The sequence below is a fragment of the Pseudomonas sp. efr-133-TYG-103a genome, from assembly GCF_030209235.1.
In the GTDB taxonomy this organism is placed as follows: domain Bacteria; phylum Pseudomonadota; class Gammaproteobacteria; order Pseudomonadales; family Pseudomonadaceae; genus Aquipseudomonas.
Map to the genome: position 1 here is coordinate 57672 of NZ_JARVSK010000035.1, position 57671 is coordinate 115342.

Consider the following 57671-nt stretch of genomic DNA (forward strand, 5'->3'; position numbering starts at 1 on the left):
GATGAGCGATGCACTGAAAATGCTGCCGCATCCTGTGGAAAAGCGCGTGAGTCTGGCACTCGGCGCGCTGAAAAAGATTTATCCGAAAGTGGATATTGCCGCGCGGATCATCGGAGATCCGATCACGGTGTCGTGGGAAGCAGACCCGCACTTCCTCGGCGCTTTCAAAGGTGCCCTGCCGGGCCACTATCGCTACAACCAGCGGATGTACGCGCACTTCATGCAAAAGGACATGCCTGACGAACATCGCGGCATTTTCATCGCCGGTGACGACGTTTCCTGGACACCGGCCTGGGTCGAGGGCGCGGTGCAGACCTCGCTCAACGCTGTCTGGGGCATCATGACCCACTTCGGCGGCAAGACCCACGCCGAAAACCCGGGTCCTGGCGATGTGTTCCACGAAATCGGCCCGATCGCGTTGCCGGAATAAGGAGTTGCCCATGCGCGTTGCCCTCTATCAATGCCCACCGCTGCCACTGGACATCGACGCCAACCTTCGGCGCCTTGAGGTTCAGGCCCTCGAGGCCGCGAGCAAAGGGGCAGCGTTGCTGGTCTGTCCGGAAATGTTTCTGAGCGGCTACAACATCGGTGCTCAGGCGGCGCGCAATCTTGCCCAGCCGAGCGACGGGCCGGCGGCACGGCTCATCGGCGAGATCGCGCGCAAGACCGGTGTGGCCATTCTCTACGGCTATCCAGAAATGAGCGCCGACGATCAGGTCTACAACGCAGTGCAGTTGATCGACGCCCAAGGCGTGCGCGTCTGCAATTACCGTAAGACGCATCTGTATGGCGACCTGGACAAGTCGATGTTCAGTGCAGGCGATGAGCATTTTCCGGTCGTCGAATTCAACGGCTGGAAGCTCGGATTCCTGATCTGCTACGACGTGGAGTTTCCCGAAAACACGCGCCGCCTCGCACTGGCGGGTGCCGATCTGATCCTTGTGCCGACCGCCAACATGGCGCCCTACGATTTCGTTGCGGAAGTCACCGTTCGGGCGCGGGCTTTCGAAAACCAGTGTTATCTGGTCTACGCCAATTACTGCGGCAGCGAGGGCGACATTCATTACTGCGGGCTGAGCAGCATCTGCGCGCCGGACGGCAAGCAGATCGGCCTGGCCGCTCAAGACGAAGCCCTGGTGATCGCCGATCTGGACCGCAGCCTGATGAGCGAATCCCAGGCCATCAATACCTATTTCAAGGACCGCCGACCCGGCTTCTATGCGGGACTCGTCAAGCGCTGAAGGCAATGTTGATCATCCACAGTCTGCGTCCTTGTAGTACCCGGACTGTGCTGAAAACGCCTGCGTCTCACACTCTTTGTGTCGTTATCCGCTAGCATGAGCGGTCATTTCCAGAGCTGCTGCGGAATACGTCATGCCTGCGCCCGAATCATCCAACCATCGCTCCCTGACCTTGCCCAACGGTCTGCGCGTGGTGCTGTGCTCGGCGCCGCGTCTAAAGCGTTGCGCGGCGGCCTTGCGAGTGGCGGCCGGCAGTCACGATGTTCCGTCACAATGGCCGGGCCTTGCGCACTTTCTCGAGCACCTGTTCTTCCTCGGCACCGAACGATTTCCGTCCGGCGACAACCTCATGGCGTTCGTGCAACGCCACGGCGGACAGGTCAATGCGAGCACGCGGGAGCGCACCACGGATTTCTTTTTCGAGCTGCCACCCGCCGTTTTTGCCGATGCTCTGGATCGATTGTGCGAGATGCTGACCCACCCGCGCATGACCATGGCCGATCAGTTGCGTGAGCGAGAGGTGTTGCATGCCGAGTTCATTGCCTGGTCCCGGGACGAAGCGTCGCGCGATCAGATACAGCGGCTGCAGGCTTTATCGGCCCTGCATCCGTTACGCGGGTTCCACGCCGGCAATCGTTTCAGCCTTCCCGTTCCGCGCAGGACATTTCAACAAGCATTGCAGGACTTCTACCGGACGTTCTACCAAGCGGCGCAGATGACCCTGAGCCTCGCAGGGCCCCAAACGCTGGATGAGTTGCAGGCGTTGGCGACTCGCTATGGCGGATATTTCGCCCAGGGCCGTCGGATCGCTCAATCAAGAGCCCCGGCGCTCGTGGAGTCAAGAACTCCGCACCCCGTTTTCGCCTCGCGCGACGCGCACCTGATGTTTGCGTGTGAGGGCTTGCCGCGAGGGCATGAGCAGGCCGCTGCGTTTCTCTGCAGCTGGATGAACAACGCGCAGCCGGGTGGTCTGGTGGCCAGCCTGCGAGATCAAGGTTTGATCGAGTCACTCACTGCACAGGTTGTGTACGCATTCGACGGGCAGCTTTTGCTCGACATTGACATTGCCCTCGCCGAGGTCGCGGCGCACCAAGCGCCTTCAAGCGAAACGGCTTACGTGATTTCGAGAAGGCTCTTCGATTGGCTGGCCTTTTTCAAATCGCGCTTTGCTGAGCTCATCGACGAATACGCCCTGCTCGCCCAACGTCGCCTCGCGGTGAGCAACGCATTGTCTCTGGCCCGGCATTTCTGCGCAGAGCCAGACGAACCAGGCCTGTCGAACCAAGCCGTCACCGCCCTTAATGCCCTGATCGCCCAACTCACGCCGGAAACCCAGTTACCGCCACAGCCGAAACCGCTGAAAAACGACACCTTCAACGTTGATTGGCGCCTGCCCGAGCCCAACCCGTTCTTGCGTCCGATTGCCAAGGTCGCCACGCTGGCCGGCCCACTTCCCGCGTTCACATTCAGCGACAATTTGCCCGGACACCGTCCAGGCGAGGGCGAAGCGGCGGTGTATCTGCGCTGGACGCTGAACGCTCCTCAGCCGCAGCTCGCGCGGATGCTGAACGATAGCCTGAAGCGTCTGATCGCCGACGCACAGGAAGCCGGCATCACTCTGGCGTTCACGTCCTACGGTAACTTCTGGCAATTGAAACTGACCGGAATGGCCGAGCCCATTCCGGCCGTCCTCGAACAGGCATTGCGCGCGTTAGCTCAGCCCACTGAGGAAACCCTGGCGCGTTATGGCCAGCCGAATGAGGAACCTGCGCCGATGCTGATTCGGCAGTTGCTGAGAACACTGCCTGATCATTATTTGAACAGCGGCGTAATGTCCCAGACGCAGGATTTACAGCGTGTCTGGGCGGATGCTCGCTGGGCAGGCTTGGCCGTCGGGCTTGATCCCGTCGCGCAGGACGCGCTCAAGCACGCTGCACAGATCACGCCCGGCAAGCCCGACGCCTCGGCACCCGAAATAACGGGGAGGCACGCAGGCCAGCGCTGGGAAACCGAGCCGTCGGACTCTTCTGAAAACGCTGTGCTTTTGTTCTATCCAACGCCTTCTTCGTCTGTGCGTGACGAAGCGATCTGGCGACTGCTTGCACAACTGATACAGGCGCCGTTTTATCAGCGCCTGCGGGTCGAGTTGCAATTGGGCTACGCCGTTTTCAGCGGTTTCCGACAAATCGCCGGAAACGGTGGCCTGTTGTTCGGGGTCCAGTCACCTTCCGCCAGTGCCGGTGAGCTGGTCGATCAGATTGAATCCTTCCTCCGCACACTGCCGACACCGGTGGAGAACACTGATCTGACCGCTCAGATCAAAGCCCTGCGCGGTCAACTCGAACCCGCGACCATGGACAGTCAGCAGGCCTGCGAACTGATCTGGCAGGCACATATGGCAGGCCACCGGGACGACTACCTCGTACACCTGCAACATTCGCTTGCACATCTTCAGTCCATAGAACTGCTGGACGCCGCTCGTCGCCTGAGCGCGGGGTCGGCCAATCGCCTTTGCCTGTCGAACCGCTCAAGCCCCAGCGAGTGAGCCGTTTGGCAGGTCAATCATTGCCAGGATTGCAAAAATCTTTATCGGATATTTCATCATTGAAGTCCCGAGATTTTTAGTAACATAGCTCCCTAAGCATTTGAACGTCTCCTCTCGCAGGTGTACTAAAGATGTACTCACCCACCGTTGCATTAACCCAGAAGGAGTCTTTTATGTGGACTAAACCTGCTTACACTGATCTGCGTATCGGCTTTGAAGTCACCATGTACTTCGCAAGCCGTTGATTTTTGCGCGGTGAGAAGCCTCGGTTCGCCGGGGCTTTTTTGTTACAGCGTTCAGGATTTTCAGGCCTCGTGAGGCCATCGGTACGGAGCACACATGCACATCCAGATTCTCGGTTCGGCGGCGGGCGGCGGTTTCCCACAATGGAACTGCAACTGCGTTAACTGCGCAGGTTTTCGCGACGGCAGCCTGCGGGCTCACGCGCGCACCCAGTCGTCCATTGCCTTGTCCGACGACGGCGTGAACTGGGTCTTGTGCAACGCTTCACCCGATATCCGCGCTCAACTGCAGAGCTTCGCGCCCATGCAGCCTAACCGCGGCCTGCGGGATACGGGGATCAGCGCAATCATCCTGATGGACAGCCAGATCGACCACACGACCGGACTGCTCAGCCTGCGTGAAGGTTGCCCGCATCAGGTCTGGTGCACGGACATGGTCCACGAAGACCTGACGACCGGCTTCCCGCTGTTCAACATGCTCAAGCACTGGAACGGCGGGCTGGTGTGGAATCGCATCGAGCTTGAGGGCAGCTTCGTGATTCCGGCCTGTCCGAATCTTCGCTTTACGCCATTTCCACTGCGTAGCGCGGCACCGCCCTACTCGCCGCACCGCTTCGACCCACACCCGGGCGATAACATTGGCTTGATGGTGGAAGACCTCAGGACCGGTGGAAAGCTGTTCTACGCGCCAGGCCTCGGCAAAGTCGATGATGCCCTCATGGAAAAAATGAGCGGCGCCGACTGCCTGCTGGTGGACGGCACGATGTGGGACGACGATGAGATGAAGCGTCGCGGCGTCGGCACACGAACAGGCACCGAGATGGGCCACCTGGCGCAGAATGGCCCCGGCGGCATGCTCGAAGTACTGGAAAAACTGCCTGAACAACGCAAGGTGCTCATTCACATCAACAACACGAACCCGATTCTCGACGAGGATTCGCCCGAGCGCGCAGAACTCGCACGCCGTCATGTTGAAGTGGCATTCGATGGCATGAGCATCGAGCTGTAACAGGCGCCATGAACGTTGTGACAGCGGGACCGAGCTTGCTCAGGAAGCCGACGCATTCAGTGAAAATCGAGTTGCCCGGCAGTCAGCATGCGCGAGCAAGCTCCCGCAGGGTTAGCGCGAATGCGTTCGCGACCACCGCTTCAAGCCACAGAATCCGAGACAAATGGGTAAGGAACATGCCGACATGAGTGAGCCAACGCCACTGTCCCCCGCTGAATTCGAACAGGCTCTGCGTGCCAAGGGTGCGTATTACCACATCTACCATCCGTTTCACGTGGCGATGTATGAAGGCCGCGCGACACGCGAGCAGATTCAGGGCTGGGTCGCCAACCGGTTTTATTACCAAGTGAACATCCCGCTCAAGGATGCTGCGATTCTGGCCAACTGTCCGGACCGCGAGATCCGTCGCGAGTGGATTCAGCGCCTGCTCGACCACGACGGCGCACCGGGCGAAGACGGCGGCATTGAAGCCTGGTTGCGACTGGGCCAGGCGGTAGGGCTGGATCCGGATCAACTTCGCTCGCAGGAACTTGTCCTGCCCGGCGTACGATTTGCCGTCGATGCGTATGTGAACTTCGCCCGTCGAGCCAACTGGCAGGAAGCCGCCAGCAGTTCTCTGACTGAGCTGTTCGCTCCGCAGATCCACCAGTCGCGGCTGGACAGCTGGCCGCAGCATTACCCATGGATCGACCCGGCCGGTTACGAATACTTCCGCACGCGCCTGGGTCAGGCGCGGCGGGATGTCGAACACGGGCTCGCGATCACCTTGCAGCATTACACGACGTGGGAAGGCCAGCAGCGCATGCTGGAAATTCTGCAGTTCAAACTCGACATTTTGTGGAGCATGCTGGACGCCATGAGCATGGCTTATGAGCTGAACCGCCCGCCCTATCACAGCGTGACCGACCAACGCGTCTGGCACAAAGGAATCGCCCTATGAGCTTCAACCGCGAACAAGTGCCGAGCTGGCGCCGTGGCTATCGCTTTCAGTTTGAACCGGCGCAGAACGGCCACGTATTGCTTTACCCCGAAGGCATGATCAAGCTCAACGAGAGCGCCAGCGCCATTGGCGGCCTGATCGATGGTCAGCGCAGCGTGGGTGCGATCATCGCCGTGCTCGATGAGCAATTCCCCGGCGTTCCCGAGCTCGGCACCGACGTCGAGCAATTCATGGAGGTCGCTCGTGCTGAACACTGGATCGAACTTGCCTGAAGCGCCGGTGACCGAGTCCAAGGTGCACATACCACCGACACCTCCTGTCGGACTGCCGCTGTGGCTGCTCGCCGAGCTGACCTACCGCTGTCCTCTGCAGTGTCCGTATTGTTCCAACCCGCTGGACTTCGCACGCCAGGGTCAGGAGCTGACCACCGAACAGTGGTTCAAAGTGATGGCCGAAGCCAGGCAGATGGGCGCCGCGCAAATCGGGTTTTCCGGCGGTGAGCCCCTGGTGCGGCAGGACCTCGCCCAGCTGATCGCAGAGGCCCGGCGCCTGGGCTTCTACACCAACCTGATCACGTCCGGCATCGGCCTGACCGAACAGAAGATCGTCGACTTCAAGGAAGCCGGTCTGGACCACATTCAGATCAGTTTTCAGGCCAGCGACGAGCAAGTGAACAACATGCTCGCAGGCTCGAAAAAGGCATTTGCCCAGAAGCTGGAAATGGCCCGCGCGGTGAAGAAGCACGGCTATCCGATGGTGCTCAACTTCGTCACCCACCGGCACAATATCGACAAGATCGACAAGATCATCGAGCTCTGCGTGGCGCTGGAGGCGGACTTCGTAGAATTGGCCACCTGCCAGTTCTACGGTTGGGCGCACTTGAACCGAGTGGGCTTGCTGCCGACCAAGGAACAGCTGGTCCGCGCCGAACGCATCACCAATGAATACCGCGAGAAGCTCGCGGCGGAGAATCATCCGGTCAAGCTGATTTTCGTCACACCCGACTACTACGAGGAGCGCCCCAAAGCCTGCATGAACGGCTGGGGTAATCTGTTTCTGACCGTGACGCCGGATGGCACCGCCCTGCCCTGCCACGGCGCGCGACAGATGCCGATCCAGTTCCCCAATGTGCGCGATCACAGCATGCAACACATCTGGTACGAGTCGTTTGGCTTCAACCGCTTCCGTGGTTATGAGTGGATGCCCGAGCCGTGCCGCTCTTGCGACGAGAAAGAAAAGGATTTCGGCGGCTGTCGCTGTCAGGCGTTCATGTTGACCGGCGATGCAAGCAACGCCGACCCGGTGTGCAGCAAGTCGCCACAGCATCACCTGATCACCCAGGCCCGCGACGAAGCCGAGTATGCTAGCCAGACCATCGAGCAACTGGCCTTTCGCAATGAACGAAACTCACGCCTCATCGCAAAATCCTGATTTGTTCTCTGCCGCCCAGGCTGTGGCGGCAGGCGTCGATTTCGCCGAACTGTGCGTCGGTCCCGCGGGCCTCTTCTGGAACGAATTCCGCCCGCAGGACGCCGCTTCGCGCATCTGGCGCTGGAGCGACGGCGTCACCACGTGCCTGACGCCGGATGGCTTCAGCGCGCGCAGCAGGGTTTATGAATATGGCGGAGGCTCGTTCTGCCTGAGCGACGAAGCCGTGGTGTTCGTGAACGAAGCCGATCAACAGATTTATCTCCAGCCCTTCGACACCAACGTCCCTCTCGCACTGACCCACGGCGACAAGCGCTACGGCGATGTCCGGTTCGGGCGCGGGCAGATTCTCGCCGTCGAGGAAGACAACGACGTTCACCGCCTGGTGGCGTTCGACCTTATCGACGGCAGACGCCACGTTCTGGCTGAAGGGGCGGACTTCTACGCCGCGCCGACATTGAGCCCCGAGGGTGATCGTCTGGTGTGGATAGAGTGGTGGCGCCCGCACCAACCGTGGACGTCGACGCGTCTGCTCAGCACGAAGCGTCAGGCGGACGGGTCATGGGGTCTGCCGCACTGCCTGGCAGGCGAACTCGGGCTGGAAGCGCTGCAACAACCGCGCTTTGATGCTCAGGGCCGCCTGTATTGCCTGACTGATCGCGGCGGTTTCTGGCAACCGTGGGTCGAGACGCTGGAAGGCCTCGAAGCGCTGCCCGCAGCCGCCGCCGACCATGCATCTGCGCCATGGCAACTGGGCAGTTCGAGCTGGTTGCCGCTCACCGATGGGGCCTATCTGGCCAGTTGGTTCCAGGACGGCTCTGGTCGTCTGGGCCTGTGTTCGGCTGATGGATCGGTACAGGATTTCAGCGGCGAATACAGCCGGTTCCGCAACCTGGCGATGGACAATCAACACTTTTATTGCATCGCGGCGTCAGCGACCCGCCCTTCGGCTGTCGTGGCGATCAGTCGCTCCGACCAACGCGTACAGGTGCTGGCCGGGGGTATTGCTCCGCTGCCCGCCGAGCACATCAGTCGTCCGCAAACGCTGCGCTATCCGAGCGGTGACAGCGAGGCGCATGGCTATTTCTACCCCGCGATGAATGGCGCAGAAAAGCCGCCGCTGGTGGTGTTCATCCATGGCGGACCCACGTCGGCATGCTATCCGGTGCTTGATCCGCGCATTCAGTACTGGACGCAAAGGGGCTTCGCCGTCGCGGACCTGAATTATCGAGGCAGCACGGGCTATGGCCGCGCCTATCGTCAGGCGCTGTTTCTCGAATGGGGCGTCGTCGACGTGGAGGACGCCTGCGCCGTGGTCGAGTACTTGGGCAATCAAGGGCTCATCGATCCGGCCAACGCGTTCATTCGAGGCGGCAGTGCCGGCGGATATACGACGCTGTGCGCGCTGGCGTTCAAGGATGTTTTCCGCGCTGGCGCGAGCCTGTATGGCGTCAGCGACCCTCTCGCACTGGCCGAGGCAACGCACAAGTTCGAGGCGGATTATCTCGACTGGCTGATCGGCGACCCGGACATCGACATGGCGCGCTACCGCGAGCGCACCCCGCTGTTGCATGCCGACCGGATCAAAGTGCCGGTGATTTTCTTCCAGGGCGAACTCGATGCCGTCGTCGTTCCCGCTCAGACCCGCGATATGCTCAATGCCTTGATCGATAAAGGCATCCCGGCCGAAGGCCATTTCTATCCCGAGGAACGCCATGGCTTCCGCAAAGCCAGCAATCTGGCTCACGCACTGGAGACCGAATGGGCGTTCTATCGAAAGGTAATGGACAGCTGAGGGCGTGACTGCGGTCTCTGTGGGCGACATCAGCCGGTTCAGCCAGCTGGCGCCCACAGGGATTCAGAGCGAAGTGCGCTGACCGGGCGCGATCACTTGCGGCTGGCGATGATGTATACCGCGTGGATGATGCCTGGGAAGTAGCCGAGCAGGGTCAGCAGGATGTTGAGCCAGAAAGCGCCGGCGAATCCGACTTGCAGGAACACGCCCAGGGGTGGCAGCAGGATGGCGATGATGATGCGAATGATGTCCATGGGTGAAGCTCCTGAATGATAAATGGCCCATTGCGGCCACACAGCTAATCGACCCTGAGCGCATGCAGGGGTTCAACCGTGAATATCATTGCGCCACCCATTGCCCTACAAAAAAACGCCCCGCACCAAGACTCCCGGCGCGGGGCGAAGCGTACAAAACGCAAGACGGTTCGAGAAACAGTGGGTTACTACGCCATGAGCCCGCTTGGCATTGCCTGACGCTGCACGCGGATGCTCGCGGCCGGGCGCATCTGGCGTGTCGAGGCGAATTCGGGCACAGAGCCCGGCAGGTCGTCGATCCGGGCAGTGCACGCCTGTCCACGAGCAAGCAACGCCGAGCTTCGGGGACTGCGGTTGGAGTAATCGCCGAGCACGACGATATCGGCGCTGACGGCGTAGGTGTCTTCCGAAAGCAACCCACCGTTCTGCCCGACGCTACCTCGCGCCTCGTTGAGAATGAGCAGGATATTCAGCGCCCTGCACAATGTGGCAACACCTTGCACGTAAGCCGTCGTGGCTGGCGTGATGACCGTCTCGCCCTGAATGGGCTCAAGCACGATGGCAACGGTTCGTGAATCCACGGCGGCCTCGATCGCTGCCAGATCGTTGAATGGCACATGGCAGAAATCGTCGGTCATTGCTTCGATCAGCGCGTCGAAACGACCGCCACTGGCAACCACGACCCCGCATTCCCCGCGCCGATGCTGCTCGCCCCATTTGCGCGCCAGCGTCATCGCCCCTGCGTACGCTGCCTGCTCGTCGATGAAGAAACCGGCTTGATCGCTGCCTGTGCGCTGACGCAGACGTTGCAACGGCGAGAGCAATGCAGGTTGCTCGACGGACTGGCTGTCTTCAGCGACAGCGTTGCGCAGCAGTTTGAAGAGGTTCATGCGCGCAATCCTTCCAGTGGCAGCCCCAGCAACCGGTCGCTCCAGTCTTCGACGCGGCCGGTGCGCAGACGCTTGAGGGCGATGTCGCGCCACCGGGACGACAGCGCCGGGCAATCGGCGAGCTTTCTAAGCCCGCCATGCTCAAGCGGCTCGAGGTAGAACGTGCGCAAGGCCCAAGCGATCGTCAGGCCCGGATAGCTGCGCTGAACCAGCTCGAATGCGTCGTCGGGACTGACGAAACCCGGTTTGAGCACGCGATAGAACCAGCCACAGCGCCCGTTATCCTGCGCACGCTGAGGCAGCTCTTCGATGCCCCAAGTGTGGCTGAGCCGGTAGCAAGGCGAACGTGGCTGGCTGACCTGCAGCAGCGCGCCGCCCCAGCGAAACATGTCGCCCAGGCAGACATCTTCTTCGGTGAGGCCGCGGGATGAAAGATTTTCGCCGAAAGAAGGCGCGCACCAGTCGATGTGCGGATAGACCTTGCGCCAGTAATCGTAATGCTCGGCGGGATAGTGATGCAGGGCGCGCTCCGGGCCGGTATGAAAGCGCGGATCGCCGTGTTCGTCGCTGCCCAGCCCTTGCGGCCAGAGCCAAAGGCGTCGGTCCAGCCTGTGCTTATCGATATCGCTGATCAATCCATGACCGAGATTTTTCGCTTTACCTATAAAAACACCATCGACCTGGACACTGTTCATTGCGCTTTATAGCCCTGTAACCCCTGTGAGTTGGGCGTAGACTATGCCCCGGCAAGACAAACGACCATTTCGATTTTCCAGCTATTTCGATAAGAATTGCTTATGGATTTCCGCCAACTGCGTTATTTCGTCGCGGTGTATGAAGAAGGCCACGTCGGACGCGCCGCCGAGCGACTTTCTTTGTCGCAGCCAGCGCTCTCACAGCAGATTCGTCTGCTGGAGCACAGCCTCGATGTCAGCCTGTTCGAGCGCAGCAGCAAGCGCCTGTTGCCGACGCTCGCCGCGCACACCTTGTACAACCATGCGGTGCCGTTGCTCGAAGGCATGCAACGGGCGCGCGAGGCATTGCGCAACTTCAAGGGACAATCCCAGCGTACCCTCGCTATCGGCGTCTTACAGACCGTGCATTCGAGCCTGGTGCCGCAGATGCTCGAGCGCGTGCGCAAGGCGCAGCCACATCTGGTCGTGCAGATTTACGAGTTGAGCGGGATGGAGATCGAGCGTCGCTTGCTCAATGGATCGCTGGACATCGGCATCAGCTACCTGCCGCCGCGCCAGCCTGGCCTGCACGGCCTGTTGCTGTATGAAGACGAGCTCAAGCTGGTGGTACCGGCCAATCACCCGTTGCGGGAATTCAAAAAAGTCTCGATGAGCCAGGCCGCTGAACTGCCGATGCTACTGCTGGGTGAGGAGTTTCAGGTGCGGCAGATCTGGCAGGCGCAGTTGAGCAATCTCGGCCGACGGCCTCACGTACAAGCTGAACTGAATAACATGGCGGGGATCCTCGACAGCCTTGCACACACTCGACTTGCGACTGTGCTACCGGGGCGCGCGCAGGATATTCAGGACAACGATGACTTGCTGTGGAAACCCATCAGCGAACCCAGGGTGCCGTTGCAGGTGGGGCTTGTTTATCGGGATGCACAGCGTCAGCAGGCGACGCTGGAACTGTTGCGGTCGGTGCTCGACGGGGTGGTGAATTCCGGCCCGGGCGAAGTCGAGCGGGGGTAGACCGCGTGGCGGAAAACTTTCTGGAGTGCAGATAAAAGAAAACCCCGCCTAAGCGAGGTTTTCCAGACTGTTTCCCTTTGACTTCCCTTTCTTCCCACCGTCCTGGCAGGCAATCCCTACGTGTCCCTGTTATCTGTTTGCGCATCCTGCGCTACGTCCATGTGAAGTAGATTAACTTTGGATCCATAAGCCGTATAGAGGCGAAATGTCGGCACGTCATGTAAGCAAAAGCTTACATGACGTCTACAGGAGTCAGAACTGCGAAGCGTCCAGCAGGTACAGCGATTCGCTGCCCGCGCGCACCGACGCGGCCAGCGACTGGATCCTTGGCAGCAGACGCGCGAAATAGAACCGCGCCGTGCCAAGTTTGCTGACGTAGAAGTCTTCCTGCGCCTCTTTACCCAGCGCGGCTTTGGCCGACATCGCCCACATGTAGGCATAAGCCGTGTATCCAAATACATGCAGATACTCGACAGACGCCGCGCCGATTTCATTCGGATTGCTGCGCGCGCGATCCAGCACCCAGTCGGTCAATTCATCCAACGTCGTCAGCGCAGTACTCAGCGGCTTGGTGAATTCAGCAAGCGAGCTGTCGGAAGCAGCGATGAACTGGCGTACTTCTTCGGAAAACAGCTTGTAGTACGCGCCACCGCTGGCGACGACCTTGCGGCCCAGCAGGTCCAGCGCCTGAATGCCGTTGGTGCCTTCGTAAATCTGGGTGATGCGCACGTCGCGAACCAGTTGCTCCTGGCCCCACTCGCGGATGTAGCCATGACCACCGAACACCTGCTGGCCGTGCACCGTGATGTCCAGCCCCATGTCAGTGAGGAATGCCTTGGCTACCGGCGTCAACAGCGCCACCAGCGCATCGGCACGCTGGCGGACCTCGGCGTCTTCGCTGTACTTGGCGGTGTCCAGTTGCAGCGCCACGTAGGTCGAAAAAGCACGACCGCCTTCGTTCAGCGCCTTCATCGTCAACAGCATGCGACGCACGTCGGGGTGCACGATGATCGGGTCGGCGATGGTGTCTTTCGATTGCGCTCCGGTCGGTGCCCGGCTCTGCAGACGATCACGCGCGTACTCGATGGCATTCTGGTAAGAGCGCTCGCCTGATGCCAAGCCTTGAATGCCCACGCCCAGACGCTCGTAGTTCATCATCGTGAACATCGCGGCAAGCCCTTTGTTCGGCTCGCCAATCAGATAGCCTTCAGCCTGGTCGAAGTTAATCACACAGGTCGCCGACGCCTGGATGCCCATCTTGTGCTCGATGGAGCCGCAGGAAACGGTGTTGCGCTCGCCCAGGCTGCCATCGTCGTTGACCAGGAACTTGGGGACGAGAAACAGCGAGATTCCCTTAGGCCCCGCCGGAGCATCAGGAAGTTTGGCCAGCACCAGGTGAATGATGTTTTCGGTGAGGTCGTGTTCGCCGCCGGTGATGAATATCTTCGTGCCACTGATCTTATAGCCACCATCGGCCTGAGGTTCGGCCTTAGTGCGGATGATGCCCAGATCGGTACCGGCATGAGCTTCGGTCAGACACATGGAGCCGGCCCAGATTCCGGCGTACATGTTCGGCAGGAACTTGTTCTTCAGCGCTTCGCTGGCGTGGGTGTTGATCGACACGCACGCGCCGGAGGTGAGCATCGGATAGAGACCGAAGGCAAGGCTTGCGGAGTTGACCATCTCCTCGACCTGCGCCGAGACCGCCTTGGGCATGCCCATGCCGCCAAATTCCGGGTTGCCGCCCACGCCGACCCAGCCACCTTCGGCATACGTGCCGTACGCCTGAACGAAGCCTGCAGGCGTCGTCACAACCGTGTCGTTCCAGTGACAGCCTTCTTCATCGGCTGCGCGGCTCAACGGCGCGATGGATTTGCCAGTGACCTTGCCGGCCTCTTCGAGGATGGCTTCAACGGTTTGTGCATCTACCGCTTCGGACAACTCGGGCAGTTGCGCCCAGAGTCTGGAGACTTCGAACACTTCATTCAGAACGAAGCGCATATCGCGCAAGGGCGCTTTGTAGTCAGCCATGGCAAACCTCGTTAACGGCAGCGGAACCCGGGGAAAAAGCAACGCCGAAGGCTTCTTGCGGCGTCCATGTGTCAGTGAATCCAGTGTACAGGAACACCATTTGAGACACATAGGGTCAGGTAGTGACTGTTAACGAATATTTGGTCACTCAATTCTTGCAGACAAAAAGAAGGCCTTCACCCCTCGGTGAAAGCCTTTGATTGCTAACAGAATTGGAGCGGAAATCAGCTCGCTGCTGCCATCCGGACTGCGCCACGCTTGTTCGTCTGACCGTGCGCAACGACGCAATTTCGACCCGCTCCCTTGGCGGCATAAAGCGCCTGGTCGGCCGCCTTGAGCACTTCTTCCGGATTGCGATGCTCCGGCAGGCGCTCAGCAACGCCCATGCTCACCGTGACCGAGACAGTCGACGCCTGGGAACCGGCCCGACGCTGACGCCCCTGCTGATCGTCATTGGGTCGGTTTTCCTGGTTGCGCAGATGAATCTGGTAGCCGGCAATGGTTTCGCGGATGACCTCGAGGTGCGGCATGCACTCCTCCAAGGTCTTGCCGGCGAACACGATGGCAAACTCTTCACCTCCGTAACGGTAGGCTCGCCCGCCGCCGTTGGTGATTCTCGACAGCTTGCTGGCGACCAGCCGCAACACCTGGTCGCCGACGTCATGGCCGTGGGTGTCGTTGAATTTCTTGAAGTGATCGACGTCGCTCATCGCCAGCACATAGTTGCGTCCCAGCCGCTGCATGCGCTCGTTGAGCGCGCGTCGTCCCGGCAATCCGGTCAGTTCATCGCGAAACGCCATTTGGTAAGCCTCGTGCGCGACCGCCGAGGCGATCATCAGCATCACCTGGCTGCACATGATGTTCAGCGTGAACGGCAGAATGAACGTCTTCGGCAATGCCCAGAACAGTCCCAGCAAGCCAACCAGTTGAGCGGCGTGCAGCGGGCGGGGCTTGCGCAGGTACTGGGTGATCAGCACGGCAAAGGCGATGAGGAACGTCGCATACGACAGCTGGATCAGGCTCATCCATTCGCCATGCAACGCAGGCCAGCGGATGTCCGCCAGCCAGGCCAGGAGGCTCTCCGGAAAGCTTTGCTCAAGCCCCAGCGCCACGCTGCCGACCGCCACCAGGACAGCCAATCGGGCGACCAGATCCTGAAACAGGTGCGTGCGTTCTTCCCAGGCGGCGAACAGCCCGAACATCACAGGCAACAGCAGGCAGCAAAGATGAAACACCACCGCGGCGTCCTCGCGGACTTTGCCGTTGTCGCGGTAGTAATCCGTCTGGGTATCGAGCAGGAAATAGGCGATGTACACCGTGATCATCAGAAACAGCTCACGCTGGCGCTTGTACACGCCGCAGTAAGCGCCGCCGAGCAAGAGCACCAGAGTGGGAAGTACGTTGAAAAGAGACGTGAAGAACACATTGAGGTCCTTCACGTACGCAGCCGCGAGTCCGGCGAACAGCAGGGCCAGAGACGGTAAAAAGTGGCTGAGACGAGCGGCGGAAGGGCGCAGCAAGAGGACTATCTCCTACCCGTATGAAGCGAGTGCAAATCAAATGGCATTGTGCCTGTATCGGCCATGTTACCTATTTGATGAGGAGAAAATGAGAAATTGATCACTTTTCTGACGCCTGTAAACCGGCGCAAGTCCATGCGGTTGCCCACGCGGTTTCGCGCTTGGCGAAGAAGTCGTCCTCGACAACACTGACGCAATCCAACCGGCGGACCTCAATCTACGGCTGCATCGCAGCCGATCTCAGGCGAAGCCACGGGCCTGCGGAGTCGAGGGTGAGGCGCTAGACGCAAAAAAGCCGCTTGCTCCGAAGAACAAGCGGCTTTGAGGGAAAACCAGCCGGTGAATCAGTAAGCCAGGCCGAAGTGCTCTTCGTTCATGTCCATCAGGTTGTTGGCACCCGACAGCATGGCCGCCACGTGAGTGCGAGTACGCGGCAGGATGCGCTGGAAGTAGAAGCGCGCAGTCTGCAGCTTGGCGGTGTAGAACGCTTCTTCGGTGGTGCCGGCAGCCAGTTTCTCGGCAGCGACGCGCGCCATGTCTGCCCAGAAATAGGCCAGGCACACATAACCGGAGAACATCAGGTAATCCACCGAGGCGGCGCCGACTTCTTCACGGTCTTTCATGGCCGCCATGCCGACCTTCATGGTCAGTTCGCCCCACTCTTTGTTCAGCGCAGCCAGCGGCGTGACGAATTCGTTTACCGCTTCGTTGCCTTCCTGCGACTGGCAGAACTTGTGCACGATCTTGGTGAAGCCCTTCAGCGCTTCGCCCTGGGTCATCAGCACTTTACGACCCAGCAGGTCCAGTGCCTGAACACCGGTGGTGCCTTCGTACAGCATCGAAATACGGCTGTCGCGAACGTTCTGCTCCATGCCCCATTCGGCGATGAAACCGTGGCCACCATAAATCTGCACGCCATGGTTGGCGGATTCGAAACCGACTTCGGTCATGAAGGCCTTGGCAATCGGCGTCATGAAAGCCAGCAAGCCATCGGCGTGCTTCTTGGCGTCGGCGTCTTCGCTGTATTTGACGATGTCGACCTGCTTGGCAGTGAAGTAAACCATCGCGCGAGTGCCCTCGGCGAATGCCTTCATGGTCAGCAGCATACGACGCACATCAGGGTGAACGATGATCGGGTCAGCGGCTTTGTCCGGAGCTTTCGGGCCGGTCAGGGAACGCATCTGCAGGCGTTCACGCGCGTATTTCAGGCCGCCCTGAAAGCCGATCTCGGCGTGGGCCAGACCCTGCAAAGCGGTGCCCAGACGTGCAGTGTTCATGAACGTGAACATGCAGTTCAGACCTTTGTTCGGCGGGCCGATCAAGAAGCCGGTCGCGCCGTCGAAGTTCATCACGCAGGTGGCGTTGCCGTGAATGCCCATCTTGTGTTCCAGCGAGCCGCAGGCAACAGCGTTGCGCTCGCCGACACTGCCATCGGCAGCCGGCAGGAATTTGGGAACGATGAACAGCGAGATGCCTTTGGTGCCGGCAGGCGCGTCGGGCAGGCGGGCCAGCACGATGTGGACGATGTTATCGGCCATGTCGTGTTCACCGGCGGAGATGAAAATCTTGGTGCCAGACACTTTGTAAGAACCATCAGCCTGTGGCTCGGCTTTGGTGCGCAGCATGCCAAGGTCAGTGCCGCAGTGAGGTTCGGTCAGGCACATGGTGCCGGTCCACTCGCCCGACACCAGTTTGGTCAGGTAAGCCTCTTGCTGCTCAGGGGTGCCGTGTTCGGAAATGGTGTTCATCGCGCCATGGGACAGGCCTGGGTACATGCCCCACGACCAGTTGGCTTCACCGACCATTTCGCTGACCGCAAGGCCCAGCGACTCAGGCAGACCCTGACCACCATGGGCAACGTCGTGCGCCAGACTCGGCCAGCCGCCTTCGACGAACTGCTTGTACGCTTCTTTGAAACCGGTCGGCGTCTTCACGCCGGACTCGCTCCAGGTGCATCCTTCGGTGTCGCCGACACGGTTCAGCGGGGCCAATACCTGCTCACAAAACTTGGCGCCTTCCTCGAGAATGGCGTCAACCATGTCAGGCGTGGCGTCCTGGCATGCTGGCAGACTCTGATAGTGCGCTTCGTAGCCGAGCAGCTCGTCACGAACGAAGCGAATATCACGCAAGGGGGCCTTGTAGTCAGGCATAGCGATAAACCTCTGCTGATGAATTCTGGATTTATATGACCGTTCGGTCACTGCGGGGCATGGCCCCTGCCACCGGAATTCTTGTTTGTCCGGCGGTCAAACAGGTGTTTGAAACATACGTTTACGCCTAAACCTTGTCAAGGGTGCGTCACGAACCTTTCATCGTCGGCGCGCACAGAGGCGCCTGCGCCACCATGTAGCGCTGAAAGGATGTGCATTGAGTCTAGTTGAGCAGGCGTTGAAGACGGCCGTCAGACGACCGCGATTCGGACGGCTGATAGGGCGTTATTCAGAAGGGAGGCGCAACGCAAACGTGCGCCGAAGCGCACGTCAGGAATCAGAGGGTGAACAAGTCAGGCGTAGGTATCGATCAGCGTGCCGAGCATTTCATCGCTGGCTTTTTCGACTTTGACGCCCGCCTGAACCTGAATCCGGCCTTGGGTCAGTTCGACGATATTGGTGGCCATGTCCGAAGCGGGCGGACGATCGACGGCGCGCAGGCGTTCGAGCTGGAAGTCCGAGGACTGGGTGCGGCCAGACACTTCCGTGCCAGGGTTTGCCAGTTGGGTAGCAGCCTGATCGACACGGTCCTGACCGACCTGAATTGCGCTCAGGCCTGGGTACAGGGTGTTGTTCAGTGAGATTTGCATGACCACGATCCTCTGTTCATAAAGCGAACAGTCAGCATTGAACCAGACGAACCCGCAAAACGCCCGTCAAAAACCATAATGGCAACGGGCCTTCTAATAGAGCGTCGTTGCCATTTCCAAGACGTTACCGCGTAGCGACCGGTGACAGGTTGTGCCTGAAGATGGTGCATCGCGACACATCTGGCGATACAACCATAACCGCTTCATGCCCCGCCTGCCTTCGCCATCCGTGTGAACTGTGCTGTGGCGCACATCCTGCATCTTTTGCCGAACCGATCCCCATGGAACAGCTGTCGATCGCCCATGCGCCCAAAGGAACTGAAACACTGGACCAACGCAATCGCCCACCTCCTCGACCTTCCGGCCGGCGGTGCGCGACTGGCCGGGTTGAGCCAGTGGTTGAGGCAGATTGCGCCTGTCGACCATTTCGTTCTGTTCGTCTACGAGGGCAACCATCGCCCGCTTGCCCTGTTTGATACCTTTGCGCCGGACAAGCGCAGGGTTTACGTCGACGACTATCAGGTCGGACCCTATCTGCTCGACCCGTTTTACCTCGCCTGCACGCGCAAGCAGCCGCCCGGTCTATGGCGCCTGCGGCAGTTTGCGCCCGATCACTTTTACCTCAGCGAGTATTACCTGGCGTACTACCAGCAGACCGGCCTTGCGGAAGAGGTCGCGTTTTTCGTCGACCTGGGTGGCGACGCCATGGCCGTGCTGTCGCTGATGCGCGCGACCGCCAGTTCGGCGTTCAGCCGCGATGAGTTGCAGCTGATGGAATGCGCGCAGGCAATCGTCGAACACGTCATCATCGACACCTGGCGGCTGCACCGCGCCGAGCAGCCTCGCTCACCGCAAGATCTGGACTACAAGGTGCACGCAGCTTTCGATCATTTCGGTGATCACATTCTCACTGGCCGCGAGCAGGAAATCGTCCGCCTGTTGCTGCGCGGCCACTCCAGTGCGTCGGTAGCAGAACAACTGGTCATCAGCCCGGGCACCGTCAAAATCCATCGCAAAAACATCTACGCCAAACTGGGCATCGGCAGTCAGGCCGAACTGCTGGGGCTGTTCATTCGCGAGCTGACAGGCCCGGACATTGCTGTCTCAGCCTGACCCGGCACCCTGACCTGACACCCGCACCGGATACGACCTCTATCCCCGAAGGGATATATACAGCGCAAAACAGCGATTGCTAGTTTGGCTTCCATTGCAGCGACCCATGCACTGGAATGCGAGAGCCAACAATGAGTGACAATCGCCACGAAAACGATATCGAGTTCTGCAACGTAGAGAAGCACTACGGGAACCTGAAAGCCGTCAACAACCTGAGTTTCCAGGTTCGGCGCGGCACCTTCCATTCCTTCCTCGGCGGCTCGGGCTGCGGCAAGACCACCACCCTGCGCATGATTGCAGGCTTCGATCAGCCCACCCTTGGCGAAGTGCGTCTGGCAGGCAAGAACGTCGCGGGCGTGCCGGCCTATCAACGCCCGGTCAACATGGTGTTTCAGCATTACGCGCTGTTCCCGCACATGACTGTGTCGCAGAACATCGCCTACGGTTTGCGCTACCTCACACCTCGCCCGGACAAGAAAGAACAGCAGCGACGCGCCGATGAAGCGCTGGAAATGGTGCGGCTTTCAGGGCTCGGGCATCGCAAGCCCAGTGAGCTGTCCGGCGGCCAGCAACAGCGCGTGGCCCTCGCACGCGCGCTGGTCAATAAACCGACCGTGCTGCTGTTGGACGAACCGCTCGCGGCGCTGGATCGCAAGCTGCGCAAGGAGATGCAATCCGAACTGCTGCGCCTGCAACGTGAAGTGGGCATCACGTTCGTGCTGGTCACCCACGATCAGGAAGAGGCGCTGTCCATGAGCGACAGCATCAGCGTCATGCACAGCGGCTCGATCATCCAGACCGCGTCCCCCGAACAACTCTACGAGGCCCCGGCCACGCGTTACGTGGCTGACTTCATCGGCGAATCCAACCTGTTCAGCGGCACCGTGCGCCACGTGCAGGGCAACTCGGCGCTGTTGCTCACCGCTCAGGGCATTGAACTGAGCAGCCCGCTGACACCCAACGGCTTGCCATTGAGCGCCTATAGCGAAGGCTGCATCGCGGTGCGTCCGGAGCTGATCGACATCGCCGCCAAAGGCAACTTGCAAGGTCGGGACGTGACGCTCGACGGCTGCGTCGAAGACCGCATCTATCTGGGCAACATCACCGAATACCGCGTGCGCACACAGCCCTTCGGCATCGTCTGCGTGCGGGTGCCACGTCAGCAAGGCGCGAGTGGTCAGGGCAGTTTCGATCACGCCGGGTTTGAACACGGCGCAGCCGTGCAGGTGGGCTGGAACAACGCCAGCGGCCTGGCCATGGCGCTGTAGCGACTTGAGCAACGAGCAAAGCCACTCTAACGATTGAATCATTTATCAGACGGGGAGAATGCCATGGACCAGAAGACCTTTATCAAGACGATGCGCAGCTGGCAGAACGGCTCGATCACGCGCCGCGACTTCCTGGGACGCACCGGTCTTGGCATTGCCGCCGCGGTGGTGGCCACCAACATGCCCGGCCTGCTGGCCGGCAGTCCGGGCGCCAGCGCACTGGGTGCCGACAAGAACATCGGCGACCGCCTTGGCCTGGCGACCTGGCCGAATTATCACAGCCAGGAAAACCTCGATAACTTCGCCAAGACCACCGGCGCGCGCGTGGCGATGAGCGTGTTCGGCTCCAACGAAGAGATGCTCGCCAAACTGCAGGCAGGTGGCAGCGGCTGGGACGTGCTGGTGCCGACCAACTACACCATCAGCACGTACGTGAAGCTGGGCCTGATCGAGCCGTTGGACCTGGCACGCATTCCCAACTTCGACGCCTCGGCTTTCCAAGAGAAGTTCATGGCCCAGGGCACAGTCGATGGCAAGGTATACGCGGTGCCGAAAAACTGGGGCACCACCGGCATGGCTTACGACAGCGCCAAGCTCAAGGCCAAACCGACGTCGTGGAAAGAGTTCTGGGCGATCGCCAAGGATCAGGCCGACGGCCGCACGATGGTTCACGATTACCAGCTGACCGCGATCGGCAACGCCCTCAAATCCTTTGGCTACAGCTTCAACTCCCTCGACCCGAAAGAGCTGGCCGACGCGGAAAAACTGCTGATCGAGGTCAAGCCTCACCTGTTCGCGATCAACTCCGACATTCAGCCGTCCATGCGCAGCGGCGACGCCATTCTGGCGATGTCCTGGACCGGCGATGCCTCGCAACTGCATCGGGACATTCCGTCGATGGTTTATGCCCTGGGCAAGGAAGGCGGCGAGCTGTGGAGCGACTTCTTCGCGATCCCCAAAAGCGCCGAACACAAGGATGCCGCCTACGCGTTCATCAATTACCTGCTCGACCCGCAGCACAACAAGCTGGAAGTGCTGAGCCACGGCTACCCGAGCGGTGACAAGCGCGTCGATGCCCTGCTGCCCAAAGACATGCTCAATGACCCGATCATGTACCCGGCCGCCGAGCACTTGAGCCCGCTGGAGTTCGGTGCCGCCGCGACCCTGACAAGTCCGTTGCGCGCCGAGTTGATGGCTCGCTTCAAGTCCGCCTGATCGATCGCCCGAGCAACCGTCTTGAGCCATAAGGAACCGTCCATGGATGCCGTCATCAATTCGGCCCGGCACGCCGAGAGCAGCGCCGCAGACGCTGAAAGCCAACTCGCGCAGAACAAGCGGCGCAGTCTCGCGCGACGCATCACGTTGCTGATGTTGCTGCCATCGACCTTGTGGTTCCTGCTGCTTCTGGTGATGCCGCTGGTGATCATCCTGGTTTTCAGCTTTGGCGAGCGCAGCGCCGTCGGCGGCTATGCCGGCGGCCTGACGCTGGCCAACTACTTCAATCTGGGCTCACGCGCGGCAGCGTTCAGCAATACGCTGGTGCTGGCGCCGCTGGGTACGCTGATGTGCCTGCTGGCAGCATATCCGCTGGCCTATTTTCTCGCGGTCAAGGCAGGGAAGAACCGGTCGTTACTGCTGACGCTGGTGATCGTGCCGTTCTGGACCAGTTTCCTGATTCGCACCTACGCGTGGATTTTCATCCTCAGCGGCAAGGGCATTCCTGCCTTGCTGGCGAGCGTCGGTCTGGATGACGTTCGCCTGATCAACACGCCGTACGCGGTGCTGATCGGGATCGTTTACGGCTATCTGCCGCTGATGGTGTTCCCAATTTACGTGAGCCTGGAAAAACTCGACAAGCGCCTGCTTGAAGCTTCGGCGGATCTGGGCGCCAGCGCCTTCGAGAGCTTCCGGCGCATCACACTGCCGCTGTCAGCGCCGGGGATCATCACTGGAGTCATGCTGGTGTTCATCCTGCTGATGGGGGAGTTTCTGATCCCGGCCGTGCTCGGTGGCGGCAAGGTGTTCTTCGTCGGCAACGCACTGGTGGACCTGTTCCTGCAATCGCGCAACTGGCCGTTCGGCAGCGCACTGGCGATGACGCTGGTGGCAATCATGCTGGTGATCATCGGCGTCTATCTCAAACTGGTCGCCCGCTTCGGCGGCAAAACTGGCGAAGGAGCGCTCTGACATGTGGCTGCGCACGTACTCCACCTCGCTTTACTTGTTTCTGTATTTGCCCATCGCGCTGATCATGCTGTTCAGCTTCAACGCCGGACGCAGCGGTCTGGCCTTTGAATGCTGTTCGGTGCAGTGGTTCGGCCGAGCGTTCAGCAACCCGTTCATCATGGAAGCACTGGGCAACAGCGCATTGATCGCCGCGTGCTCGGCGGTATTGGCGACCCTGTTCGGCACACTCGCGGTCTTCGGCCTGCAACGGGCCGGCAGCAAGGTGCGTCTGGTGTTCGATGCATTGACCTACTGCGCGATCATCATTCCCGGCATCGTCATCGGCATCTCCACGCTGATCGCCTTCATCAGCGTGTTCGACGTGCTGAACCCGCTGCTGGCGCAGTTGATGCCGAGCATGCCCAGGCTGAACATGGGCTTCTTCACAGTGGTCGCCGCACACTCGCTGTTCACCATGGCGTTGGTGATGGTGATCGTGCGCAGTCGCGTTGACTCACTCGACAAAGCGCTGCAAGAAGCTTCCGCCGACCTGTACGCGCCACCGCTGGAAACCTTCTGGCGCGTGACGCTGCCGCAAATCACCCCAGCGATCATGGCGGGCTTTCTCCTGGCGTTCACCTTCAGCTTCGACGACTTCATCATCGCCTTCTTCGTGGCAGGGCCTGAAACCACGCTACCGATTTACATCTTCTCGTCCATCCGGCGCGGCGTCACGCCGGAGATCAACGCCGTTTCGACCGTGATCATCTGCGCTTCGCTGGCGCTGCTGTTCACCTCCCGTCATCTGCAGAATCGCCGCACAGGAGCCTCACATGCGTGATCAGTTGTACATCAACGGCGAGTGGGTCAGCCCCGACCTTGGCGGTTATCTGGACGTCATCGATCCGGCGACCGAACAGACGCTGCAACGGGTCTCGGCCGGCACGGAGGAAGACATCGATCATGCCGTGCGCGCCGCACGCCGCGCGTTCGACAGCGATTGGGGAAAGTCCACCGGCGCCGAGCGCGCGACCTGGCTGGAAGCGCTGGCCGATGAGCTGCAAAGCTCGCAGGATGCGCTGGCGACGCTGGAAGTGCGCGATAACGGCAAGCCGCTGCCCGAAGCGCAGTGGGACATTGGCGATGCGATTGCGTGCTTCCGCTATTACGCCGGTCTGGCCCGCGAGCTGGATGACCGACAGGATCAGCCACTGGCGCTGCCCGATGAGCGCTTTCGTTGCCGCGTTCGTCTGGAGCCCATCGGCGTGGCCGGCCAGATCATTCCGTGGAATTACCCGCTGCTGATGGCCGCGTGGAAAGTCGCGCCGGCACTGGCGGCGGGCGCCACGGTGGTACTCAAACCCTCTGAACTGACGCCGCTGACTGCGCTGGAACTGGCAGGCGCGGCAGATCGCATCGGCCTGCCCGCCGGAGTGCTCAATGTCGTGACCGGGCTGGGCGCCGAGGCGGGAAGCCCGCTGACGTTGCATCCGGGCGTCGATAAGCTGGCCTTTACCGGCAGCGTGCCCACCGGGTCGAAAATCATGTCGGCTGCGGCGGGCGACATCAAAAACATCAGTCTTGAACTGGGCGGTAAATCGGCATTCATCGTGTTCGATGACGCTGACGTCGAGGCGGCGGTCGAGTGGATTCTGTTCGGGATTTTCTGGAACCAGGGGCAAGTGTGCAGCGCGACCTCCCGGCTGCTGGTGCAGGAGAACATTGCCCCACGCCTGATTGAACGGCTGGTGGACGAGACACGCAAAATCTCCATCGGCCAAGGCCTCGAACCCGGCGTATTGCTGGGCCCACTGGTGAGTCGGGGGCAGTACGAAAAAGTGCTGGGTTTCGTTGATCAGGGCAAAGCCAGCGGCGCCCGGTTGTTGACCGGAGGCAAGCGGCCAGCGCACCTTAACGAGGGCTACTTCATGGAACCGGCGATTTTCGATGAGCCCGCTGACAACAGTATCGTCTGGCGTGAAGAAATCTTCGGGCCGGTGCTCTGCGTGAAGCGCTTCAAGGACGAACAGCAAGCGGTGCAGATGGCCAACGCCAGTCGCTTCGGCCTCGCCGCAGCGGTCATGAGCGCCGACCCGCAAAGAGCGACGCGAGTCGCCAACCACCTGCGCGCCGGCATCGTCTGGGTCAACTGCTCACAACCCACGTTCGTCGAAGCACCGTGGGGCGGGATGAAACACAGCGGCATCGGCAGGGAATTGGGTCAGTGGGGCCTGGACAATTATCTGGAGGTCAAGCAGGTGACCGAGTACATCAGCGACCAGCCTTGGGGCTGGTATTTGCAGCAGTGAGCTTACCCCCGATCTCGCTTCTGCCCGATGAGTGCAGGAGCGCAGCTCGTCCCTCGGTTTCGCTTCTGTCTGTGAGTGCAGGAGCGTGGCTCGTCCCGCAGTTTCGCTTCTGTCGGTGAGTGTAGGAGCGGGCTTGCCCCGCAGTTTCGCTTCTGTCGGTGAGTGTAGGAGCGTGGCTTGTCCCGCGAACTGGCGCGAAGCGGCAGCAGAACCGGCGCACCGGCTGTGTCTGACACGCCGAGCTGCCTGGATTCGCTGAGAAGGCCCCGGCAGTTCGCGGAACATCCCCAAAGCGCGTTAATCCAGCAACTCCAGATGCAGATGCTCGGCGATCATCTCCGCAGTGGCCTTCTTCATGTGCGGCACCCGGCCCAGGCAAGGCGCGGGCAGCCGCTCGGCCAGCGTGGCAAGGTTCTCCTCCAGACGTGAAGTCTTCGGATCGATAATGTTCGCCACCCAGCCCGCCAGTTGCAGCCCATCATTGGCAATCGCTTCGGCCGACAACAGCGCGTGGCTGATACACCCCAGGCGCACGCCCACCACCAGAATCACCGGCAGCTTCAACGCGATGGCAAGATCAGAGAGATTGGCCTGATCGGCCAGCGGCACGCGCCAGCCGCCCGCGCCTTCGATCAAAGTGAAATCGGCCTTTTTGCCGAGGATGTGTCGCATCGGGCCCAGCAATGACTGCACCGTCAATGCAACGCCTGCCTCGCGGGCGGCCAGGTGTGGGGCGATGGCCGGTTCGAAAGCGACCGGGTTGACCTCGTTATAGGTCAGGGGAATAGAGCATTCGGCCCGCAACGCGACGGCATCGGAATTACGCAGCCCTTTTGGCTTCACGTCGCAGCCCGACGCGACGGGCTTGCCCGCCGCCGTGCTCAGTCCGGACTGTCGCGCCGCGTAAAGGAGTCCCGTCGCAATGGTGGTCTTGCCAACATCGGTATCGGTTCCCGTGATGAAATAAGCAACGCTCATCGTGGCGACCATCCGTTCAGATATTTCAAACTATTGCCTTATCACTATAGCGCCCACACGAACGGCGCTCGCCAAATCGGTCACTTTTTAAACAATCGACGGCTTTTCCAGCACGCCGTAGACGACTTGATACGTCGCAGGCAGGCCCGCTTCCTGACGAAACGCTTCGTAGGCCTGAATCAGCGCCTGAATCCTCGCCCTGCCCGTCAGCCCACCAGGACGGCCGGGATTAATGTTGTGAGCGCCCAACGCTTTCAACTCGTGGGTAAGGCTGCGAACGTCGGGATAATGCAGCACATGCGGTAACACATCGAGGCTGCGCACGTGCATTCCACTTGCGGCGCAGAGACGCTGGTAGTCGTCGAAACTGCGGAAACGGTTGACGTGAACCATGCCGTCAACGGCCTGCCAACTGTCGCGCAACTCATACAAAGTCCCGACACACAGGCTGGCAAACGCGAAGACGCCGCCCGGCTGAAGCACGCGTTCGGCCTGCGCCAGTACCGCTGAAAAATCCGAACACCATTGCACCGCCAGGCTGGAGAACATCAGCCCGACACAGCCATCGCGCAGAGGGAGGTTTTCGGCATCGCCCGCCACGTAGTGTTGAGCGCCGCCCAATGGACGTGCATGTCGCAGCATGCCTTCGGCGATATCCAGTGCAACGCCTTCACCCTGAGCGAATTGCTCGGCCAGCATGCGGCTGAAGTAACCAGTGCCGCTGCCCAGATCCAGCCAGCGCGAGGGCGAAAGGTTCGGCAAGCGCGACAGCAGTTCTGTGCCCACCGCACGCTGCAGGTCCGCCACGCTGTCATAGCTGGCCGCCGCTTTGGAGAAGGAGGCCGCCACCTGACGCTTGTCAGGAAGGTGGCTCTGGAGGGTCGCCTGTTGCTGTTTCACGGCTTTGAGCACCGCACAATGGGAAAGATCAGTCATCACCGGACTCATGTAGGAACGCCTGGACCGCCGCCGCCACGCCATGTGGATTTTCCAGAATGAACGCGTGGCTGGCCTGCTCGATGACACCGACCTCAATGTCGGGCAAAAGTGTCAGCAAATCCGCCGATGCTTCGGCCGGCACCAAGGCATCGAGCCCCGCGAACAGATGCAATTGCGGGCCACGAAACGCCTGAAGCGCCGCGCGCGTGTCCATCTGTTCGAGCAGTTTGAGGCCCTCGATCAGGCCACTGCTCGATCCATGCGGTGCGCCCGCCTTGAGTTGACGCGACAGGGCGCGCGGCTCTTCAGCGCCCTGCACGCACAGCAGACTGAAGCGTTTGAGGGTCGCTTCCGGATCGGACTTGCAGCCCGCAATGAATGCGTCGAAATCGGTCTGCGCCATCGCATTGGGCCACTGACTTCTGGCGACGAAACACACGTTGCTGGCGAACGTCGCCAGACCACAGCACCGCTCGCCCCGCCGCGCGGCCAGTTCGGCCGCCAGCATGCCGCCCAGCGACCAGCCGCCGAGCCAGACGTTGTCGGCCAGCGTGGCGTCGAGTTCGTCGAGCCAGTCGTCGAGGTCATCGTTGTCCAGGTCGGGCAACGGCTCTATTTCGACATGCAGATGTTCGTCCAGACCTCGCAACGCCGCAGCCAGCGGCTCCAGCGGCGAAACCCCAAGCCCCCAGCCCGGCAACAGAATCAAACGGTCACGCATGATGTGGCTCCATCGACGCACTTTCCCCCAGCAGCGGGTAGCACTGCTCCAGTGCTTCCAACAATAGCTGCACCTGCGCGTGGCTGTGGGCGGCAGACAGCGTCACGCGCAGACGTGCGCTTGCGACCGGAACGGTGGGCGGCCGGATGGCCGTGACCATGAGGCCGCGCTCACGGAGCATCTGCGACAGGCGCAGAGCCCGGTCGCTGTCGCCGATGAGAATGGGCTGGATCGGCGTGAAGCTGTCCATCAACTGGAGGCCAATCGCCTGCGCGCCTTCGCGAAACTGCTTGATCAGCGCTTGCAGATGCTCGCGGCGCCAGTGCTCGGTGCGCAGCAGTTCCAGGCTTTTCAAGGTAGCGCAGGCCAGCGCGGGTGGCTGGCTGGTGGTGTAAATGTATGGCCGGGCGAACTGGATCAGCGTCTCGATCAGCTCATCGCTGCCCGCGACGAACGCGCCCGCGGTGCCGAACGATTTGCCCAGCGTGCCGATCAGCACGGGCACGTCCTCCATGCTCAAGCCGAAATGTTCGACGATACCGGCACCGTGAGCGCCCAGCGGACCAAACCCGTGGGCGTCATCGACCATCAGCCAGGCGTTGCGCGCTTTGGCGACTTTCGCCAGCGCCGGCAGGTCGGCGATGTCGCCATCCATGCTGAAGACGCCGTCCGTCACCACGAGCGTGTCGCCGACGGATTTTTGCAGCCGCGAGCTCAGGCTTTGCGGGTCGTTGTGCAGATAGCGGGAAAACCGAGCGCCGCTCAGCAGCCCGGCATCCAGGAGGGACGCATGGTTGAGGCGGTCCTCAAGCACCGTGTCGCCCTGTCCCACCAGCGCGGTGACCGTGCCAAGGTTGGCCATGTAACCGTTGGAGAACAGCAAGGCGCGCGGTCGGCCGGTGAATTCGGCCAGCGCTTCTTCGAGTTCGTGATGCGCGGTGCTGTGGCCGATGACCAGATGCGAAGCACCGCCACCTACGCCCCAGCGCTGCGCCCCGGCTTTCCAGGCGGCGACCACCTCGGGATGGCTGGCAAGCCCCATGTAGTCGTTGTTGCAGAACGCGAGCAGCGGCTTACCATCGACCACCACTTCAGGGCCCTGCGGACTCTCCAGCAGCGGACGCTGGCGATAAAGGTGTTCGGCACGGCGGGCAGCGAGACGTGCGCTCAGATCGAAAGACATGCAGGCCTCGTGGTTAAGCAGAAAATGTGGGCCTGTAGGAGCGCGCTTGCCCGCGATACAGATCTGTCTGCGCCATCTTGGCCGACTGACACACCGCCATCGCGGGCAAGCGCGCTCCTACAAGGGATCCGCGTGCTGTCACACCGCTGCGTCGTAAAACATTTCGCTGCTTTTCTGTTCGATGAGCGCCTGTTCGATGGCCGCCTGGTGCACCTCATCCGAATGCTCTTCGCGGGCTTCGGGTTGAATGCCCAGTCGCGAAAACAGCAGCATGTCCTTGTCGGCCTGCGGGTTGGCGGTGGTCAGCAGTTTGTCGCCGTAGAAGATCGAGTTGGCACCGGCGAAGAACGCCAAGGCCTGCATCTGATCGTTCATCGCCTCGCGGCCAGCCGACAGGCGCACGTGGGATTTGGGCATCAGAATGCGCGCAACCGCCAGCATGCGGATGAAGTCGAACGGATCGACGTCTTCGGCGTTGGCCAGCGGCGTGCCCGCGACCTTGACCAGCATGTTGATCGGCACCGACTCAGGATGCTCCGGCAGGTTGGCCAGCTGGATCAGCAGATTGGCGCGGTCGTCCAGCGACTCACCCATGCCCAGAATGCCGCCCGAGCAGATCTTCATGCCCGCGTCGCGAACGTACGCCAGGGTTTGCAGGCGCTCGCTGTAGGTGCGCGTGGTGATGATGCTGGTGTAGAAGTCCGGCGAGGTGTCGAGGTTGTGGTTGTAGTAATCAAGACCCGCCTCGGCCAGTGCCTTGGTCTGATCCTGATCCAGTTTGCCGAGGGTCATGCACGTCTCAAGCCCCATGGCCTTCACGCCTTTGACCATTTCCAGCACGTAGGGCATGTCCTTGGCCGACGGGTGTTTCCAGGCAGCGCCCATGCAGAAACGGGTCGAACCGATGGCCTTGGCCCGCGCGGCCTCTTCCAGAACCTGCTGAACCTGCATCAGCTTTTCTTTCTCAAGACCGGTGTTGTAATGGCCAGATTGCGGGCAGTACTTGCAGTCTTCCGGGCAGGCGCCGGTCTTGATCGAAAGCAGCGTGGAGACTTGAACACGGTTGGCGTCGAAATGAGCGCGATGCACCGTTTGCGCCTGAAACAGCAGGTCATTGAAGGGCTGTGTAAACAGTGCCTTGACCTCGGCTAGATTCCAGTCGTGACGCAAAGTGGCATTGATGCTGGCGCTCATGGGCGGCTCCTTGATGTTTTTGAAGATGACCCGGGCGGTTTCGCACAAGCGGCAAAACCGTAAAGCCCACAGGCGCAACACGGATGTTCGGCATATTTAAGGAAGAGCCATGCGCTGTCAACCACACAACGGGCATCAGGTTTACATCTGGTTAAAAACTGTACAACCTTGTTTGTTGTGCGATGAACCGGCTGACACTCAGCACTCAATCTGCACGCACTGCGAAACCGATCTCCCCTGGCTCATCGACCAGTGCGAGCGGTGCGCTTTGCCCATGCCGATGTCCGGCCTGACCTGCGCGCAGTGCTCGCGGCAGCCGCCGACCTTCAGCGACGTCATCGTGCCGTGGCTGTACGACTTCCCCATCGACGCGCTGGTCACACGTTTCAAGCATCAGGGCAAATGGCCGTTGGGTCGGTTGCTGGCCGAATTGCTCGGCCGGACGCTGCAGCATCGTTTTGACGAAGGCTTGCGGCGCCCCGACGTTCTGATCCCCGTCCCGCTGGCCAGCAAAAGGCTGCGCCAGCGTGGATACAACCAGGCGGCGATGCTGGCGCAGTGGCTGGGCAAATCGTTATCGTTGCCAGTGGATGAGAAAACCGTGCGGCGTGTGAAGGAGACACCGGCGCAACAGGGGCTGGACGCCAAAGCGCGAAAGCGCAATCTGCGCGAAGCATTCGCACTCACCGATCCCCTGCCGATCTTGAACAAACACGTTGCACTGATCGACGACGTGCTGACCACAGGCTCAACCGTCGACACGATCGCCAGACTGTTGATTGGCGCAGGGGCCAGACAGGTCGATGTGTATTGCCTGGCACGAACGCCCAAGCCCGGGGATTAGGCTCTGATTCCCCTGGCAATGGGCCGATGCACTCGATGAATCTTCGGCGAGCGCAGCCCGCATCGCGAATGAATTCGCTCACGCATGTTTACCGCGCCATTTGAACGGATGCTTTTTGGCATACACTCCGCGCTCATCTCCACAAAAAACCTGCTCATCATGTCGCTACCCACTTCCCTGACCCAACACATGGTCCGCCGCCCGCATCGCATTGCGCTGTTGCAGCACATCGCCGAGCAAGGCTCGATCACCCGGGCGGCAAAGAGCGCCGGGCTCAGTTATAAGGCGGCGTGGGACGCCATCGACGAGCTGAACAACCTGGCGCAGCAGCCACTCGTCGAGCGCAGCGTTGGAGGGCGTGGCGGTGGCGGCGCAAAGCTGTCGGCCGAAGGCGAACGCGTGCTGCGGCTGTATCAGCGGTTGCAGGCATTGCAGACGCAATTGCTGGAAACGCCGGAAGAATCCAGCGATTTGGCGCTGCTCAGTCGCCTGATGCTGCGCACCAGCGCCCGCAACCAGTTGCACGGTCAGGTTTCGAGCATCACCCGTTTCGGTCGTAACGACATGATCGGCCTGCAACTGGCGGGCGGACTGTCGGTCGACGCCCAGATCACTCACGACAGCACCTTGCGCCTGGAGCTGGAAATCGGGACAGACGTCTTTGCGCTGATCAAGGCCAGTTGGCTGGAATTGTTGCCGCCAAACGCGACGGCAACAACTGGACACAATTGCCTGAACGGAAAGATCGAGGAAGTTTTGCACGCCGAAGACGGCCCGTGCGAAGTCAGAATTGTGCTGTCGAGCGGTCAGACACTCTGCGCACTGGCTGAAAAAGAATCGCTCGACGCCCAGAAACTCAGCGCGGGCAGCGAGGTGAACGTGCAATTCGCGCCCTCCTACGTGCTGGTCGGCACACCGCTCTGAGTGCTGCTGAAACGTCCTGTCACGCCATGACTGTCGTCATGCGGCTGACACAATAGCGTCATCCGGACTGCCTATGGTTTTGCACAAAACCGCAGGAAGCCCGTGATGACGCTATTAGAAGAACACCAGTCCACTGACCTCGAAAATCTTGTGCAACACCAGGCCACAGGTCTTACCCGCCGAGGCTTCATCAGCGCGGGCGCCCTGTGCGGCGCGGCGATGTTTCTGGGCGGCAATCTACTCAGCCGCAGCGTCATGGCGTCGAGCGTCAGCGCAGGCAACCGCTCTCTGCTGGGCTTTGACAGCATTCCCGCAGCCACTGCCGACAGCATCAGCTTGCCGCCGGGTTACACCTCGTCCGTTCTGATCAGTTGGGGGCAGCCGCTGCACAACGGCGGGCCAGCGTTCGCCCCCAGCGGCAAGGGCACGGCGAAGGCCCAGGAGCTGCAATTCGGTGACAACAACGACGGCATGAGCCTGTTTACCTTCCCGGGTGACAATCCCGACACCGCCCGTCGCGCGCTGATGGCGATCAACAACGAATACACCAACTACCGCTACCTGTTCGATCATGGCAAGGACCCTCAGTCCGCGGAAGATGTGCACAAGGCACAGGCCAGCGAGGGCGTATCGGTCATCGAAGTGAAGCGCGAAGGCGGGCAATGGCGATTCGTTCAAGGCTCGCGCTACAACCGCCGTATTCACGGCAACACACCGATTGCACTGGGCGGCCCGGCCGCAGGCCACGACTGGCTGAAAACCGCTGCCGACAACACCGGCAAGGCGGTGCTCGGCACTTTCCAGAATTGCGCCAACGGCAAAACGCCGTGGGGGACCTATCTGACGTGCGAGGAGAACTTCACTGACTGCTTCGGCAGCAGCGATCCTGCACAGCAATTCGATCCGGCAACCAAGCGCTACGGCATCGTCGCCGCCAGCAAGGAAGTCAACTGGCACCTGCACGATCCGCGCTTCGACATCGCGAAAAACCCTAACGAGCCGCATCGTCATGGCTGGGTGGTCGAAATCGATCCGTTCGATCCCGAGTCCACGCCGGTCAAACGCACGGCGCTGGGTCGCTTCAAGCACGAAAATGCGGCGCTGACCGAAACCCGGGACGGCCGTGTGGTCGTGTACATGGGCGACGACGAGCGCGGCGAGTTCATCTACAAATTCGTCAGCCGCGACAAGGTCGACCACAAGAATCCCAAGGCCAATCGCGACATTCTCGATCACGGCACCCTGTATGTGGCGCAGTTCGATGAAGGCGACAGCAACCCGGACCGCCCGAAAGGTCAAGGCAAGTGGATCGAACTGACCCACGGCAAAAACGGCATCGATGCTTCGAGCGGCTTTGCCAGTCAGGCCGAAGTGCTCATTCACGCTCGCCTGGCCGCAAGCCAGGTGAAGGCCACGCGCATGGACCGGCCGGAGTGGATCGTGGTCAGCCCGAAGGACGGTCAGGTTTACTGCACGCTGACCAACAACATCAAACGCGGCGACGAGGGGCAGCCGGTGGGCGGACCGAATCCGCGTGCGAAAAATCAGTACGGGCAGATTCTGCGCTGGCAGGAAGCCGGCTCGGACGCTGCCGCCATGTCCTTCGCCTGGGATTTGTTCGTCGTGGCTGGAAACCCGGGCGTGCACGGCGGCACGCCCCAGGGCGGCTCGGCAAACATCAACCCGCAAAACATGTTCAACAGCCCCGATGGCCTGGGCTTCGACAACGCCGGTCGTCTGTGGATTCTCACCGACGGCGACTCCAGCAATACCGGAGACTTCGCCGGCATGGGTAACAATCAGATGCTGTGCGCCGACCCGCAAAATGGTGAAATTCGCCGGTTCATGGTCGGCCCTGTGGGCTGCGAGGTCACCGGGATCAGTTTCGCGCCGGACCAGAAGGCACTGTTCGTCGGCATCCAGCATCCCGGTGAGAACGGCGGCTCGACCTTTCCCGAGCATCTGCCCAACGGCAAGCCACGATCGTCGGTAATGGTGATCACCCGGGAGGATGGTGGGGTGATCGGCGCGTGACGGGCCGCCGATTGTAGCCGCCGCACCTGCAGGAGCGCGCTTGCCCGTCATGCTGAATGAGATTCGATGGAAAGCCTGTGGATGCACGGGCCTTGTCATTCAGATGTGCCCGGCGCAAGCGCGCCGTTGCAGGATAAGTGCAAGTTTTGTCCCGCTCTGCGTTACCATGACTGGCCCGACGCGGCAGCCTGCTGCGCGCAGGAGTTAGCATGGCCCACCCGTTTGCAACACTTACACCTGACCTCGTGCTGGATGCCGTCGAAAGCATCGGCTTCGTCAGCGATGCCCGTATTCTGGCCCTCAACAGCTATGAAAACCGGGTGTATCAGGTCGGCATCGACGAAGGCCAGCCGTTGATCGCCAAGTTCTATCGCCCCAACCGCTGGACCGACGACGCCATCCTCGAAGAGCACAGCTTCACGGCTGAACTGGCGGATGTGGAGATTCCGGTGGTCGCCCCGCTTGTCCATAACGGCCAGACATTGTTCGAGCACGCCGGCTTTCGCTTTACGCTGTTCCCGCGCCGTGGCGGCCGGGCGCCGGAGCCGGGCAACCTGGACCAGCTTTATCGTCTGGGCCAACTGTTGGGACGTATTCATGCGGTCGGCGCCACTCGCCCCTTCCAGCATCGTGAAGCGCTTGGCGTGAAGAATTTCGGGCATGACTCGCTCAATTACTTGCTGGAAAACGACGTCATCCCTCGCAGCCTGCTGCCCGCTTACGAGTCGGTCGCCAAGGACCTGCTCAAGCGCGTCGAAGATGCCTACGCGGCCACTCCCCATACGAACATTCGCATGCATGGCGATTGTCATCCCGGCAACATGATGACCCGCGATGAGATCTTCCACATCGTCGACCTCGATGACTGCCGCATGGGCCCGGCGGTTCAGGATGTGTGGATGATGCTGGCGGGCGACCGTCAGGATTGCCTGAGTCAGTTATCGGAGCTGATGGACGGCTACAACGAATTCCACGATTTCGACCCGCGCGAACTGGCGCTGATCGAGCCGTTGCGCGCCCTGCGTCTGTTGCATTACAGCGCATGGCTGGCCCGCCGCTGGGACGACCCGGCGTTCCCGCACAGTTTTTCCTGGTTCGGCACCGAACGCTATTGGGGCGACCAGGTCCTGGCGTTGCGCGAGCAAGCCGCGGCACTGAACGAGGAGCCATTGAAGCTGTTTTGAACCTGCCGCTGCAGGTACGGGCTTGGCCATGATCGGCAGGAAAGCCCCCTTCCCGGCTGAAGCCGGTCCTACAGCGCCGCATGTTCCGCGTTCTTTTCGTGGAACGGATTGGTTGAGAAACCGACCTTTAGTTGCGAGCACGCTCACGCCTGCGCGTATCCACTCTTTAACCTTATAAAAACGACTTGCCGAAGGACCTTACATGCAAGCTGCCAACCCGCGTCGCGGGTACATTCTCGGCCTTAGCGCCTACATCATCTGGGGATTGTTTCCCATCTACTTCAAGCTGCTTTCAGCAGTGCCTGCGCTGGAAATCATCGTCAATCGCGCGATCTGGTCGGCGATATCCGGATCCTTGTTGCTGCTGGTCTGGAAGCATCCCGGCTGGTGGCGCGAGCTGCGTGACAACCCGCGACGCCTCGCCATTCTGGCGTGCAGCGGCTCGCTCATTGCCGCCAACTGGTTGATCTACGTCTGGGCGGTGAACAACGACCACATGGTCGAAGCGAGCCTGGGATACTTCATCAACCCGCTGGTGAACGTGATGCTGGGTCTGGTGTTGCTGCGGGAAAGGCTGCGCCCGCTCCAGTGGGTCGCGGTGCTGCTCGCGCTAGTCGGCGTGGCCCAGCAAGTATGGCAAGTGGGCAGCCTGCCGTGGATCTCTCTCGCGCTGGCGTTCACGTTCGGTTTCTACGGCCTGATCCGGAAAAAGGCGCCCGTTGCGGCGTTACCGGGACTGGTCGTGGAGACCTGGATCCTCGTGCCGCTGGCGATTGGCTGGCTGGTGTTCAACCCGCTGGCGCATAGCGCCCAACCTGAGTTCTGGACGACCTCGCAAGCGATCTGGCTTGCCGCCGCAGGCCCGGTCACGCTGGTGCCGTTGGTCTGTTTCAACGCCGCCGCCCGACATCTGCCCTACGCCACACTGGGCTTCTTGCAATACATCGCGCCGACGTTAGTCCTGGCGTTGGCAGTGCTCATGTTCGGCGAGCACATGAATCCGGCGACAATGGTCACGTTCACGTTCATCTGGACCGGGCTGATCATCTACAGCGTTGACGCCTGGCTTGCGATGCGACGTCGGGCCGAGCGCTGATCATTTAATAACCAGCGCGCTGCAGACCACGGTGCACGTGGCCTGCAGCAAACAACGCGCAGGTTATCCACAACCTCATTCAACCTATTTGTGCACAAGCCGTTGAATTTGAACGTTTTTTGTTCAACCTGCGCAAAGCCTTCATTTACGTGCCCTGCAGCTCAGTATCCGCAGGTTATCCACAGCCAGACGCATGAAAATACTGGATAACCTTCGCTGGCTGCATCTCATCAGAACGCGCCCTCGGAAAGCCGCCTAGACCTGTTCGTCCGCTTTGAGTGTCAACTCAACCATCAAGTCGTCGGCCAACGTTTCCAGGCAGCGTTGCAAAACATCCAGAGACAGGGTCAACGGCAGCCCCAGCAAAGCGTGCGCGCGGAATAACGGTTCGCTGCTCATCGGCGCTGGCTCCACGTTGGTCACCAGCCGCTCAACGTTCACCCCCTGCTCAGTCAACAAGCGCGTGACATCGCGCACGATGCCGGGACGGTCCGCGCCAACCAGCTCCATATTGATGGGCTTCCAGGCGGCGGACGTTTCAACGCCCCCTTCGGCGAACTGCACGCGAATGCCATCTGCCGACAGCGCTTGCAAGGCGCTGCGCAATCCATCGTGGGATTCGGCAGGCACCCCGATTTTCAGAATGCCGGCGAACTGCCCGGCCATGTGCGTCATGCGGCTTTCCAGCCAATTTCCACCATGATCGGCAACGCACGCGGCGATTTGCTCGACTTGACCTGGCTTGTCCGGGGCGAAAACTGTGACGATAAGATGATCCACGGTCGACTCCTCTTTATGCCCGTCCGCGGGCAGATTCATCTGCCTGCAAGGCTGTCGGGCAAGTATAGGCAAGGGCTGCGACTACGCCCGACGGCTTCAGCGGGAGAGATTATGTGTACGATCCTGATAATTATCTGGAACAATCCATGCCGTTTTTGAGAACATCCGTAACCGCGATATGACCACAGCCGAATTTCCGGTCGCTCGGTGACATATTTTGTGTGATTTTCACACCGCGACTCATCATGTAGTATCCCCACGCGTTCACTACATACCGTTACCCAGACGTAAAACGATGCCTGACCCAGCGTCACTGCATTCAACAGGGCGCGAGTCCCAGCCGCCAGTGATGGCATGTTCTGGCGTGCGCCAAGCAGCGATGTCGATGGCTTTAACAAGAGAGCGCTCAAGATTGAAGCGCAGATAGCTGAGTAGAGTGAGGCAAGCAATGACTGAGCACGTTCAAGTCGGTGGCCTTAAGGTCGCCAAAGTCCTGCTGGATTTCGTGAACAACGAAGCCATCCCCGGAACCGGTGTTGATGCCGCTGCATTCTGGGCCGGTGCCGACAAGCTGATTCATGAGCTGGCGCCGAAAAACAAAGCCCTGCTCGCCAAACGTGATGACTTCCAGGCGCGCATCGACGCCTGGCATCAGTCCAATGCTGGCAAGGCCCATGACGCCGCCGCATACAAAGCCTTCCTGCAGGAAATCGGTTATCTGCTGCCAGAAGCGGCGGACTTCCAGGCCACGACGCAAAACGTCGATGAAGAAATCGCCCACATGGCCGGTCCGCAACTGGTCGTCCCGGTCATGAACGCCCGCTTCGCCCTCAACGCCTCGAACGCCCGCTGGGGTTCGCTGTACGACGCCTTGTACGGCACCGATGCCATCAGCGAAGAAAACGGCGCGGAAAAAGGCAAGGGCTACAACAAGGTACGCGGTGACAAGGTCATTGCGTTCGCCCGCGCCTTTCTGGACGAAGCCGCGCCATTGGCCGCCGGCTCTCACGTCGACTCCACGGGCTACAAGCTGGTCGACGGCGTCCTGATCGTCAGCCTGAAAGGCGGCACCAACACGGGCCTGCGTGACGACGCGCAACTGATCGGTTTCCAGGGCGATGCGTCAGCGCCCACTGCCCTTCTGCTCAAGCACAACGGCTTGCATTTCGAAATCCAGATCGACGCTACCAGCCCTGTCGGCCAGACCGATGCAGCAGGCGTCAAAGACGTTCTGATGGAAGCAGCCCTGACGACCATCATGGATTGCGAAGACTCCATCGCCGCGGTCGATGCCGACGACAAGGTCGTGGTGTATCGCAACTGGCTGGGCCTGATGAAAGGCGACCTGTCCGAGGAGGTCGCCAAGGGCGGCACCACCTTCACCCGCACCATGAACCCCGACCGTGTCTACACCTCGCCTGAAGGAACACCGGTCACGCTGCACGGACGCTCGCTGCTGTTCGTGCGCAACGTGGGTCACCTGATGACCATTGATGCGATTCTCGACAATCAGGGCGACGAGGTGCCGGAAGGTATTCTCGACGGTTTGCTGACCAGCCTGGCGGCGATTCACAACCTCAAGGGCAATACCTCGAGGGCCAATAGCCGTGCGGGTTCGGTGTATATCGTCAAACCCAAAATGCACGGCCCGGAAGAAGTCGCGTTCACCAACGAGTTGTTCGGCCGCATCGAAGACGTACTGAGTCTGCCGCGCAACACGTTGAAGGTCGGGATCATGGACGAGGAGCGTCGGACCACTATCAACCTCAAGGCTTGCATCAAGGCCGCAAGCGAGCGGGTGGTGTTCATCAACACCGGTTTCCTGGACCGCACCGGCGACGAAATTCACACCTCGATGGAGGCCGGGCCGGTCGTGCGCAAAGCTCAGATGAAGGCTGAAAAGTGGATTGGCGCGTACGAAAACTCCAACGTCGATATCGGACTCAAGTGTGGCCTGCAAGGCCGCGCGCAGATCGGTAAAGGCATGTGGGCGATGCCCGACCTGATGGCCGCAATGCTGGAACAGAAAATCGCTCATCCGCTGGCGGGCGCCAATACCGCATGGGTGCCCTCGCCGACCGCCGCAGCGCTGCACGCGCTGCATTACCACAAGGTCGACGTGTTCGCCCGTCAGGCCGAACTGGCTCAGCGCGCACCGGCGTCGGTCGACGATATTCTGACCATTCCGCTGGCGCCGAACACTGACTGGTCGGCGGAGGAAACCCAGAACGAACTGGACAATAACGCCCAAGGCATCCTCGGCTATGTCGTGCGCTGGATCGATCAGGGCGTCGGTTGTTCAAAGGTGCTGGACATCAACGACATCGGCCTGATGGAAGACCGCGCCACGCTGCGTATTTCCAGCCAGCACATCGCCAACTGGCTGCGTCATTGCGTGGTCACCGAGCAGCAAGTGATTGAAAGCCTCAAGCGCATGGCGCCGGTTGTGGACCGTCAGAACGCAGGCGATTCGTTGTATCGGCCACTGGCTGGGGACTTCGACAGCAACATTGCGTTTCAGGCGGCTGTCGAGCTGGTGATCGAAGGCACGCGGCAGCCGAACGGCTACACCGAGCCGGTGCTGCATCGCCGCCGTCGTGAGTTCAAGGCGAAGAACGGTCTGTAAATGCCCCGGTGAACAAAAAGGCGGCGTGTCTCACGACACTCCGCCTTTTTCTTTGTTGAGGGATTCAGCAGCACAACAGTTCTGCCCACTGTGGCAATTTTGAGAAAATCACTGCCATTGAGCCGGACGGCTGCAGTAACGATGACTCCTGCAGGAGCGCGCTTGCCCGCAAAAGCCGGTACATCCGACACATGACTGCCGGATGTCCCGATGCATCGCAGGCACAGTGGACTGCGGGGCACTACGCCATGCCCAATTCCCGCTTCACCAGACGAAGCAGCTGTTTGGTATTGATGGGCTTGAGCAGAAAGTCCACGACGCTCAGGTGCATCGCATCGATGGCATCGCGCACGTGCGCATCGCCTGACACGATAATGATCGGCAACGCCGCACGATCCGAGTCGCGCACCTGTCGTATCAGGTCCAGACCATCGCATGGCGCCATGCGCAGATCAGTGATCAGCAGCGCGATCGAGGGTCGGGTTTCCAGCAAGTGCATGGCACTGGTGCCGCCCGCGGCGGTAATACAGCTGATGTCGTTGAGACTGAGAATTTCGGCCAGAACTTCCCGAGCATCCTTGTCGTCATCGACGATCAACACCCGTTGTGGCGATTGCGATGCAGGCGCAAGCATCACCTCATTAAGGGCCTCGCGCTCTTCATCACTCAAAATATCGTGATCGAACATACCCGTCTCATCTTCCCGTCGACTTCTCATTCTGACAGCGCATAAAGACAGAATACGCTGCGCACTTTGTCGGCTTCCTGCCAGGCTCTTCAAGCCTTTGCGCGATACGCACCGAGAGGTTTTAACACCACTGTTCGATGTCATCCAGCGCCATTTCCGTCACCTAAGACTTACGTCCAATGGGCACTGTCCGATAAGCGGTCGACCATGGAGCGTATAAAAACAAGCGGTATCGGTCATGAGCAAAGCGGACGCTTTCACCCAGGCAGGCAAGACAGCCGTGTTGCAGAACATTCACGGCACGATGCAATTCCTGCAAAAATTCCCGCCATTCAACCAGATGGAGAATGCCCACCTGGCGTATCTGGTCGAACAGTGCCAGCTGCGTTTCTACGCTACGGATGAGAGCATCATCAAGCCTGGCGATGGGCCAGTAGAGCACTTTTACATCGTCAAACAGGGTCGGGTGGTCGGTGAACGCCCACATTCGGCCAAAGGCGGTACTGAGACGACGTTTGAAATCACCACCGGCGAATGCTTTCCGCTCGCCGCGCTGCTGGGCGAGCGCGCTACCCGGACTGAGCATCTGGCCGCCGAAGACACCTTCTGCCTGCAATTGAACAAGCAGGCGTTCATCAAGCTGTTTGCCCTCTCCGGCACCTTCCGCGACTTTGCTTTGCGCGGCGTCAGCAGCCTGCTCGAACAGGTCAATCAACAAGTAAAGCAGAAGGCCGTTGAAACGCTGGGCACGCAGTATTCGCTCAACACCCGCCTGGGCGAACTGGCGATGCGTCATCCGGTGACGTGTCCCCCGCACACGCCGTTGCGCGAAGCGGTCAAGCTGATGGACGAGCAACAGGTCGGCAGCATTGTGATCGTCGATGAGAGCAAGGCGCCTCTGGGGATCTTCACGCTGCGCGATCTGCGGCAGGTCGTGGCCGACGTCACGGCTGACTTCGGCGCCCCCATCGAGCGCAGCATGATTCAGTCGCCGTTCTACCTCAGCCCCGATGCCAGCGCGTTCGATGCCGCCATCGCCATGACTGAGCGGCACATCGCCCACGTGTGCCTGGTGAAGGATCAGCGCTTGTGCGGCGTGGTGTCGGAGCGTGATCTGTTTTCCTTGCAGCGAGTGGACCTGGTGCATCTGGCGCGTACGATCCGCAACGCCCCGCGCATCGATTCATTAAGCAACCTGCGTGGCGATATCGTCCAACTGGTCGACCGGATGCTGGCCCACGGCGCGTCGTCGACGCAGATCACCCAGATCATCACGCTGCTCAACGATCACATGGTTTGCCGGGTCATCGAGCTGGTGCTGGAGGAGAAAGGTGATCCGGGCATTGCGTTCAGCTGGCTGTGCTTCGGCAGCGAAGGCCGCCGCGAACAGACCCTGTACACCGATCAGGACAACGGCATTCTGTTCGAAGCCAAAGACGCCGCAGAAGCCGCCGAGATCCGGGGACGTCTGCTGCCAATCGCCGAGCGGATCAATCAGGGCCTGGCGCAATGCGGCTTTTCGCTGTGCAAGGGCGGCATCATGGCGAGCAACCCTGAACTGTGCCTGTCGCGCATCGAGTGGGCGCGACGCTTTGCTTCATTCATACGTGAAGCCACACCGGAAAACCTGCTGTCGTCGAGCATCTATTTCGATCTGCGTGTGGTCTGGGGCGACGAAAGCGGCGGCGAGCAGTTGCGCCAGAGCATCCTTGCGCAGGTCGCGGACAACAAATTGTTCCAGCGCATGATGGCCGACAACGCTTTGCGCCAGCGCCCGCCAGTCGGGCGCTTCAAAGACTTCGTGGTGGCGCGCAAGGGCAACGAAAAAGACACGCTGGATCTGAAGACCCAAGGCCTCACGCCTTTCGTGGACGGCGCGCGCCTGCTCGCGCTGGCCAACGGAATCGCTGCCAACAACACCCTTGAACGCCTGCGCCAGCTGGTGGCCAAAGAAGTCATCGATCCGCTGGATGGCGCCGCTTACGAGGAGGCGTACCACTTCATCCAGCAGACGCGTATGCAGCAACACCAGCAACAAAGCCGACAGAATCTGCCGTACTCGAACCGTATCGACCCCGATGTCCTCAACCATCTGGATCGCCGGATCCTGCGCGAGGCCTTCCGCCAGGCGCAACGGCTGCAAACCAGCCTGACCGTGCGCTATCAACTGTAAGCGATGTGAATGCCCAGCTCATGAACCTGTTTCAGTGGCTAAAGCCATCCAAGCGCGCAAAAGCGCCTGATCTGACCCCTGACCAGCGCCTGCGTCTGAGCGAGCTGCCACGCCCTGCTGCCCTGAACGCCAAGTCGCTGCGTCAGCAGCGTTGGGTCGTGCTCGATCTGGAAACCAGCGGCCTGAACATGAGCCGCGACGAAGTGCTGTCGATTGGCGCGGTGGTCATCGAAGACGGTGCGATTGATCTGGCTCAGCAGTTCGAGCGCACGTTGCTGCGCCCCGATCACAAGTTGAACCCGAGCGTGCTGATTCATGGCCTGGGGCCCAGCGCGATAGCCGCAGGCAGCGAGCCGGTGGACGCACTGCTGGATTTCATGGCGTTTGTGGGTGACTCACCCTTGCTGGCGTTTCATGCGCCTTTCGACCAGCACATGATCGGTCGTGCATTGAAGGAAAGCCTGGGTTATCGCCTGCAGCATCCTTTTCTGGACGTGGCCGAACTGGCGCCACTGCTGTTTCCCAAGGCGTGCCTGCGTCAGGCCGGGCTGGACGACTGGACGGCGTTCTTCGGCCTGCACGCCGAAGAGCGGCATCACGCCAGCGCCGACGCGATGGTCACGGCGGAGCTGGCGCTGATCCTGTTCAGTCACGCCCGCCGCCAGGAGATGGACAGCCCGATCCAGCTGGAGCAAGGCCTGGCGAAGTGGCGACGCAGGCAGCAGTCGCATTCTTTCTGACCGGGTGACTGTTGCTTCAATAACCTGTCTCCAGATGACAACGACGCATTCCTCCATACCGACCTGCTGTCGCAAACCGTTCGGCTCCTTGTCGTGACGACCAATTGCCAGCATTCATTGGCTCTGCCACAATCGCGAATAGTTCTCGTTAGTCACTTCGTTCTCCTCGGTGCGCTCGTGTCGTTAACTCAAAGTCCTCAAAATCAGCTTGTCGGAACGCTCTACCGCGACCATCGCAGCTGGTTGCTGGCATGGCTGAAGCGAAACGTCGCCTGCCCGCATCGTGCCGAGGATCTCAGCCAGGACACCTTCACTCGCCTGCTGGGTCGCGAGCAATTGCCCGAACCGCGCGAGCCCCGGGCGTTTCTGGTGTCGGTCGCCAAGGGCCTGTTGTTCGATTACTTCCGCCGCACAGCGCTGGAGCAGGCCTACCTGCAAGAGCTGATGCTGATTCCCGAAGCCGAGCAGCCTTCCCTTGAGGAACAGCAACTCATTCTCGAAGACCTCAAGGCGATCGACCGCATGCTCGGCAAACTGTCGACCAAAGCGCGCGCTGCCTTTCTGTACAACCGCCTGGACGGTATGACCCACCCGGAAATCGCTGAAAAAATCGGTGTTTCGGTGCCGCGCGTGCGTCAGTACCTCGCTCAGGGCATGCGCCAGTGCTACATCGCGCTGTATGGCGAGCCGACGTGAGCCGCATTCCTGTTCGCCCGGTTTCGGCGAAAGTGCTCGACGCGGCTATCGCTTGGCAACTGTGTCTGGACTGCGGCCAAGGCAGCGATGCCGAGCGCGAGGAATTCGCCAAGTGGTATGCGGCCAGCGACGAACACGCCCGCGCGTGGATACAACTGGGCATGCTCGATCAGCGCTTTGTTGGCGCGACCGGCCCGGCCCGCTCAGCGTTGATGCGCTCGCGTGACGGCGTTGGCCAACAGATGCGCAAGCTCGGACGAGGGGTTGCCGGCATTGCGGTAGCGCTGGGCCTTACGCTTTTCCTGTCGGATCACTACCTGCCGCTCAATTACTGGCTGGCCGATCAGCGCACGGCCACCGGCGAGCAGCGTACGATCCGGCTATCGGACAACACGCTGATTCGCCTGAACACCCACAGCGCACTGGATGTGAAGTTCGACGACAAAATGCGCCGCGTCGTGCTCCAGGAAGGTGAAATCTTCGTCGAGACCGGCAGTCACGACGACCCGCGCCCTTTCATCGTCGAGACCCGCGAAGGGCAAATGCGCGCGCTGGGTACGAAGTTTCTGGTGAAGCGGCAAGAAGACGGCACGCTGCTCGGCGTGTTGCAGTCAGCCGTTGCCGCGCATCCACAAGCGAACAATCATGAGCTGATCCTTCACGAAGGCCAGCAGATGCTCATTCAGCGCAGTACGTTGGGGCCGATGGTGGCACTGGCGCCGGGTGCGGACGCCTGGATGCGTGGCATGCTGGTGGTGGACAACGCCCGTCTGGAGGACGTGATCACCGAGCTGGGTCGTTACCGTCGTGGCCATCTGAGCGTAGCGCCCAGCGTGGCCGACCTTCGCATCACCGGCAGCTTCCCGCTGAACAACACCGACCTGGCGCTCAAGGCCCTGACACCGACACTGCCGGTGGCCATCGAAGAACGCACCCAATGGTGGGTCACCGTCGTGCCGGGCGATACGCAGCAGGCGCGCAAGCTGTAATCCGGCCATTCTTTCGCGCAGGCGAACATTTGGCGACGAGGTCCATCGAGACCTCGATTCGCGCAGTAACCGGGTATCGCAGATAAGTCCGCAGGATCACCTACGCCGGGATTGAGCCCGCAAAACGCAAATCGAAATAATTTTCGATCAGCCCTATCACTTTTCAAATCTCGTTCGGCACATAGGCATTGAGAACCATTCAACCTCAGGAGCCGCCCATGTCCCGCACGCTTCAAACCTACCTGCGCCCCAGCCTTCTGGCTGTCGCCGTCGCTCTCGCCACGCCATTGGCGAGCACGCAGCTCTTGGCGGCCTCTCAGGCGTCCAGCGTGCGGGCCTACAATCTGCCGGCTGCACCGCTTTCCACCACGCTAACGCAGATCGCAAGCCAGGCAGGCCTGGCGCTGTCGCTGGATCCGTCGCTGGCGGCCGGCCGGACTTCGGCACCGGTTCAGGGCCAGTTCGACGCACCGGGCGCCATGGCCCAGGCACTGCGCGGCACGGGCTTGCAACTGAGCCAGACGTCAGCGGGCACGTACAGCCTCATCGCAGCACCTGAGGGTGTGATGGCGCTGCCAGAGACCAGCATTCAGGGTCGTCAGGACGGGTACGAAACGGCGTGGGGTCCGGTTGAAGGCTACGTGGCGACCCGGACGGCGGCTGGTACCAAAACCGACACGGCACTGGTTGAAGCCCCCCGCTCGATTTCTGTCGCGACTCGTCAGCAGATGCAGGATCGCGCAGTACAGAATCTTGACGATGCCGTGCGTTACATGCCGGGCGTCGTGGCCAGCAGCTATGGCAGCGACAGCCGCGCCGAGTGGCTGAAAATCCGGGGTTTTGAGCCAACCCAGTTCCTCGACGGTCTGCCGCTGCCGAAAGGTGCCTACGTGATGCCGAAAATGGAGACATGGGATCTTGAGCGCGTAGCCGTACTGCGAGGCCCAGCCTCATCTGTTTACGGTCAGACGCCGCCCGGTGGCATGCTCGATATGGTCAGTCGCCGCCCCGACGCAGACGCAAGCCACGAGGTGCAGGTTCAAGTCGGCAGTTACAACCGTAAGCAGATCAGTTTCGACAGCACCGGCAAGATCGATGATGCGGATACTTTTGAATACCGTGTTAGCGGCGTGGTGCGTGACAGCGGCACTTCGGTCGATCACGTTGATGACAAGCGTTACAACATTGCACCCAGCGTGACATGGAACATCGATCCGGATTCCGAAACCAAGCTGACTTTCCTCAGCCAGTTCAACCGCGACGATACTGGCATCACCAGCCAGTTCCTGCCCATCCAAGGGACTAAATACCCGTCAGCCGTCGGGCGCATCAAATACCACGAAAATCTGGGCGATCCGGATTGGGAGTTCTACGACAAGACCTATTACGCCTTGGGTTACGCGTTCGAAACTCGCCTGAACGACGTCTGGCGGTTCAAGCAGAACGTGCGCTACACCAAAAGCGACCTGGCCTTCCAGGGCGTGACCGCCGGTGGATATTTTGGCTCCGTGTCTGACGACGGCACTGTTCAGCGCGGCGCGAACGTCGTTAACGAAGACATTAGCCAGTTCGCTCTAGACAACAACTTCGAAGCGGACTTCGACACGGGCGTGCTCAAGCACAAGGTCCTGCTGGGCGCTGACTATCAACGCATCAATCACAACTACAAATGGCAGTACGGCGCCGCACCTACCAGCAACATTGCTAATCCGATCTATGGTCAGGATTTCAGCAACATCGCATACACCGCGTATCAGGACTACAACCAGAAAACCGACGATCTTGGCATCTACATTCAAGACCAGATGGCATTGGATAACTGGCGCCTGACCTTGGGTGGCCGGCAGGACCTGCTCAAGACCAAGACGAAGTTCTATAACCTTGCTGACGACCGGGATGACCGCACCGACAGCGCGTTTACTGGCAACGCAGCACTCAGCTATGTCTTCGATTCAGGCTTCACGCCTTATGTTTCTTACGCCGAATCCTTCCAGGCTGAACAGGGTGGCGCGGCAAACGCTCAAACCGGCCAGAGCAGCGCGTTCAAGCCAGGCACCGGCAAACAGTACGAAGTAGGCTTGAAATATCAGCCTCCGGGTACCGAGTTGCTGTTCACTGCGGCCGCGTATGACCTGACGCGTCGCGATATTGTTCTGAGCGACACGTTTGGCACCTCGCGTCCTCTCGGCGAGGCAAAGGTGCGTGGTTTCGAACTCGAAGCTGTGGGCAACGTCACCGACAACCTCAAAGTGACGGCGTCCTACACGTACGCGAACAGCAAAATGACGAAGGTTACCGACCCGCTGGACAAGAACCGTCCACTGCCGCTGACCCCGGAAAATGCCGCATCGATCTGGGGTGATTACACTTGGCACACCGGCTTGCTCGAAGGCTTCGGCCTTGGCTTCGGCGCCCGCTACATTGGCGAGACAGATAACATCGCTATCGGCAGCTACGGCTTCGTCGCCGATTCCAACTATGGCCACAGCAATCCATATACCGTCTATGACGCAGCAATCCATTACGACTTGGGCGGCATGAACAAATCGCTCAAAGGCGTGAGCGTCTCGGTCAATGCGAATAACGTGTTCGATAAGGAATACATCGCCACCTGCGATGGCTTCTACTGCTACTACGGTGATCGTCGAAGCGTGCTCGCAAGCGTGAACTACAAATGGTAATCGTTTAAACTCTCGTCGCTGAAACCAGGGCCGCTCGTAACAGCGGCCCTTTTTGCTTGCGTTCAATTCGGTATTCGCACGATGAAAAGCCAAACCATTCGCCGCTGGTCGTTCATCCACACGTGGAGCAGCCTGATCTGCACGCTGTTTCTGCTGATGCTGGCTATCACCGGCCTGCCGCTGGTGTTCCACCACGAGATTGAGCATTTGCTGGGGGATGCGCCGGAATTCAAGGAAATGCCCGCAGATACCCCGCGCAAGGATCTGCAGCAACTGGTCGCCGCCGCCGAGGCGCACCGGCCGGGTGAAGTCGTGCAATATTTTGGCTGGGACGAAGATGAAGCCAACGGCCTTTACGCCTTCATGGGTAAAACCGCCGGGGGCGATCCCAACGAAACCCACACCTTCATGCTCGATGCCCGAACCGGCGAAGCGGTAGAAACGCCGTCTGCCAACGGCGGATTCATGATGGTCATGCTGCGTCTGCACGTCGACATGTACGCCGGGCTGCCCGGCAAGCTGCTGCTGGCTTTCATGGGCCTGCTGTTTGCGCTGGCGATCATTTCCGGTGTCGTGCTGTACGCACCCTTCATGCGTCGCCTCGATTTCGCCACCGTGCGACCGAACAAATCGACCCGCGTGCGCTGGCTCGATCTGCACAACCTGATCGGCGTGGTGACCCTGACATGGGCGTTCGTAGTCGGTCTGACGGGCGTGCTCAACGCCTGCGCGGACCTGGTCATCGAGCAATGGCGCAACGACGCGCTCATGACAATGGTCGCGCCCTATCGCGACGCCCCGCCACTGACAGACCGCGCGCCGGCCACACGCCTGCTCGAGATCGCACAAACCACCGTGCCCGGCGCAGAGCCTTCGTTCATCGCATTTCCGGGTTCGCGGTTTTCAAGCGAGCATCACTACACCGTCTTCATGAAAGGCAATACTCACCTGACCTCGCACCTGCTGACGCCAGTGCTGATCGATGCGCAGACGCTGAAAGTGACGGCAATCGTCAGCAGCCCGTGGTACATGGACGCACTGATGCTCTCGCAACCGCTGCACTTCGGCGACTACGGCGGCATGCCGATGAAGATCCTCTGGGGCATTCTCGACGTGCTGACCATTATCGTCCTCGGCAGCGGCGTCTACCTGTGGTGGGTGCGCCGACGCGCCGCAGCAGCGGTCAACGTTTCCCACGTGACAGCGGAGGTCGCATGACCCGGCACAAGAAACATCCCGCCTTCTGGAAAACCTTCGGCAAACCCATCTGGATCGCCCTGCTGACCGCCGCCGGGCTCTTCGCCGCACTGCTCGGCGACGGCGCCTGGGACGTACTTGCCTGGGTCGGCATGGGTATCCCCGCCTGGCTGAGCATCAAAGGCCTGATGGTAAGGCGCAGGGCTTGAGTCGAAGTGAATCCTTTTCAAAGGGCTGACTGCGCACGTTTGAGCCAGTGCTATGCACTGGCGATAACTCTGTAAGAACACTCCTGCAACAAGACAGAACACATCTGACACTCCCTGAGCCAGATGCATCCCGCAATGGGGCTCGCCCGCCCGGACAATATTCAGCCATATCGGCACTCACGATATTGTCTGGAGATACACCGATGACGCTCGACGCATTTCTCAATATTGACGGCATTCCCGGTGAATCATTGGATGATCAGTACAAAGACTGGATTGAAATCACTGGATATTCGTTCGGGACTTATCAGAGCGCATCCGTAACAGCCAGTACGGCGGGCGGAGCAACCAACGGGCGGATACCTCAAGGGGCACAGTCCTCAGCATCCTTGATGCTGAAGGTTAATGCCGGCCGCTGATGGGGAGTCTTTTATCAGTTGCGATCATGGTGCTGACGGTTTTGGGGATATCTCGGATCACCAGAAACTGGCGTTTTCAGTGGATAGCGGGCCTTGCGCTCATTGCCGTTTATTTTAAATACCTGACGCCTTGGGTCGTGTTGGCTGAGGAGACAAGAGATAACCACTTTCTGGATTACGAAATATTGCTTTTTGGACTGTGTTTTCTGGGAATGGAACTCGTGACAAACAGTGTGCGTCTTTGGTGGCAGGACGACGAGGCGAAATAGCGAAAGCAGCCCTTTGCAACAGGACATTGCGTAGCGATTCGGCCCTGACTAGTCTTAGGGCCGGTCCGATCAGGGGAATGTCCATGTCTGCACCTAGCATGACGCTGTATTACAACGCCGCTTCGCCGTTTGCGCGCAAGGTGCTGATTCTGCTTCACGAAACCGGGCAGACCGGGAGGGTCGGCCTAAGGCCTGTGACGGTCACGCCGGTTACGCCGGACAGCGACCTGTGCCACAACAACCCCAGCGGGAAGATCCCGGCGCTGTGCCTGGCCGACGATAATGTGATTCACGACAGCCGGGTCATCCTTGACTATCTGGACCACCAGCATGTCGGTAATCCGCTGATTCCCAGAGACGGCTCGGCACGCTGGAGACGTCTCACGCTGGCATCGCTGGCCGATGCCGTTCTCGATGCGGCCGTGCTGATTCGTTACGAGACGTTTCTGCGACCGGAGGAGAAACGTTGGGGCGAGTGGATCGACAACCAGAGCGAGAAGATCTCCCGCTCTCTGGCGTATTTCGAAACGGAGGCGGTGACCGAGCTGAGTGCCAGCTTCGACATTGCCTCGATCAGCCTCGCCTGCGCGCTCGCGTATCTGGACTTTCGCCAACCTGATCTGGGCTGGCGCAGCAGTTATCCGCGTCTGGCCAACTGGTATTACGAAGTCAGCCAGCGGCCATCGATGCTGGAGACCACGCCTACGGTTTGACGCGCCTGCCATGGCAGGCGCCGGATCAGTTCACGCGATCAGCATTCAGGCTTGTCAGCCGTGTAGCGGCGCGCCGGGTTCACGGCTGCGCCAAATTCACGAAGGGCTTTGGCGCCAATCAGCAGCGGGTAATTGAAGTGGCTGCGATCGACGAGGTTGACCTCGACGGTGCGCTTGACGTTGCCCAGACACAATTCCAGGTCTACGACCGGACGTTTGGTCGGATCGACCGGCTCATCCTCATCTTCGCCATCGGAACGGCCCTTGATCCGGCTGATGCGCGACACCTTGTGCTCGTACACCTTGTTGTCGGCGTCTTTGGTGGCGAGGCGGAAACGAACCCAGTCATCGCCGTCACGCTTGAACAGCTCGATATCCTTGGCCGACAGCGATGCAGTGAGCGCACCGGTGTCCATCTTGGCCTTGAATGTCTCTCCGAATTCGGAGACCTGAATGTATTCGTAACGACCGTACAGCGTCGGTTCGGCGGCCATTACAGGCAACGCCAGCAGGGACAGAAGCGTCAGAAGGGATTTCACGTAACGGATTCCTCGCAATGGGTGGGCGTTGCACGGGCCCGATTTTAGACCGCAACTTTGTCGTTGGTTCGCTCACTAAACAAGACCTTCAGCCTACCGGGACGGCGGTGAAACTTTTGTCAGCGACGGCCGGATTTGGCGTCCTCGGCATTGCTGCTTATCATTGCCCGCCCTTTCGCCACCACGAGTGATTTATGCGTCACCTGCTCACCGGTCTTGCCGTCACGCTGCTGCTTCTGCTCAACACGCTGGTGCTGTTCGGCCCGCTGATGGTGTTTGCGCTGCTCAAGCTGGTGTTTCAGGGCGAAATGCGAGATCGCTGCTCGTGGGCGGTGATGTGGATTGCCGAGACCTGGATCGAGATAAACAAACTGATCTTCAGGCTGTGCATTCCGACGCGCTGGGAAATCAGCGGACATGAGGGGCTGCGCGGCGATACGTCTTATCTGGTGATCAGTAACCATCAGTCATGGGTCGATATCCCGGCGCTGGTGCAGGCGCTGAATCGGCGTACGCCGTTCTTCAAATTCTTCCTGAAGAAAGAGCTGATCTGGGTACCGTTTCTGGGGCTGGCCTGGTGGGCGCTCGATTATCCCTTCATGAAGCGTTACACCAAGGCGTTTCTGGCGAAGAACCCGGAGCTCAAGGGCAAGGATCTGGAAATCACTAAAGAGGCTTGCGAGCTGTTCAAGCGCCAGCCAGTGACGGTGGTGAATTATCTGGAAGGGACGCGGTTCACCCCGGCCAAACAGGCGCAGCAGACGTCGCCTTATCGTTACCTGCTCAAGCCCAAGGCAGGCGGCGTCGCATTTGTGCTGGCGGCGATGGGCGAGCAACTGGACGCTGTGCTCGACGTTACGGTGGTCTACCCGGGCGAGCGGATTCCGGGGTTCTGGGATTTGATTTCAGGTCAGGTACCGCGCGTCATCATCGACATCCAGACCCGCGAGCTCGACCCCGCGCTGTGGCAGGGCGATTACGAAAATGACCCGGCGTTTCGCGAATATGTACAGGCGTGGGTGAACCGGTTGTGGGAGGAAAAGAACGCGAGAATCGAAGCGTTGCGGGCTAGCCCCGCAGACGCTTGACCCTCGCAGGGTCGGGTGGCGCTCAAAAGCGGTGTTCAGTCAGCGGAATCACTTCGCGCCCCAGACCCCGCTCAAGGCCGACAGTGCCGAGCCGCTCGCGCCTTGCGCGCCCAGGTATTGCAGGATGACAGGCACAAACTGACTGACCATGCCGCTGTCCATGCCCAGCGCGCTGAACGCGTTATTCACATCGCCCATGCTCTGGACGTTGCCCAAGGCATTATTGACCGCCGAATTGCTGCCGGAGTTACCCAGCATGCCGCCCAGCCCACCGAGGCTGCCCAATGCGGAGCTGCCGGAGAGCTGGTCCAGGCCCGGAACCGATTTGCTCAGATTCGAATAGTCGTTGCCGGACAGCTTGTTCTTCGCCAGACCCAGCAATGCGCCGGTCCCGCCTACCGCTTGCTGCGGCGTGACATTCAATTGAGTGCCCAGCGTGTTCAACAGACCCGCTGCTTCAGGCGCAGCCGTCGCTTTCTGCTGACCGCCAGTGGCGTTGGAAACAGCGTTTGCCGCGTCATTCAGGTTGAACGCGAAGATTGGGGTGGTCACCAAGGCCATCACCGTTGCCAGTGCAGCACCGCGCGCGTTTTTCATTGAAACCTTCATCGAAACAACCTCATTTTCCAAGAGACCGGCAAGGCCGGGTAAACACGCGTTGGACCGTGCGTCCAAAAGAAGTTCCCCCCTCTCAAGAGCACCCAACGAGGCTGCATCCAGTCACCTCTGCGCCACGTATACATCGGCACAGGCTCTGCAACGGGCCTGTCCCCCAACGATGGAGTGCTGCCCGCATGAATGGAACTGCGGCTCAACCTGGTCTAACCTCCCAATATTCCGATGAGCCGCGTGCGCGTCGTCGTTGCTGTGTGTGGAGCGTCCTTATTTCCTCTGTCGATGCCGATGAACTCAGACACCTTTTAGCGCAGTGTGCACTGGGCGACCGTCGCGCGTTCGAAACCCTCTATCGCAAAGCGTCGGCGCAACTTTTTGCGGTGGCGCTGCGCTGCATGGGGAATCGAGATCACGCTGAGGACGTGCTTCAGGAAGCATTCGTACGGATATGGAACAGCGCCTCGCAATACGACGCCGGGCTTTCTGCACCGATGACCTGGATGGTCAGCATCACGCGTAACAAGGCCATCGATCAGCTGCGCAAGCACCGCGAAGAGCCATTGAGCGATGAACAGGCGATGGCGCTTTTCGATCCGACGCCCTCCGCACACGAGCAGCTTGAAACCCATCGCGATGCCACCGCCCTGCAGCGCTGCCTCGACACGCTGGAAGGCATGCAGCGTCAGTCGATCGTAACCGCCTATTTCCAGGGCGCGTCTCACAGTGAGCTGGTGACTCAGTTGGCCGCACCACTGGGCACTGTGAAATCCTGGATACGCCGGGGCATGGAGCGACTGCGCAGGTGCCTGGAATCATGAATTACCTTCAGCCCGAACTGCGCCGAGCCCTCGCTGCCGATTACGCCATCGGCCTGATGCCGTCGACCGCTCGCAGGCGTTTCGAAGGGTTGCTGCTGGACGACCCCGGCCTGCGCGCCGAAGTCGCCAAATGGCAGGAAAGCCTTGTGGGGCTGACGTCTTCGCTGGCACCCGAAGCGGTGCCCGAGCGCGTGTGGCTGAACATCGTCGCGCGCATCGAACCGCAACGGCTGCACGTGCCGCCAAGGCGTCCGTTCTGGAACTGGACGCGCGTTGCCGCCCTCGCCTGCACATTGCTTGTGGCCATCATCGTCGGCGTGATCTACAACCGCGACACCCCGGGTTTCAACGCTGTTCTGGTGGCGGATAACGCTCAGCCGGCGCTCGCGCTGCAGGCGTTCGAACGCTATCTGAAGGTCGAGCCTCTCGCGCTGGCGTCGGTGCAAGCAGGCCGCAGCCTGGAACTGTGGGCGATTCCCGCCGACGGTGTTCCGGTCTCGCTCGGGGTGCTGCCTGACGACGGCGAAGGCCGCATCGAATTGAGCGCAAGACAACGCGAACTGCTTGCCGCGAATACAACGATGGCGGTCAGTCTCGAGCCCAAAGGCGGCTCGCCGAGCGGCAAGCCGACCGGACCGATTCTGTATAAAGGTCAGCTGGCCTCCCTTTGACGCCGATCAAGGGGCCGCCACATGAAACAGCCTTTGCGGTTCGAACATCCGGGCGAGTCGCCGGTCCGACGCCGGAGATCCAGCCTGCAGCCAGGCGTGGCGAGTGAACGCTTTGTCGAAATGCTCGCCGTCGCGAAGTTTTTCTCGAAGACTCGTCAACTGGCTCCCGCCTTGATGATCGGACTCCCAATACAACGGCTCGCTGAAATAGCGCACCTGCGCCTGTGTATCGGACGCCTCATCGCGGTTGCCAGAAGGCTGCGGCCTTGCGCCTGGCGAGGTGTCGTCAACGGCAAGTATCAATTGCGCGCGGGTAATCAGGGCAAACCCCGATAACCACGGCGACCACAGCCGTGTCGCCTCCACCGCGAAGCACTCGCCGGGGAAGAAATCGGCCTCGCAATCTGCCAGTTCCCGATAGACCGGCGCAGCCCTGAGGTGTTGACGAAACGCCGAGCGATGAGCCGCCTGACAAATACGGGGCGCAATACCCGCCCACATGCAGGCATTGGCGCTTTCGAAAAATACCGTCGAGGATGTCCAGTGCGGCGTAATCCGCTCCAGCTGAGCGCTCACCAAGCTCGCCGGAGCGCCCGCCATAATCACCCCGATGGCCAGACGCACCGACGCTTTTACCAACCCGATAAACATGTATTACCCACAGCCAGAAAAAATCGGGCCGGACAAATAACATGTGAAACCAGCGGCAGAAACAAGCCGGAAAGGAATTCAAATTTTCCGCTTTGAATTACAGAATTGCCCTACGCATCAGGGTCATAATCCCTACATCAGCCGCAAAAAAAGCGACCCGAAGGTCGCTTTTTTTCACCGTTCCCGATCGACTTATGCCGCGCTGAAAAGCTTGTGCGGATCGATCACGAATTTCTTCGGCACGCCTGCATCGAACTCGCCGTAGCCGCGTGGGGCGTCGTCGAGGCTGATGACTTCCACACCCACGACATCCGCGATGTTGATGCGGTCCCACATGATGGCCTGCATCAGTTGACGGTTGTACTTCATGACCGGCGTCTGGCCGGTATGGAAGCTGTGGGATTTCGCCCAGCCCAGGCCGAAGCGAATGCTCAGGCTGCCCATTTTTGCAGCGGCGTCGACGGCGCCCGGATCTTCAGTGACATACAGGCCGGGAATACCGATCTTGCCTGCCACGCGCACGACGCCCATCAGCGAGTTGAGCACCGTGGCCGGCGCTTCGGCCTTGGCACCTGCGTGACCGTGGCCACGCGCTTCGAAGCCCACGGCGTCAACGGCGCAATCGACTTCCGGCTCGCCGAGCAGGGCGGCGATCTGCTCATGCAGCGGCGTGTCTTTGGACAGGTCGGCGATCTCGAAGCCCTGAGCTTTGGCGTGCGCCAGACGCACCGGGTTGACGTCGCCGACGATCACCACCGCAGCGCCCAACAAACGCGCCGAGGCTGCTGCAGCCAGACCGACGGGACCGGCACCCGCGATGTACACCGAGCTGCCGGGGCCGACGCCAGCGGTGACGGCGCCGTGATAGCCGGTTGGCAGGATGTCCGAGAGACAGGTCAGGTCGCGAATCTTGGACATGGCCTTGTCGCGATCGGGCAGTTTGAGCAGGTTGAAATCGGCGTATGGCACCAGTACGAATTCGGCCTGGCCGCCGGTCCAGTCGCCCATGTCGACATAGCCGTACGCTCCACCAGCGCGGGCCGGGTTGACGGTCAGGCACACGCCGGTGTGTTGCTCTTTGCAGGACCGGCAGCGGCCGCAGGCAACGTTGAACGGAACGGACACCAGATCGCCGATCTTCAGATTTTCGACATCGCTGCCCTTCTCGACCACTTCACCTGTGATCTCATGGCCGAGCACCAGGCCGACCTGGGCGGTTGTGCGGCCGCGAACCATGTGTTGGTCCGAGCCGCAGATGTTGGTGGATACCACGCGCAGAATGACCCCGTGCTCGATCTTCTTGCCGCGTGGGTCCTGCATTTTGGGGTAGTCGATTTTCTGTACTTCGACCTTACCTGCGCCGAGATACACGACGCCACGATTACCAGACATGCTTTCACCTCGCTGAATTGTTGTTATGGATACAGCTGTGTAGCGGAGAAATGCGTTGCTTGGGTGGTGCTGCAACGCAATGGTTGCTCTGGGTTGATTGTGCGTATTGCCGTGATTTCTGTGTCGCCTGTACTCCCGCTGTCGCAAGCAAGCTAACCCCTACAGGGGATCGCGGGATCTGTAGGCGTGAGCTTGCTCGCGATCCGCGAAGCGGCCGTTGTCACAGAACGACTGTCCTGTTGGCGTTGAGGAACACACGCCGTTCAATGTGATAGCCCACCGCCCGCGCCAGGGTCAGGCCTTCGATGTCGCGGCCCTTGGCAATGAGGTCTTCGGGATAGTGACTGTGATCCACCACCTCGACCCCTTGCGCGATGATCGGGCCCTCGTCCAGATCGTTGTTGATGTAGTGCGCCGTAGCGCCCACCAGCTTCACGCCCTTGTTGTAAGCCTGATGGTAGGGCTTGGCGCCTTTGAAGCCCGGCAGCAGCGAGTGATGGATGTTGATCGCCTTGCCGTCGAGCTTGCGACACAGCTCTGGCGATAGCACTTGCATGTAGCGGGCAAGCACGACCAGTTCGGCGCCGGACTCCTCGATCACCTGCCAGACCTTCGCTTCCTGCGCCGGCTTGTCATTAGGGTCCAGAGGGAAATGGTAGTAGGGAATGTCGTGCCAGCGCGCCAGCGGTTCGAGATCCGGGTGGTTGGAGACGACCGCGACGACGTCCATCGACAGCTGATTGATGCGCTGACGGTAGAGCAGATCGTTCAGGCAGTGATCGGCTTTCGAAACCATGATCACGACTTTGGGCCGGTAGTTCGGCGCTGTCAGCTCGAAGATCATGCCGAAGGCTTCACCTCGCTCGGCAAGACCTGCGCGAAACGAGGCTTCATCGAAGCCATCGGGCTGACGAAATTCGACGCGAATGAAAAAACGACTCGACAGCCGGTCATCGAATGAATGGTGCTCGGTGACGTAGCAGCCCTGCTCGAACAAAAAGCGGGTCACCGCGTCCACCGTGCCCAGCACGCTTGGGCAATCGGCAGTCAGAATCCAGGTATCCGGGGCGCGGCTCATGGGGTGTGGCTCCTCTTTTTGTCTACAACGCGAACTGCTTCTGCCGGAGGCGTAGGAGCTCGGCTTGCCAGCGATCTGGCGCGAAGCGCCAGCAAAATCAGCCGACGTATTCTTTCTGAAAGAATGTGTCGTCTGGATTTACGACTGCTTCGCAGCCGATCGCTGGCAAGCCAAGCTCCTACGGCCTCCGGCCAGAAGCAGTCGGAGGCGTATTCAAGATCGAATCAGGCTGCGATCCCGAGGCCGTACTCGGCGCTCGCGTCCTGCAGCCACAGCCACCAGTAG

54 protein-coding genes (2 of these 54 cut by a window edge) are annotated in these 57671 nt (G+C 60.4%); 34 read left to right on the forward strand and 20 right to left on the reverse strand.

From position 1 onward, the window contains the following. The 9 genes from QRN36_RS24355 to QRN36_RS24395 form a co-directional block, all read left to right on the forward strand. On the forward strand, positions 1-430 hold the 3' portion of the coding sequence (locus tag QRN36_RS24355) for an NAD(P)/FAD-dependent oxidoreductase (protein ID WP_093468628.1). Its footprint begins 1265 nt before the window's first position; the window shows 430 of its 1695 coding nt (coding positions 1266-1695); its start codon lies beyond the left edge, outside the window; the stop codon is at positions 428-430. 10 nt (positions 431-440) lie between these two features. Beyond that, complete coding sequence (locus QRN36_RS24360; protein ID WP_285426376.1) at positions 441-1241, forward strand: carbon-nitrogen hydrolase family protein; 801 nt, start codon at positions 441-443, stop codon at positions 1239-1241. Positions 1242-1374: 133 nt separating this feature from the next. Then, positions 1375-3786, forward strand: coding sequence for a pyrroloquinoline quinone biosynthesis protein PqqF (pqqF, locus tag QRN36_RS24365; protein ID WP_285426377.1), 2412 nt, complete (start codon positions 1375-1377; stop codon positions 3784-3786). 173 nt (positions 3787-3959) lie between these two features. Continuing rightward, on the forward strand, positions 3960-4031 hold the full coding sequence (pqqA, locus tag QRN36_RS24370; RefSeq protein ID WP_008365141.1) for a pyrroloquinoline quinone precursor peptide PqqA: 72 nt from the start codon (positions 3960-3962) through the stop codon (positions 4029-4031). 94 nt (positions 4032-4125) lie between these two features. Further along, positions 4126-5037 carry a pyrroloquinoline quinone biosynthesis protein PqqB gene (gene pqqB / locus QRN36_RS24375; protein ID WP_285426378.1) on the forward strand — a complete coding sequence of 304 codons (912 nt, stop codon included), beginning with the start codon at positions 4126-4128 and terminating at the stop codon, positions 5035-5037. A gap of 184 nt (positions 5038-5221) precedes the next feature. Continuing rightward, positions 5222-5977 carry a pyrroloquinoline-quinone synthase PqqC gene (gene pqqC / locus QRN36_RS24380; RefSeq protein ID WP_285426379.1) on the forward strand — a complete coding sequence of 252 codons (756 nt, stop codon included), beginning with the start codon at positions 5222-5224 and terminating at the stop codon, positions 5975-5977. After that, complete coding sequence (gene pqqD / locus QRN36_RS24385; protein ID WP_093468613.1) at positions 5974-6249, forward strand: pyrroloquinoline quinone biosynthesis peptide chaperone PqqD; 276 nt, start codon at positions 5974-5976, stop codon at positions 6247-6249. Before pqqC ends, pqqD begins: the two co-directional genes overlap by 4 nt. Continuing rightward, on the forward strand, positions 6221-7408 hold the full coding sequence (gene pqqE / locus QRN36_RS24390) for a pyrroloquinoline quinone biosynthesis protein PqqE (protein ID WP_285426380.1): 1188 nt from the start codon (positions 6221-6223) through the stop codon (positions 7406-7408). Before pqqD ends, pqqE begins: the two co-directional genes overlap by 29 nt. Further along, positions 7374-9200 carry a S9 family peptidase gene (locus QRN36_RS24395; protein WP_285426381.1) on the forward strand — a complete coding sequence of 609 codons (1827 nt, stop codon included), beginning with the start codon at positions 7374-7376 and terminating at the stop codon, positions 9198-9200. Before pqqE ends, QRN36_RS24395 begins: the two co-directional genes overlap by 35 nt. A 92-nt stretch (positions 9201-9292) precedes the next feature. Here QRN36_RS24395 and QRN36_RS24400 read toward each other — a convergent pair whose 3' ends face one another. From QRN36_RS24400 to QRN36_RS24410, 3 genes are all read right to left on the reverse strand, one after another. Beyond that, positions 9293-9454: a YqaE/Pmp3 family membrane protein gene (locus tag QRN36_RS24400; RefSeq protein WP_081564967.1), complete on the reverse strand. Its 162-nt coding sequence runs from the start codon at positions 9452-9454 to the stop codon at positions 9293-9295. A gap of 188 nt (positions 9455-9642) precedes the next feature. Continuing rightward, the gene (locus QRN36_RS24405; protein WP_285426382.1) at positions 9643-10344 is read right to left on the reverse strand and encodes an aminotransferase class III-fold pyridoxal phosphate-dependent enzyme; all 702 of its coding nucleotides are present in this window, start codon (positions 10342-10344) and stop codon (positions 9643-9645) included. Beyond that, positions 10341-11039, reverse strand: coding sequence for an MOSC domain-containing protein (locus QRN36_RS24410; RefSeq protein ID WP_285426383.1), 699 nt, complete (start codon positions 11037-11039; stop codon positions 10341-10343). Before QRN36_RS24410 ends, QRN36_RS24405 begins: the two co-directional genes overlap by 4 nt. A gap of 102 nt (positions 11040-11141) precedes the next feature. On the opposite strand from QRN36_RS24410, the gene QRN36_RS24415 reads away from it, so the two are divergent. Then, positions 11142-12050 carry a LysR family transcriptional regulator gene (locus QRN36_RS24415; protein WP_285426384.1) on the forward strand — a complete coding sequence of 303 codons (909 nt, stop codon included), beginning with the start codon at positions 11142-11144 and terminating at the stop codon, positions 12048-12050. A gap of 252 nt (positions 12051-12302) precedes the next feature. Here QRN36_RS24415 and QRN36_RS24420 read toward each other — a convergent pair whose 3' ends face one another. From QRN36_RS24420 to QRN36_RS24435, 4 genes are all read right to left on the reverse strand, one after another. Then, a complete protein-coding gene (locus QRN36_RS24420) occupies positions 12303-14081 on the reverse strand; it encodes an acyl-CoA dehydrogenase C-terminal domain-containing protein (RefSeq protein ID WP_285426385.1) in 1779 nt (592 codons plus the stop codon). 224 nt (positions 14082-14305) lie between these two features. Further along, positions 14306-15601: a GGDEF domain-containing protein gene (locus QRN36_RS24425; RefSeq protein WP_285426386.1), complete on the reverse strand. Its 1296-nt coding sequence runs from the start codon at positions 15599-15601 to the stop codon at positions 14306-14308. A 344-nt stretch (positions 15602-15945) separates the two neighbouring features. Continuing rightward, entirely contained in the window at positions 15946-17751 is a 1806-nt protein-coding gene (locus QRN36_RS24430) for a phenylacyl-CoA dehydrogenase (protein WP_285426387.1), read from the reverse strand. A gap of 353 nt (positions 17752-18104) precedes the next feature. After that, positions 18105-18401 (reverse strand): pyrroloquinoline quinone biosynthesis protein PqqE, encoded by a 297-nt coding sequence (locus tag QRN36_RS24435; protein ID WP_093468587.1) that lies wholly within the window; start codon positions 18399-18401, stop codon positions 18105-18107. Between the two features lie 303 nt (positions 18402-18704). Here QRN36_RS24435 and QRN36_RS24440 point away from each other — a divergent pair, with 303 nt between their 5' ends. The 6 genes from QRN36_RS24440 (at position 18705) to QRN36_RS24465 (ending at position 25257) form a co-directional block, all read left to right on the forward strand. Then, positions 18705-19514: a LuxR C-terminal-related transcriptional regulator gene (locus tag QRN36_RS24440; RefSeq protein WP_285426388.1), complete on the forward strand. Its 810-nt coding sequence runs from the start codon at positions 18705-18707 to the stop codon at positions 19512-19514. A gap of 131 nt (positions 19515-19645) precedes the next feature. Beyond that, positions 19646-20782, forward strand: a complete 1137-nt coding sequence (locus tag QRN36_RS24445) for an ABC transporter ATP-binding protein (protein ID WP_285426389.1) — start codon at positions 19646-19648, stop codon at positions 20780-20782. 63 nt (positions 20783-20845) lie between these two features. Beyond that, on the forward strand, positions 20846-21997 hold the full coding sequence (locus tag QRN36_RS24450) for a PotD/PotF family extracellular solute-binding protein (RefSeq protein WP_285426390.1): 1152 nt from the start codon (positions 20846-20848) through the stop codon (positions 21995-21997). A gap of 42 nt (positions 21998-22039) precedes the next feature. Beyond that, positions 22040-22969 (forward strand): ABC transporter permease, encoded by a 930-nt coding sequence (locus QRN36_RS24455; RefSeq protein ID WP_285426391.1) that lies wholly within the window; start codon positions 22040-22042, stop codon positions 22967-22969. A 1-nt stretch (position 22970) separates the two neighbouring features. Then, entirely contained in the window at positions 22971-23789 is an 819-nt protein-coding gene (locus tag QRN36_RS24460) for an ABC transporter permease (RefSeq protein WP_285426392.1), read from the forward strand. Then, complete coding sequence (locus QRN36_RS24465) at positions 23782-25257, forward strand: aldehyde dehydrogenase family protein (RefSeq protein WP_285426393.1); 1476 nt, start codon at positions 23782-23784, stop codon at positions 25255-25257. Before QRN36_RS24460 ends, QRN36_RS24465 begins: the two co-directional genes overlap by 8 nt. Positions 25258-25554: 297 nt before the next feature. On the opposite strand, the gene bioD is transcribed toward QRN36_RS24465, so the two are convergent. From bioD to bioB, 5 genes are all read right to left on the reverse strand, one after another. Next, entirely contained in the window at positions 25555-26235 is a 681-nt protein-coding gene (bioD, locus tag QRN36_RS24470) for a dethiobiotin synthase (RefSeq protein ID WP_093468824.1), read from the reverse strand. Positions 26236-26322: 87 nt separating this feature from the next. After that, the gene (gene bioC, locus QRN36_RS24475; protein WP_285426394.1) at positions 26323-27171 is read right to left on the reverse strand and encodes a malonyl-ACP O-methyltransferase BioC; all 849 of its coding nucleotides are present in this window, start codon (positions 27169-27171) and stop codon (positions 26323-26325) included. Continuing rightward, positions 27164-27895: an alpha/beta fold hydrolase gene (locus QRN36_RS24480; RefSeq protein ID WP_285426395.1), complete on the reverse strand. Its 732-nt coding sequence runs from the start codon at positions 27893-27895 to the stop codon at positions 27164-27166. Before QRN36_RS24480 ends, bioC begins: the two co-directional genes overlap by 8 nt. Next, positions 27888-29078, reverse strand: a complete 1191-nt coding sequence (gene bioF, locus QRN36_RS24485; RefSeq protein WP_285426396.1) for an 8-amino-7-oxononanoate synthase — start codon at positions 29076-29078, stop codon at positions 27888-27890. The genes QRN36_RS24480 and bioF overlap by 8 nt, the downstream gene beginning before the upstream one ends. A gap of 138 nt (positions 29079-29216) precedes the next feature. Then, positions 29217-30272 carry a biotin synthase BioB gene (bioB, locus tag QRN36_RS24490; protein ID WP_285426397.1) on the reverse strand — a complete coding sequence of 352 codons (1056 nt, stop codon included), beginning with the start codon at positions 30270-30272 and terminating at the stop codon, positions 29217-29219. Between the two features lie 109 nt (positions 30273-30381). Between bioB and QRN36_RS24495 the strand changes: the two genes are divergently transcribed. From QRN36_RS24495 to rarD, 5 genes are all read left to right on the forward strand, one after another. Further along, positions 30382-31116 carry a ComF family protein gene (locus QRN36_RS24495; protein WP_285426398.1) on the forward strand — a complete coding sequence of 245 codons (735 nt, stop codon included), beginning with the start codon at positions 30382-30384 and terminating at the stop codon, positions 31114-31116. A 159-nt stretch (positions 31117-31275) separates the two neighbouring features. Further along, positions 31276-32040 carry a TOBE domain-containing protein gene (locus QRN36_RS24500; protein ID WP_285426399.1) on the forward strand — a complete coding sequence of 255 codons (765 nt, stop codon included), beginning with the start codon at positions 31276-31278 and terminating at the stop codon, positions 32038-32040. A 105-nt stretch (positions 32041-32145) separates the two neighbouring features. Beyond that, positions 32146-34074, forward strand: a complete 1929-nt coding sequence (locus QRN36_RS24505; protein ID WP_285426400.1) for a PhoX family phosphatase — start codon at positions 32146-32148, stop codon at positions 34072-34074. Positions 34075-34283: 209 nt separating this feature from the next. After that, complete coding sequence (locus tag QRN36_RS24510) at positions 34284-35258, forward strand: serine/threonine protein kinase (protein ID WP_285426401.1); 975 nt, start codon at positions 34284-34286, stop codon at positions 35256-35258. Between the two features lie 202 nt (positions 35259-35460). Further along, entirely contained in the window at positions 35461-36354 is an 894-nt protein-coding gene (rarD, locus tag QRN36_RS24515; protein ID WP_285426402.1) for an EamA family transporter RarD, read from the forward strand. 255 nt (positions 36355-36609) lie between these two features. On the opposite strand, the gene QRN36_RS24520 is transcribed toward rarD, so the two are convergent. Continuing rightward, complete coding sequence (locus QRN36_RS24520) at positions 36610-37134, reverse strand: ACT domain-containing protein (protein ID WP_285426403.1); 525 nt, start codon at positions 37132-37134, stop codon at positions 36610-36612. 448 nt (positions 37135-37582) lie between these two features. On the opposite strand from QRN36_RS24520, the gene QRN36_RS24525 reads away from it, so the two are divergent. Continuing rightward, positions 37583-39760: a malate synthase G gene (locus tag QRN36_RS24525; protein WP_285426404.1), complete on the forward strand. Its 2178-nt coding sequence runs from the start codon at positions 37583-37585 to the stop codon at positions 39758-39760. A 241-nt stretch (positions 39761-40001) separates the two neighbouring features. Here QRN36_RS24525 and QRN36_RS24530 read toward each other — a convergent pair whose 3' ends face one another. Next, positions 40002-40448: a response regulator gene (locus QRN36_RS24530; protein ID WP_093468547.1), complete on the reverse strand. Its 447-nt coding sequence runs from the start codon at positions 40446-40448 to the stop codon at positions 40002-40004. Positions 40449-40686: 238 nt separating this feature from the next. On the opposite strand from QRN36_RS24530, the gene QRN36_RS24535 reads away from it, so the two are divergent. The 9 genes from QRN36_RS24535 to QRN36_RS24575 all read left to right on the forward strand — a co-directional run bounded on the left by QRN36_RS24535 (position 40687) and on the right by QRN36_RS24575 (position 50534). Next, complete coding sequence (locus QRN36_RS24535; RefSeq protein ID WP_285426405.1) at positions 40687-42621, forward strand: putative nucleotidyltransferase substrate binding domain-containing protein; 1935 nt, start codon at positions 40687-40689, stop codon at positions 42619-42621. 20 nt (positions 42622-42641) lie between these two features. Beyond that, positions 42642-43361 carry a PolC-type DNA polymerase III gene (locus tag QRN36_RS24540; protein ID WP_285426406.1) on the forward strand — a complete coding sequence of 240 codons (720 nt, stop codon included), beginning with the start codon at positions 42642-42644 and terminating at the stop codon, positions 43359-43361. A 177-nt stretch (positions 43362-43538) separates the two neighbouring features. Then, a complete protein-coding gene (locus tag QRN36_RS24545) occupies positions 43539-44057 on the forward strand; it encodes an RNA polymerase sigma factor (RefSeq protein WP_285426407.1) in 519 nt (172 codons plus the stop codon). Next, positions 44054-45046: a FecR family protein gene (locus QRN36_RS24550; protein ID WP_285426408.1), complete on the forward strand. Its 993-nt coding sequence runs from the start codon at positions 44054-44056 to the stop codon at positions 45044-45046. The genes QRN36_RS24545 and QRN36_RS24550 overlap by 4 nt, the downstream gene beginning before the upstream one ends. Positions 45047-45264: 218 nt before the next feature. After that, the gene (locus QRN36_RS24555) at positions 45265-47727 is read left to right on the forward strand and encodes a TonB-dependent siderophore receptor (protein WP_285426409.1); all 2463 of its coding nucleotides are present in this window, start codon (positions 45265-45267) and stop codon (positions 47725-47727) included. Positions 47728-47808: 81 nt separating this feature from the next. After that, positions 47809-48945, forward strand: a complete 1137-nt coding sequence (locus QRN36_RS24560; RefSeq protein WP_285426410.1) for a PepSY domain-containing protein — start codon at positions 47809-47811, stop codon at positions 48943-48945. Next, a complete protein-coding gene (locus QRN36_RS24565; protein ID WP_285426411.1) occupies positions 48942-49133 on the forward strand; it encodes a hypothetical protein in 192 nt (63 codons plus the stop codon). Before QRN36_RS24560 ends, QRN36_RS24565 begins: the two co-directional genes overlap by 4 nt. 203 nt (positions 49134-49336) lie before the next feature. Continuing rightward, complete coding sequence (locus QRN36_RS24570) at positions 49337-49552, forward strand: type VI secretion system tube protein Hcp (RefSeq protein WP_285426412.1); 216 nt, start codon at positions 49337-49339, stop codon at positions 49550-49552. A 352-nt stretch (positions 49553-49904) separates the two neighbouring features. Further along, positions 49905-50534 (forward strand): glutathione S-transferase family protein, encoded by a 630-nt coding sequence (locus QRN36_RS24575; RefSeq protein ID WP_285426413.1) that lies wholly within the window; start codon positions 49905-49907, stop codon positions 50532-50534. Positions 50535-50572: 38 nt separating this feature from the next. On the opposite strand, the gene QRN36_RS24580 is transcribed toward QRN36_RS24575, so the two are convergent. Beyond that, entirely contained in the window at positions 50573-51073 is a 501-nt protein-coding gene (locus QRN36_RS24580) for an ATP-dependent zinc protease (RefSeq protein ID WP_285426414.1), read from the reverse strand. A gap of 194 nt (positions 51074-51267) precedes the next feature. Between QRN36_RS24580 and QRN36_RS24585 the strand changes: the two genes are divergently transcribed. Beyond that, positions 51268-52161, forward strand: coding sequence for an acyltransferase (locus QRN36_RS24585; protein WP_285426415.1), 894 nt, complete (start codon positions 51268-51270; stop codon positions 52159-52161). A 48-nt stretch (positions 52162-52209) separates the two neighbouring features. Here QRN36_RS24585 and QRN36_RS24590 read toward each other — a convergent pair whose 3' ends face one another. Continuing rightward, entirely contained in the window at positions 52210-52758 is a 549-nt protein-coding gene (locus QRN36_RS24590) for a DUF2780 domain-containing protein (RefSeq protein WP_177182212.1), read from the reverse strand. Positions 52759-52955: 197 nt separating this feature from the next. On the opposite strand from QRN36_RS24590, the gene QRN36_RS24595 reads away from it, so the two are divergent. Together QRN36_RS24595 and QRN36_RS24600 are read left to right on the forward strand one after the other, a co-directional pair. Further along, complete coding sequence (locus QRN36_RS24595; RefSeq protein WP_285426416.1) at positions 52956-53594, forward strand: sigma-70 family RNA polymerase sigma factor; 639 nt, start codon at positions 52956-52958, stop codon at positions 53592-53594. Beyond that, positions 53591-54265 (forward strand): anti-sigma factor domain-containing protein, encoded by a 675-nt coding sequence (locus QRN36_RS24600; protein ID WP_285426417.1) that lies wholly within the window; start codon positions 53591-53593, stop codon positions 54263-54265. The genes QRN36_RS24595 and QRN36_RS24600 overlap by 4 nt, the downstream gene beginning before the upstream one ends. Before the next feature lie 6 nt (positions 54266-54271). On the opposite strand, the gene QRN36_RS24605 is transcribed toward QRN36_RS24600, so the two are convergent. From QRN36_RS24605 to QRN36_RS24620, 4 genes are all read right to left on the reverse strand, one after another. Further along, positions 54272-54916, reverse strand: a complete 645-nt coding sequence (locus QRN36_RS24605) for a DUF1190 domain-containing protein (protein WP_285426418.1) — start codon at positions 54914-54916, stop codon at positions 54272-54274. 192 nt (positions 54917-55108) lie between these two features. Then, positions 55109-56308, reverse strand: coding sequence for a formaldehyde dehydrogenase, glutathione-independent (gene fdhA, locus QRN36_RS24610; protein WP_285426419.1), 1200 nt, complete (start codon positions 56306-56308; stop codon positions 55109-55111). Positions 56309-56528: 220 nt separating this feature from the next. Beyond that, the gene (gene purU, locus QRN36_RS24615; protein WP_285426420.1) at positions 56529-57386 is read right to left on the reverse strand and encodes a formyltetrahydrofolate deformylase; all 858 of its coding nucleotides are present in this window, start codon (positions 57384-57386) and stop codon (positions 56529-56531) included. 224 nt (positions 57387-57610) lie between these two features. Then, positions 57611-57671 carry the 3' portion of a sarcosine oxidase subunit gamma gene (locus QRN36_RS24620; RefSeq protein ID WP_285426421.1) on the reverse strand. 572 nt of this gene lie beyond the right edge of the window, so the window shows 61 of its 633 coding nt (coding positions 573-633); its start codon lies off the right edge, out of view; the stop codon is at positions 57611-57613.

Coding starts and splice junctions, on each gene's coding strand:
- QRN36_RS24595 (WP_285426416.1), top strand. CDS start 52,956: ATGAATGGAACTGCGGCTCAACCTGGTCTAACCTCCCAATATTCCGAT.
- QRN36_RS24505 (WP_285426400.1), top strand. CDS start 32,146: ATGACGCTATTAGAAGAACACCAGTCCACTGACCTCGAAAATCTTGTG.
- QRN36_RS24585 (WP_285426415.1), top strand. CDS start 51,268: ATGCGTCACCTGCTCACCGGTCTTGCCGTCACGCTGCTGCTTCTGCTC.
- bioB (WP_285426397.1), bottom strand. CDS start 30,272: ATGAGCGCCAGCATCAATGCCACTTTGCGTCACGACTGGAATCTAGCC.
- QRN36_RS24525 (WP_285426404.1), top strand. CDS start 37,583: ATGACTGAGCACGTTCAAGTCGGTGGCCTTAAGGTCGCCAAAGTCCTG.
- QRN36_RS24590 (WP_177182212.1), bottom strand. CDS start 52,758: ATGAAAAACGCGCGCGGTGCTGCACTGGCAACGGTGATGGCCTTGGTG.
- QRN36_RS24535 (WP_285426405.1), top strand. CDS start 40,687: ATGAGCAAAGCGGACGCTTTCACCCAGGCAGGCAAGACAGCCGTGTTG.
- QRN36_RS24555 (WP_285426409.1), top strand. CDS start 45,265: ATGTCCCGCACGCTTCAAACCTACCTGCGCCCCAGCCTTCTGGCTGTC.
- QRN36_RS24530 (WP_093468547.1), bottom strand. CDS start 40,448: ATGTTCGATCACGATATTTTGAGTGATGAAGAGCGCGAGGCCCTTAAT.
- QRN36_RS24480 (WP_285426395.1), bottom strand. CDS start 27,895: ATGCGTGACCGTTTGATTCTGTTGCCGGGCTGGGGGCTTGGGGTTTCG.
- QRN36_RS24395 (WP_285426381.1), top strand. CDS start 7,374: ATGAACGAAACTCACGCCTCATCGCAAAATCCTGATTTGTTCTCTGCC.
- QRN36_RS24435 (WP_093468587.1), bottom strand. CDS start 18,401: ATGCAAATCTCACTGAACAACACCCTGTACCCAGGCCTGAGCGCAATT.
- QRN36_RS24445 (WP_285426389.1), top strand. CDS start 19,646: ATGAGTGACAATCGCCACGAAAACGATATCGAGTTCTGCAACGTAGAG.
- QRN36_RS24495 (WP_285426398.1), top strand. CDS start 30,382: ATGCGCTGTCAACCACACAACGGGCATCAGGTTTACATCTGGTTAAAA.
- QRN36_RS24420 (WP_285426385.1), bottom strand. CDS start 14,081: ATGGCTGACTACAAAGCGCCCTTGCGCGATATGCGCTTCGTTCTGAAT.
- QRN36_RS24440 (WP_285426388.1), top strand. CDS start 18,705: ATGCGCCCAAAGGAACTGAAACACTGGACCAACGCAATCGCCCACCTC.
- QRN36_RS24560 (WP_285426410.1), top strand. CDS start 47,809: ATGAAAAGCCAAACCATTCGCCGCTGGTCGTTCATCCACACGTGGAGC.
- purU (WP_285426420.1), bottom strand. CDS start 57,386: ATGAGCCGCGCCCCGGATACCTGGATTCTGACTGCCGATTGCCCAAGC.
- bioC (WP_285426394.1), bottom strand. CDS start 27,171: ATGACTGATCTTTCCCATTGTGCGGTGCTCAAAGCCGTGAAACAGCAA.
- QRN36_RS24510 (WP_285426401.1), top strand. CDS start 34,284: ATGGCCCACCCGTTTGCAACACTTACACCTGACCTCGTGCTGGATGCC.
- QRN36_RS24360 (WP_285426376.1), top strand. CDS start 441: ATGCGCGTTGCCCTCTATCAATGCCCACCGCTGCCACTGGACATCGAC.
- QRN36_RS24460 (WP_285426392.1), top strand. CDS start 22,971: ATGTGGCTGCGCACGTACTCCACCTCGCTTTACTTGTTTCTGTATTTG.
- fdhA (WP_285426419.1), bottom strand. CDS start 56,308: ATGTCTGGTAATCGTGGCGTCGTGTATCTCGGCGCAGGTAAGGTCGAA.
- QRN36_RS24570 (WP_285426412.1), top strand. CDS start 49,337: ATGACGCTCGACGCATTTCTCAATATTGACGGCATTCCCGGTGAATCA.
- pqqD (WP_093468613.1), top strand. CDS start 5,974: ATGAGCTTCAACCGCGAACAAGTGCCGAGCTGGCGCCGTGGCTATCGC.
- QRN36_RS24500 (WP_285426399.1), top strand. CDS start 31,276: ATGTCGCTACCCACTTCCCTGACCCAACACATGGTCCGCCGCCCGCAT.
- QRN36_RS24430 (WP_285426387.1), bottom strand. CDS start 17,751: ATGCCTGACTACAAGGCCCCCTTGCGTGATATTCGCTTCGTTCGTGAC.
- rarD (WP_285426402.1), top strand. CDS start 35,461: ATGCAAGCTGCCAACCCGCGTCGCGGGTACATTCTCGGCCTTAGCGCC.
- QRN36_RS24455 (WP_285426391.1), top strand. CDS start 22,040: ATGGATGCCGTCATCAATTCGGCCCGGCACGCCGAGAGCAGCGCCGCA.
- QRN36_RS24565 (WP_285426411.1), top strand. CDS start 48,942: ATGACCCGGCACAAGAAACATCCCGCCTTCTGGAAAACCTTCGGCAAA.
- QRN36_RS24400 (WP_081564967.1), bottom strand. CDS start 9,454: ATGGACATCATTCGCATCATCATCGCCATCCTGCTGCCACCCCTGGGC.
- QRN36_RS24405 (WP_285426382.1), bottom strand. CDS start 10,344: ATGAACCTCTTCAAACTGCTGCGCAACGCTGTCGCTGAAGACAGCCAG.
- bioF (WP_285426396.1), bottom strand. CDS start 29,078: ATGTCTTTCGATCTGAGCGCACGTCTCGCTGCCCGCCGTGCCGAACAC.
- pqqF (WP_285426377.1), top strand. CDS start 1,375: ATGCCTGCGCCCGAATCATCCAACCATCGCTCCCTGACCTTGCCCAAC.
- bioD (WP_093468824.1), bottom strand. CDS start 26,235: ATGAGCGTTGCTTATTTCATCACGGGAACCGATACCGATGTTGGCAAG.
- pqqB (WP_285426378.1), top strand. CDS start 4,126: ATGCACATCCAGATTCTCGGTTCGGCGGCGGGCGGCGGTTTCCCACAA.
- QRN36_RS24450 (WP_285426390.1), top strand. CDS start 20,846: ATGGACCAGAAGACCTTTATCAAGACGATGCGCAGCTGGCAGAACGGC.
- QRN36_RS24575 (WP_285426413.1), top strand. CDS start 49,905: ATGTCTGCACCTAGCATGACGCTGTATTACAACGCCGCTTCGCCGTTT.
- QRN36_RS24465 (WP_285426393.1), top strand. CDS start 23,782: ATGCGTGATCAGTTGTACATCAACGGCGAGTGGGTCAGCCCCGACCTT.
- QRN36_RS24605 (WP_285426418.1), bottom strand. CDS start 54,916: ATGTTTATCGGGTTGGTAAAAGCGTCGGTGCGTCTGGCCATCGGGGTG.
- QRN36_RS24415 (WP_285426384.1), top strand. CDS start 11,142: ATGGATTTCCGCCAACTGCGTTATTTCGTCGCGGTGTATGAAGAAGGC.
- QRN36_RS24600 (WP_285426417.1), top strand. CDS start 53,591: ATGAATTACCTTCAGCCCGAACTGCGCCGAGCCCTCGCTGCCGATTAC.
- pqqC (WP_285426379.1), top strand. CDS start 5,222: ATGAGTGAGCCAACGCCACTGTCCCCCGCTGAATTCGAACAGGCTCTG.
- QRN36_RS24540 (WP_285426406.1), top strand. CDS start 42,642: ATGAACCTGTTTCAGTGGCTAAAGCCATCCAAGCGCGCAAAAGCGCCT.
- QRN36_RS24410 (WP_285426383.1), bottom strand. CDS start 11,039: ATGAACAGTGTCCAGGTCGATGGTGTTTTTATAGGTAAAGCGAAAAAT.